Genomic DNA, 56,482 nt, shown 5'->3' with positions numbered 1-56,482 from the left:
TCACCGCCGAACAGGTTACGGACGCTATAGCACTGCCTACGTCGACGGCCGACACGTTGACCAACTACTACGAGATTCCGGTGACCACGCTGCCTCTGCTGGAGCCCTTGCAACTGATTCCCTTCATCGGCAACCCGCTGGCCGACCTGCTGAACCCGGACTTGTCGGTGTTGGTGAACCTGGGCTACGGCAACGTCGACGACAACTATCTGGGCGGCTGGAGTCCGGGCGATGCCGATGTGCCCACAACGTTGGGGTTCCTGCCGGATTCCAGTGTCCTGGAACAGGTCCCGCAAGCATTAGCCAATGGGCTGCAGCAGGGGATCACTGATGCCATCAAGGACTTGATCGATCCGAACAACTACGTGTACTCGTTGCCATCCTGGGCCGACGAACTCGTCACGGCCCTGGAAAATGTCGTCCCGGGCACCCAATTGTCAGTTCTCTCAATCGTTCCCACGACCTTCCAGGACCTATTCGACACCTTCCCGCCCCACACCGGCTTCCCGCCGCTAGACGTGGCCACCGCGTTGTTCGTCACCCTTCCTGAAATCGACTACAACGTCTTCACCACGGAGCTTGCGGCCGGAAACCTCGTTGACGCCATCGGGATCCCCATTGCCGCCGACATCGGAATCCTCCCGCTGGCGCTAGTGGGAGCGGCTCTTTGAGCACGGAGGTATCTGATGGCCCGCGAATCTCGAATCTCCGCCGCACGTTTCCGCCCGGCTTACAGTCGTATTTCCGATGCACTGACGAACCTCGCTTGGTTGCCCAACTTGGTGATTCGAGTCTCTGTCGGGTTCATGTTTTTCAGTGGCGCGGTGGGCAAGCTCGCTGATCTCGGCAAGTTCACGGCGATGTTTGTGAGCCTGGGCATTCCCGCTGCACGGGTGCTGGCCCCGGCTACGGCCGTGTTGGAACTCGTCGGTGGTGCGGCGTTGATGCTGGGCCTTGGTACCCGGCTGGTGTCGCTGGCACTGGCCGGGGACATGGTCGGCGCGTTGATCACGGATATCGGCCCGAATCTGGCGCAGAAATATCCGCGTCTATGGGATTTCCTCAGCAACGTGTTTTATGCCCCGGAGTGGCTGCTGGTAGGTCTGCTGCTGTGGCTGCTGTGTATTGGAGCGGGCAAGGCCAGCTTGGACGGGTTGATCAGTCGACGCTTGGCCGCGCCGACCTAGACAGATACCAGCCGAGCCCGGCCCAGGATGCTTCGAAATGGATCGGGGTGTGATCGCGTCGACGAACTGGTGAACGCTGGAGTTGTGACCGGGCGCGGACTGTCATGGCCAGCTTAGGATCTATCCGCTAAGCCGCTACCCCCTCCGCGGCTGCTGAACGAGGACCGCACCGTGCAGACAACGTCAGAACCCGTGTCAGCGCCTCCCGCGGCCGGCGGCGCTCAAGCCGTTCGGCTGGCCGTTGTGGTCGGCGCGCTCGGGGTCGTGTTCGGCGACATCGGAACCAGTCCGATCTACACGCTGGCGACCGTCTTCAACCCCAGCGACCCGCACCCGGTGCCGCTCAACATCGACAACGTCTACGGCGTCGTGTCACTGCTCTTCTGGTCGGTGATGACCATCGTCACGCTGACTTACGTCACGCTGGTGATGCACGCCGACAACGACGGCGAGGGCGGCATCATGGCGCTCATCACGCTGCTGCGGCGCTTTGGCGGGACAGGAGGACGCCGGACCGTCGCCGCGCTGGCCGCGCTGGGTATCTTCGGCGCGTCGTTGTTCTTCGGCGACAGCATGATCACCCCCGCGATGTCGATGATGTCGGCGGTCGAGGGTCTCAAGGTCGTCGAACCCTCGCTCGCGGAGTGGGTCGTTCCGATCACCGCGGTGATCAGCCTGGTGCTGTTCGCGGTTCAACGCTACGGAACGCACGCCGTCGGTCGGCTGTTCGGTCCGGTGATGATCGTCTGGTTCGTCTCGATCGGCGCCTGCGGCGTGAAGGGCATCCTCGGCCACCCGCAAATCCTCAAGGCGCTGTCGCCGACCTATGCGGCGACGTTCGTGGTCGGGCACGCCAGAATTGCGTTCTTCGCGCTCGCCGCAGTCGTGCTCGCGGTGACCGGCGCCGAGGCGTTGTATGCCGACATGGGCCATTTCGGTCGAAAGGCCATCACCCGGGGCTGGCTGTTCGTCGTGCTGCCGGCATGCATTCTCAGTTATCTCGGCCAAGGCGCGCTGGTGCTCGGCGACGAGTCTAAGGCGAGCGCCCCGTTCTTCTTGCTCACCCCACACTGGGCGCAGCTGCCCATGGTGCTATTGGCAACCGCCGCAACGGTTATCGCATCTCAGGCGGTGATCACCGGGGCCTATTCGGTGGCATCGGCAGCCGCTCACCTGAACTATCTGCCGAGACTGCGAATAACGCACACCTCGGAGTCGACGATGGGCCAGATCTATGTGCCGTGGATCAACGGTCTGCTCATGGTCGCGGTGCTCATTCTGGTGTTCGCCTTCCGCAGCTCGGCGGCGCTGGCCTACGCGTACGGCATGGCGGTCACCGGGACCATCACCATCACCACGCTGCTGTTCTTCTACACCGCACGGAAGAGGTGGCACACGCCCCTGTGGCTCATCGTGATCGGCGCCGGGTTGCTCTTGACGGTGGATCTGTTGTTCCTCGCGGCGAACCTGACGAAACTGGTCCATGGAGCGTGGCTGCCGTTGCTCATCGCCGTGGCTGCGTTCACCGTGCTGTCCACGTGGCAGCGCGGACAGGAGATCGTCACCCGAGCGCGGACCAAAGCCGAGGGACCGCTGCGTGAGTTCGTCGATCGGCTGGCCCATACCCGGCCCCCACTAGCGCGCACCAAGGGCACGGCTGTTTTCCTCAACCGCGGAAAAGAGACCACGCCCCTGGCGATGCGGGCCAACTGCGAGCACAATCACGTGCTCCATGAACACGTGATCATCATGGCGATCGACACCCTGCCGGTCCCGCGCGTAGCCGAATCCGAGCGAACCGAAGTCGACGACCTCGGCTATGGCGATGACGGGATCGTTCACCTCACCGCCTACTTCGGATACATGGAAGCGCCCGATGTCCTTGGCGTGCTTCGCCTTTTGGACCCTTCGCAGACTGAAGGCCAGATCGATGTCGACGGCGCTTCGTACTTCCTGTCCGACATCGAACTGACCATGGGTTCGGCGAAGAACATGGCGCCGTGGCGCAAGCACCTCTTCATCGCGACGTCCCATATGACCGCCGACGCCGCCTACTACTTCGGTCTGCCCCCCGACCGCACGGTGGTCATGGGTTCGCGGATCGAGATCTAGCCTGACGGCGATCGACTGATTGCGTCGATGCGGGCGGGCGCATAGCCTCGCGCTATGACCTCGATGCCCGCGGGCCGCGAGAAGACCGACCTGAAGCCGGATTTCGACAATGTCCAGGCTCACTACGACCTGTCCGATGAGTTCTTTCGGCTCTTCCTGGATCCGACCCAGACCTACAGCTGCGCCTACTTCGAGTCCGACGACATGACGCTGGAGCAAGCCCAGCTCGCGAAGATCGACCTGGCACTGGGCAAATTGGGGCTACAGCCGGGCATGACGCTGCTTGACATCGGGTGCGGCTGGGGCGCCACGATGCGGCGTGCTGTGGAGAAATACGACGTCAACGTCGTGGGCCTGACACTGAGTAAAAACCAGGCCATCGCCGTTGACAAGTTATTCCGCGCGATGAACAGCCCGCGCAGCCGACGGGTGTACTTGGCGGGCTGGGAGCAGTTTCACGAACCGGTCGACCGGATCGTGTCGATCGGCGCATTCGAGCACTTCGGCAAGAAGCGCTACGAAGATTTCTTCTCCATGGCCCACTCCGCGTTGCCCGCCGATGGCGTGATGCTGCTGCACACCATCGTGACAGCCAGCCCCGAGGAGAGCCGAAAACGCGGGCTACAGCTGCCGGCAAAACTGCTGCGCTTCATCTTGTTCATCATGGATGAGATCTTCCCCGGCGGGGACCTGCCCATGGTTGCCCAAGTCGAGCAGCACGCGGCTAGGGCCGGCTTCCGGGTGGACCGCATCCAGCCGCTGCGGCCCCATTACGCCCGAACGCTGGACATCTGGGCAGCGACGCTGCAGAGCAAGCGGGAGCAGGCCATTGCGATTCAATCCGAAGAGGTCTACGAGCGCTACATGAGGTATCTCACCGGCTGCGCCGACCTGTTCCGCGACGGCTACACCGACGTGTGCCAGTTCACCTTGGCAAAAAACGGCTGACCGGTTGTGGCCCTGGAGGACTTGGCCGGGGCCGTCTAGGGGTGCGCAGGTGTGTCGTCGACGAGGTCGGCCAGGGCGAGTGCGACCCGCAACTCGAGCGTGCGCTTGTCCACTGACCGCCCCAACTGTTCCTCGGCTTGCCGGAGCCGATAGGCGACGGTGTTTTCATGGATGCTGAGTCGTTTGGCGGTTCTGCCGCGGCTGCCGTTCTCGTCGAGATAGGTCCGAACTGTTGCCGCGAGCCGGCGTGTCGTGTCGTCCTTCGATGCCAGTGCGCCGAGCTCGCGTGCGACGAAGTCGCGGGCCTGGTCGATGTTCGCGGTGGCGAGTGCGCGCAGAGAGATGTCGCCGTAACGGGTGATGCTGCCTTCCGGGCTGCGTGCCAGCCGTGCGATGCGCTGCGCTTCGAGTGCCTCGACATGGCTGGTACGGAATCCCGCGATGTCGCGCGCCGGTTCGCCGATCGCGACGCGAACGCCCGGTGCCGTCGCCGTCTTGAACCGCAGCTCGTCTAGAACTCGGGAGGGCACCGAGTTGCTGGTGCTGATCCAGGCAGCTACCGAGAGTGTGCCGAGAGGCTGCATGAGAGGTCGCTGGGTGCCTATCGCCGCGGCGATGTCGCGGATTGCAGCTTCAAGAACGGCAAGGGTGTTGCGGCCCTCTTCGTGAGCGTCCAGCCAAGCGATCGCGCCGACGTGCACCCGGCGCATGTTGCTCGCTCCGCTGATCAAGCCGCTCCCGGCACATAATCCGTTCACTGCCTGACCACACCGTCTGGTTGATCCGGCGCGCGAAGGCCGGGGCTGACGTGCAACCCGGTCAGCCCCGGTCGATAGCGCTCGGGAACCCTGGAGCGACGGCCTTATGAGGATTTGAATGACTAAGGATCACCAAGGCGGCCACCCCGGGCCTCGACCCCTGACCCCCACACTGCCAGGACCGTCGCAATTGTCGTGTAGGCGATGTATTTAGGGCAGCCACTGCCCGCCGGCGGCATCCGGCCGACGATGACGCTGCATCCCTTGACATCTAATTGCCCACCGGGTCCACGCTAATCAACTGAGGGGTCTGCCGTCGGGCTGCATCGGTATCCGGTGACGTGCCTGATTGCCATGTCGAGGGCCAGTTCGAGAGGGCGGGCGCTGCGCGTGGTCTGTGCCATGAGGAGTCCGCCTTGCAGCGCGGTCATCATGGTCAACGCGAGTTCGTCCACGTCGGCTTCTGCAGCGAGTTCAGCATTGTCGCGCATGGCTGCCAAGCCTGTGGACAGGTAGGACTGCCATGTGGCGAAGGACCGCGCGAGCTCGAGCCGTGCCGAGTCGGATCGGTCGGCGAGTTCACTCACCAGCGAGCCCAGGGGGCAGCCGCCGATGCCTTGCGTCGCCCGCGTGGTGGCCACGAGATGATCGCACCAACGCTGCAGACCGTCCCACGACGAGACCTCGCGCAGGCGCGGCTCCTGCGCGGCGATGACGCGGCCGAGCTGACTCTTGATCACCTCGCCGATGAGGGCGTCTTTGTCGACGAAGTAGTGATAGAGCTGCGACCTGCTGGTCTGGCTGGCGGCCATGACAGCGTCGAGGCTTGTTCCCGCCACACCGCGCTCCCTGACCAGTGAGGCAGCTTCGGCCACGATGCGTGCTTTGGTTGCCGCTCCGCGAGGCGTGAGTCGGGCACGGGGACGATCCTCTTTTGGCGCCACGGCCGGACAGTATCCGAATTGGAATTGTCGGTCCACTTTTCGGCCAGCACAATGCCGATCAGTCAACGAATACCTTTGATAGGAGCTCGATATCGGTTCTTCACCGACGGTCACCCGTTCCGCGACGCCGACGCTCCACCATCGGTGGCGGCACGATCAGCCTGCCGAGCGACGTCCCCGACTCCTAGGGCGTGATCTGAATCCAGTTGGGGCGAGAGCTATTTCGTCGACCTCAAGCAACCCGCCATCTCTGATCCGCCGCTCAGGCCAGCCCATCGGCGGCAGATATCCCCTCGCCATCGCGCCGGGCGAAATCGCGCAGCGGGCAGACCTCCGGCCGGGCCTCCAGGGTTGTGGCCGTCGTGATGCTTTGCCCCGAACGTTCGTTAACCGACACGTCAGCCAAGCTGCACACCATGAGAGGAACTCGTGAAGCAACTACAAGATGACCGGGTCTTGGCCTACAACTCAATGTTCCTGGGCGTGTTCATGTTTTTGTTCGGATTCTTGAAGTTCTTCGAACCCTTTCGCACCATGTTCGATGTCCAGATCGCCAAGAGTGACCTGCCGCCACTCAGCATTCCGTTCGGCAAGGTCGCAGAAATGGCCATCGGCCTTGGGCTGCTCTTGCCTGCTTGCTTCAGGAAGAAGATCAATAATCTTTACGGCCCAGTGGTTTTCGTTGCTTCAGCCGGGCTTGTCGTCAACATGGGAGTCGCGACGTACGTCCATTTGCAGCCGGACGTCCCAGCGAGCGTGCTGCCCCTGGGGATAAAGACTCCGTTCATCCCCTTGTTCGTCATGGTCCTGGCGGTACTGAACCTCTACCGCCTGTACGGCGCGAGAACGGGCAAATCGTAGACGTCGGTCCGTGACTCGAAGTGGACGATCACTGCGACCGCATGTTTCATAGCTTGTGCGAGAAGGCGGACGTGCGGCAGCTGAGAGTCCTGCCGTCAAGGCTGACATCAGCAGCGGACACCTCTGGCTGCGCGTAACGGCGCTCCTGAACCACACTTGAGGTCCTGCTGAGCGCTAAAACAAGTGCTGTCGTGCGCCTGGTGGAGCTGAGGGGACTCGAACCCCTGCCCTGACTAGGCAAAATTCCGACTCACCTGCAGGTTCGCTCCGTCTTGTTCCAGTTCAATACCGTTCGTTACCTGCGGTTTCGTCTTCGGGTCTTGACGGCGTCAAGAGAGGTGGGTTCCACAGAACCAGCCGCCCTGGGTTCGGTGCGATCGTCACCGAAGTGGGAGACGCCGGTGGCCGAGGGACTTACGACTGCCATGGCGGTGCCCTAATGCCCTCGCCGATTGTGGTCTGCGGAGAGAACATCTTCGTTACGGTTCGGATTCTTGAGCGCCCGGCCCGGATGTCGGTCAACGTATGCCCGATGGGAGGTACGCCCATGAGCAAACCGATTCCGCCGCTGGACCTTTCATGGCTGTTGATCGAGTCACCGGCGGGCACGACGCACGTCGGTGCCATGCTCCTGTTCAAAAAGCCCGCCGGCCGCGCGCCAATCGTGCGCGAGATCGTTGAGGCGTATCGGGCGTGCAAGCCGGCGCCGCCGTTCAACTATGTCCCGGAGCTGCTTGGTCGGGGCGCGCCCCATTTCCGGGAGGTGACGAGCTGGGACCCCTACTACCACGTCGGGCACCTAGCTCTCCCCGCTCGAGCCTCCTACGACGACCTGTTGCGACTCGTCGCCGACCTGCACGAGCCACAACTCGACCGTGACCGGCCGCTGTTTCGCTGCTGGGTGATCGACGGGGTATCGGACGGAATGTTCGCGATCTACACGAAGACTCATCACTCCATCATCGACGGTGAATCAGGCCTAAAGCTGCTATACGCAGGTCTGAGCACATCCGATCGGCGCACCGTCCCCACGCCCGCGTTTGCGCTCGGCGCTCCGGCGCCCACACCACACCCGCCGATGCCGCTCGCAGGGAGAATCGTCGACTCAATTCGCGGGGCAATCACGCAGGTCGAGGCGGTCAACCAGGTTTCGTTCGGCGCGCTGCGCAAGGTGTTCGCCGGTCTGGTGGGATCGCATCTCGAGGGCAGCCTGCCGTTCGCGGCGCAGCACGCCCCGACCAACGAGCCGCTCAAAATCGGGCGGAGGTTCGCGACGCTGTCCCTGCCGCTCGAGGAGATGCGCGAGGTCGGACGGCATTTCGGGGCGACCCTCAACGACGTGGCGGCCACGGTTGTCGACGCGGGGCTGCATAACTACCTGCGCGAGGCCGACCGTGCCTTCGCGCACCCGTTCATCGCGATGTGTCCGGTCTCATTGCGTGCCGACGACGACACAGCAATCGGCACGCGAGTGTCAGCCATGTTCGCAAGACTCGGCGAGCCCGGCGCGAGTGTCTCGGAACGGATCCGCCAAGTGGTGGACTCCGTCGCCACCTGCAAGAAGGAGCTCGGCCGCCTGTCCAACGAGGCGGCGATGACCTACGCGGTCGGACTCGTCGCGCTCGCCGGCCTGGGGGCCTCCACGCACCTGGACCGCATCGCGCACCCGGCGTGCAACCTCGTCATCTCCAACGTTGCGGGTGGCAAGGAGACCCGATATCTCAACAGTGCACGCCTCCTTGGTATCTACCCGGTCTCCGCGCTCGCCGCCTCGATCGGGCTCAACGTCACGCTGGCGTCCTACCACGACAACATGGATTTCGGGTTCGTCGCAAACGCCGCGGCGATCGATGACCTGCCGCAACTCGCTCGCTGCGCGAGGGAGGCGTACGAGGAGCTGAAAGAGGCGGCGGGAACGCAGTCGGCCCGTTCGAAGCGCGCGTCTTCCTGACCATTCTCCTAGGCTCCTATCCGAGCGTCGTGATGACCTTCGATCGTGGTGACTCGTCTCGGCGCGGGCGGAGCAAACCGATCGCTGGGGTCAGCGGGATGTGCAGTGCATCAACGAGACCCGGAGCCGGGTGACAGACCCAGCCTTGGCGCGACTTGCGCGACCGATCTTTTTAAGGCCCTGACCTGCGGTTTTCCAGTGGAGCTAAGGGGACTCGAACCCCTGACCCCCACACTGCCAGTGTGGTGCGCTACCAGCTGCGCCATAGCCCCAGATGTCGTGCCCATCGAAGCTACACCACGGCCTGCCAGCCTTCAAAGTCGCTGGCCCGCGGCTCGCGAGCGCTAGCGCAATGGGTCGAAGTCCCGCAATCCTGGCGGTTGCTTGCCGGTCGTGATCTGCTCGGCCAACAGCCGGCCGGTCGCTGGGCCCTGCTTCATGCCCCACATGCCGTGCCCACCTGCGACGAAGACGCGGTTATCCAGCACCGAGCCCACCAGGGGACGCCCGTCAGGACTCAATGGACGCGGCCCTACCCATATCTCGTCCCGATCCGCCCAGCGAACCCCGTCGAAGAACCCACCCGCCGCATCGACAATGGCGTCGACGACGCCGGCGGACACGGGAGCATCGGGATGACGCAACTCCATCACGCTGGTGACCCGCAGCTTTCCGTTCAACGGTGTGCACGCCACCCGCACATCCGGCAGATAGATCGGCCCGAAAACCTGACGCTGCACCGGCACCGTGAAGGAGTAGCCGCGGCCGGCCTGCACCGGAACCCGAACCCAGCGCCGGACCAGTTTCGGCAACCATGCGCCGGTCGCGATCACCACGACGTCCGCCGCCAACGGAGGACCTGAAACAGGCTTTACCGCGACGCCGCGCCCCGAGGTCCGCACGTCGGCTACGTCGATGGTCTCCAGCGCCCCGCCCCGTTCGACGACCGAGCTCGCCAGCGCGTGCACGAAGCGGCCGGGATCGACGAACCGCTGACCGTTGATGCGGACGCCGACGGCCACGTCGCTCGACGCCAGCGGCACCCGCTCGCGCAACTCGGCGCCGGTCAGTTCGGTGACGGAACTCGGCTGTCCGGCGTCGTGTAAACGTCGCAGCTGCTCCAGCAGATGTTCGGCGTCTGCTGAACTGCGGAACAACGCGGTGATCGGCGCGTCGGTGACCGGCGCGTCCACCCCGTTGACGACCAGCTCGTCGTAGGCCGCCATGCACTCGTTGTTCAGCGTCTGGTTCGCCCGCACTGCGCTCGTCCATGACGACTCCCTGCAGTTAGCCGCGAACCGCAGCAAAAATCTCCACAGAGTCGGATCGGTGCTCAGCGGAATCCGCACCGGCGCAGCGCGATTCGGCAAGGTACGCAGCGCGTATCGCAACGTTCGCGGGTCGTTGAGCGGGATACTCAGCGCTGGCGCGATCCATCCGGCGTTGCCCCAGGAGGCGCCCGCCGCGACGCCGGTGCGATCGACCACGGTCACTGAGACCCCGTGCTTTTGCAGAAACCACGCCGTCGACAGGCCCACGATTCCGGCTCCCACCACGATCGCTGATCGCGGTCGGGTCCGGTGGGTGTCAGCCATCACAACCTCAGGCCAGTTCCGACGCGGTCCCGGTCTCCCATTCACTGGGTGGCGGCGTGTGACCCTCCACTCGCGTTTCCGGTGCGAACATCCACCCCACCCCGGCGGCCAATAGCACAACCCCGCTGACCGCGAATCCCCATGCGTAGCTGAGGTGTTCAGCGATTTGAGCCACCGACAACGAACCGACGATGGCGCCCAGATCAACCATCATCTGAAAGGTCGACACCGCGGTGCCTGTGCGCGCGGTGCTACCGAGGATGTCGGCGATCGCGGCCTGCTGCGGCGACGAGTACACACCCGACGTCGCACCGGCCACGCACGCCGCGACCAGGAAGACGGGCACCGACGACGCCGCGCCCAACCAGATGGTCGACACGCCGGAGGCGAGGAGCCCGCCGATCACCAGGCTGCGCCGGCCGATCCGGTCGGACAGATAGCCGCTGGGCGACACCACGAGCAGGTTGCCGAGTGCGAACATCCCCAGCACCAACCCCGTCATCCGTGGCCCGCGGGCCAACACGTCGGAGACGAAGAGCGGCACGATGGCCATTCGCAATCCGAACACCGCCCAGCCTGTCGCGAAGTTCGACACCAGCGACGCGCGGTACGCGCGCTGCCGAAGCGCGGCACGCACCGTCACCGCCGGCTCGGCGTGCTCGGCGGGCGCACCCAGTGTTGAGCGGCGCAAGCTGTAGGACACCACGATCGCGGTGATCAGCACCGAAACCCCGTAGATGAGAAACGGTGCTTTGAGCCCCAAACCTGCTGTAAGACTGCCCACCAGCGGGCCCGCGACTGAGCCGATCAGAAACGAGCTCACGAACAGCCCCGCGACCCGCCCGCGCGCGTCGGGCGGGCTGATCCGGATCATCAGACCCAACGCGGAGATGAAGAACAGCGTGGACCCGATGCCGCCGATCGCACGCAATACCAGTAGTTGCCAATAGGTTTGAGCGAACGCGCATGCGGCGGTCGACACCGACACAATCAGTAGCCCGGCGACGTAGACCAGCCGCTCCCCCAGCCGCTGCACCAGCAGTCCGGTGGGTGGGGCAGAGAAGAGCCGCATCACCGAAAAAATTGTGATCGAGAACGTCACCGCGCCGAGGCTCACCCCGAACGTTCGCGCGAAGGCTGGCAGCACCGGCGACACCACACCGTAGCCAAGCGCGGCCACCGCGTTCGCCGCGATCAGCACCCACGCTTCACGCGGCAGCCTCGTCGAATTGCGTCGCCACGCGGTCAAGCGGGCGCGTGGGGCGACGAGGATCACCCAATGACTTTATCCACAACCTGTTGCGCAGCTCTCTGGACGTCCGATAAGTGATCTGGACCACGAAATGACTCGGCGTAGATCTTGTAGACGTCCTCGGTTCCCGACGGCCGTGCCGCGAACCACGCATTGGCCGTCGTCACCTTCAGCCCGCCCAGCGCGGCGCCGTTGCCGGGCGCGGTGGTCAACTTCGCGGTGATCTGCTCTCCGGCCAGCTCGGTGGCGGTCACCTCGTCCGCGGACAGCTTGGCCAATCGGGCCTTCTGCTCGCGACCCGCCGGCGCGTCGATGCGGGCGTAGGTCGGGGCGCCGTATTTCGCGGTCAGCTCCTGGTAGCGCTGCGACGGGGTCTCACCCGTGACCGCCAGGATCTCGGCGGCCAGCAGCGCCAGGATGATGCCGTCCTTGTCGGTGGTCCACACCGAGCCGTCGCGCCGCAGGAACGACGCCCCGGCCGACTCCTCCCCGCCGAACCCGATGGTCCCGCCGATCAGGCCGTCAACGAACCACTTGAATCCGACGGGCACCTCGACGAGCTTGCGGTCGATGCCGGCGACCACCCGGTCGATGATCGACGAGCTGACCGCGGTCTTGCCGACGGCGATGCCGGCCGGCCAGGACGGCCGATGGGTATAGAGGTAGTCGATGGCCGCCGCCAGGTAGTGGTTCGGGTTCATCAGGCCCGCGTCGGGGGTGACGATGCCGTGCCGGTCGGAGTCGGCGTCGTTGCCGGTGGCGATCTGGTAGCGGTCGCGGTTGGCGATCAGTGAGGCCATCGCGTCCGGTGAGCTGCAGTCCATCCGGATCTTGCCGTCGTGGTCGAGTGTCATGAACCGCCATGTCGGGTCGACAAGCGGGTTGACCACGCTCAAGTGGAGCCGGTGACGCTCGCCGATCGCGGCCCAGTAGTCGACGCTGGCGCCGCCGAGCGGGTCGGCGCCGATCCGGATTCCGGCTTTGCGGATCGCGTCGATGTCGACCACGTTCGGCAGGTCGTCGACGTAGCTGTCCATGTAGTCGTGACGTTGGGCACGCTGCATCGCGCGGGCGAGCGGGACGCGTTTGACCGTCTCGCCGTTGCGCAGAATCTCGTTGGCGCGCTTGGCGATTGCGTTGGTCGCATCGGTGTCGGCCGGGCCGCCGTTGGGCGGGTTGTACTTGAAGCCGCCGTCATACGGCGGGTTGTGTGACGGCGTGACGACGATCCCGTCGGCCAGGGCGTCGCTCCGTCCGCGGTTGTAGGTCAGGATGGCGTGGCTGACGGCCGGCGTCGGGGTGTAGCGATCAGCGGAGTCGACCATCGCGACGACGTCGTTGGCGGCGAGCACCTCGAGCGCAGATACCCACGCCGGCTCCGAAAGCCCATGGGTGTCACGGCCGATGAACAGCGGACCGGTGGTGCCGTCGGCCGCGCGGTACTCGACGATGGCCTGGGTGATCGCCACAATGTGGGGCTCGTTGAAAGCGCCGTTGAGCGCGGAGCCGCGATGGCCGGACGTGCCGAATACCACCTGCTGCGCGACGTCGTCGGGATCGGGCTCGACGGTGTAGTACGCGGTGATCAGATGCGGCACGTCGACGAGGTCTTCGGGTTGGGCCGGCTGACCGGCACGCGGGTTGGCCACCATGGCATCATTCTGCCGATCTTCAGTTTCCGGCGCTCGACGGTGCCGCATAAGCTGCGGTGAACAGGCTCTGAAACGGAAGGGAATTCGGCGGGTGGCAGCGCGCGATTACCGGGAGTTGGCCGCGGTCTTCGCCGGAGGCGCATTGGGCACCCTGGCCCGCACCGGACTGAGCAGCCTGGTGGTCGCCGATCCGACGCGCTGGCCGTGGCCGACCTTCACGGTGAACATCGTCGGGGCTTTCCTACTCGGCTATTTCACCACCCGGCTGCTGGAGCGGCTGCCGCTGTCGAGTTACCGGCGGCCACTGCTCGGCACGGGGTTGTGCGGCGGGCTGACCACTTTCTCGACGATGCAGGTCGAGACGGTGAAGATGATCGAGCACCACAGCTATGCCCTGGCCGCCGAATACACCTGCGCCAGCATCGTTCTCGGCCTGCTGGCGGTCTATCTGGCCACCGCGGTCGTCCGTCGGGTGGCGCTGCGTTGATCGCCGCCGGCGACGATGCAGAGCGCAGCGATCCGGAGGAGCGGCGATGATCGTCTGGGCAGGCGTGCTGGTCGCCGGCGGTCTTGGTGCAGTGCTGCGTTTTCTGGTTGACGGCGCGATCGCCCGCCGCGCAGCGAAGTCGTTTCCCTACGGCACGTTCGCAGTCAACATCAGCGGCGCCGCGCTGCTCGGACTGCTGGGCAGCCTGGCGTTGAGTCGGCACACCGCACTGGTCGCCGACACCGCGTTCGTCGGCTCGTACACCACGTTCTCCACCTGGATGCTGGAGACCCAGCGGCTCAGCGAGGAGCGGCAGACCCGCCGGGCCGCCGCCAACATCGTTGCCAGCGTCGTGTTGGGCATCGCGGCGGCGCTGTTCGGGCAGTGGATCGCGGGCCGACTATGAATCAGCCCTGCCTGAAGCTGACCACCTACTTCGGCGAACGCCAGCGCGCTGTCGCCGACGCCCGGCGGCCCGGCTTCCTGGCCGACGCGATGCTCAATCTGTTCGACACCCGCGATATCGCGACCAGTGTGATGATGCGCGGCGTCGCGAGTTTCGGGCCACGACACGTGCTGCGCACCGATGAGTCGCTGAGCCTGTCCGAGGATCCGCCGGTGGCGATCGCCGCGGTCGACGTCGAGTCGAAGATCAGCGCCCTGGTCGATGACGTCGTGGCGATGACCGGCAGCGGTCTGGTGACGTTGGAGCGCGCACGCCTGGTCGGCGGCGGCGACGTCATCGACAACGGCAACAGCGACGGGGTCAAGCTGACGGTCTACGTGGGACGCCAGGAGCGGATCGGCGGGCTGCCCGCGTACCGCGCGGTGTGCGATCTGCTGCACCGGCTCGGATTCTCCGGTGGCGCAGCGTTTTTGGGTGTCGACGGGACAGCACACGGTGTGCGGTACCGGGCGCAGTTCTTCAGCCGGAACGTGAATGTCCCGATGATGATCGTCGCCATCGGGACGGCCGCACAGGTTTCGGCGGCTGTTGCAGAACTCAGCGGCGCCACGGCGAACCCGCTGCTCACGGTGGAACGGGTTCGGGTGTGCAAGCGGGGCGGCGAGTTGCTCGCCCGCCCGCATCGGTTGCCGGATGTCGACGAGCAGCGACGGCCGCTGTGGCAGAAGCTGATGGTGCACACCAGCGAGGCGACCGGTTACCACGGCGTCCCGATTCACCGCGCGCTGGTGAGCCGCTTACTCGATTCCGGGATGGCCCGCGGCGCGACGGCGCTGCGCGGCGTCTGGGGATTCCACGGTGACCATGAACCCCACGGCGACAAGCTTTTTCAGCTCGCCCGCCGCATGCCGGTGGTGACGATCATCGTCGACACACCGGAGTGGATCGCCCGCAGCTTCGACATCGTCGACGAACTGACCGGCGAGCATGGTCTGGTCACCAGCGAGATGGTGCCCGCGGTGGTGACGATCTCCGATCAAGACCGCGACGGCGACGGCTCACTGGCGCACCACGACTACTGAGGCTTAGCCTCCGCCTCCGGCACCTCCGCCAGCGCCACCAGGCGCTCCGCCGCCACTCCCCTGTCCGCTCCAGTAGTCCTGGTTCGGGTCGTATGTCATCGCCGGGGTTGGCGGCGGTGGCGGCGGTGGCGGCGCCGGACTGGAGTGGACCGGCCCCGCCGGTGCCGCTTCGACGCTGGCCGTGGAGTTGCCTGGATGCACGCTGAGACTGACCGCGGCGATCAGCGCACCGGCGCTCATCGACAGTCCACGCACTGCGTTTGATGCAAACTTCATCTTGAGTCCTCGTGCTTGCTCGACGCTGAATATCCGTACTCCGATCCGGATACCCGCGCGACGTCCATCGAACACCTGCGATCAGCCGAGCGCGGGAATGACCCTGTCGACGAACAACTCGACCGACCTCCACGCCTCGTCGACGGGCATGCCGCCGACCAGCGGGTGCAGCACGATCGGCCCGTAATCGGGGGCGCCGCGAACCTCGGCGATCAACTGGTCGGGCGTCACAAACCGGTACCGCCCGGATGCCCGGACTTCGTCGAGGGTCTGAACCCCGGGCAAGTGCATCAGTGAGCGTTGATCGGTCGACCACCCACCATAGGTGACTGCCTCCCAGAGAATGTGCTCACCAAGCTCGGCCCACGCCCGGTCGGGATCGTCATGTAAATAGATCATCCCGCGATTGACCGGGCCGGGCATGATGACCAGCGGCGTGATGTCGGCCTCGGCGCACAACTCGCGGTAGCGCGCGGCGACGTCGGGCAGGTGATCGGCCAGGCTCAGCGGAAGCCGGAAGCGCGCCGCCCGCCGCGCCGTCGCCAGCGACCCTCCCCCGACGTACAACGGCGGGTGCGGCCGCGTCCAGGTTCCGGTGCAGACGCCGTGCTCGGCCTCGGCACCGGACCACACCGACAGCATGCGTTCGATCAGGCCGTCCATCAGTGCGCCGCGCTCAGTGAACTCGGCGCCCAGCGAGTCGTATTCGACAGTGCGATAACCCAATCCGACTGTGGTGTGCAGCCGTCCCCGGCTCATGTTGTCGACGAGCGCGATGTCTTCGGCCAGCCGGACCGGATTCCACAGCGGCCCCAGCGCGCAATCGACGCTGGCGATCAGCGTCGAGGTGCGTGCCAAGAACATCGCCGCCGCCAGAATCGGATTGGAACTCCAACCCTGCCCGGTCGCGTGGTGTTCGTCGACGCTGACCGTGGTGATGCCCCGCGACTCTCCCCACTGCGCCAATTCGAATGCTGCGCGGATCAATTCGCTCTGCTTGCGCGGCTCGCCATGCGGCGAGGCGAAGTTGAACCGCAGTACCGGCAGCAGCATGTTCGGACTCCGCTCAGGCGTCCGCCGTCGCGGACTTCAGGAACGCCGGAAAATCCGGGAACAGTGCGCGGTCGACGATTTCGATACGAGTGCCGAATGCGTCGATGTAGTAGGCGAACAACGACAGGTTCGGCGGCGACACATCGGCGGTCGCTTCGAAGGCGAACCCGTTGGCCTCCAGCAGTCGCGCACTCTCGGCGAGGTCGTCGGTGAAATAGCCGAGGTGATGCACGGAGTTCCCCGCTGCCGCGGTCCACGGACTTTCCGGAACTTGCTGAATGAGTTCCACATACGGGCTCTGCAGTGAGTAGACGAATGTCGAGGTGAGTTCGCGAGTTCCGTTCATGGTGCGGAACGGCAAGGTGTAGGTCAGCGGCGTGATCCACTGATAGCCGGCCATCGCGGTGAGACGCTCCATAGCCGCGTCGAGGTCTGGTACGACGATGCCGGTGTGGTAGTAGTCCTCCGGCCGCAGCGCGAATGTCATTGTCTTCCTTCCAATATCAGACGCAATCCGAGGCGCCGTCGACGACGACGACCGCGCCGCTGATGTAGCTGGACTGCTCGGTGCACAGGAACGCCACGGTCGGCGCGATCTCGGCGACGGTTCCGAACCTCCCCAGCGGGATGTGGGCCAATTCGGCGTCGACGATGTCTGGCACGCCTTGCATCGGCGCGGTCATCGGGGTGTCGATCGCGCCGGGCGCCACGGCGTTCACCCGGATCCCCTTGCCGGCCCATTTGACGGCGAGGTTGCGGGTGATGTTTATGATCCCGGCCTTCGCGGCGCCGTAACCAGGCACCATCGCGACGGATCGCAGCGCCGACATCGACGCCAAGTTGACCACGCTGGCCCCGCCGGCCGCGGTCGACGCCCGCAGCGCGCGGTACAGCCCGACGGTCAGCCGGTAGGGGCCGGTCAGGTTGAGCGCCACCGACGCCTCGAATCCGTCCGGCTTCGACTCGTCCAGTCCGCCAGGGAAATTCGCGCCCGCGTTGTTGACCAGGACGTCAAGCTGGGTGATGCTGTGCGCCAGCGCCTCCACCGAGTCATGTTCGGTGATCCGCAGCTGGCGATAGTCCATGCCGGACAGGTCGGTGTCGTAGTCGCCGACGGCCGGCTTCGTGCCGGTGATGGTGACCCGGGCCCCGGCGTCGCGAAACAGCGTCGCGGTCGCATGCCCGATGCCGCTGGTGCCGCCGGTGATCAGCACCGTGGTGTCGGTGAAGTCGAAGCTGACGCGCGCCGTCATGAATACCTCGATATCTGTTCGGTCAGCCAGGCACGTTCCCAGAAGTTCGTGGTGTCGCCCAACAGTTTTTCGTGGGCACGCCTCAGCAGGTCACGCGCTGCGGGATCATCGACGAGCTCCGCCAGATGGATAGCGTGCAGCGGCCGTCCGGCATCGAGGTGTTCGCCCGCCCGCCGCACGATCGCATCGGCGCCCGCGAGTGCAACCACATCGGCACTGACGGCGTCGAAACCGACCGGGTACAGCTCGGTAGTGGATCGGTGATGAAACCAGCCCGAGTAGTTCTCCCAGACGGCCCGCACATCCCACGCCACTTTCCCGTAGCCTTGGCCCACTTCGTATTCCGGCGGCAAGGTGATCTCGCCCATCAGCGTCCGGACGTCTTTGCCGGCGTTCATGCCCGCGACGGTCTGGTCGTGGATGTACTGGATGGCGTCGCGCAGGCGGGTCAGTTCGGCATCGATGCGCTGCCGGCCGGAGATCGGCGCGAAGTGACCGGTCACCAGAAGTTCGGGTTGCAGCTCACGAACACGTTCGACCGAGGCGATCGCGGTCAGCGCGTCCCGGTAGCGGTCGCCGCGCATTGTGACCAGGTTGGGAATGTGCCCGAAGATCGGCCCGAAGGTGTTCCCGCACAGGCAGATCCGCTCGTCGGACAGCCAGATCACCAGCGAGTCGTTGGTTTCCCCGCCCGGCACCGCGATCAGCTCCAGCCGGCGACCGCCGATCTCGAGCGTCAAGGTGTCGTCGAAGTCGAGGTCGACCGACGGGACGCTCTGACCGGGCAGCCGCTTGGTGCCCAGCCGACGCTGGATGGCCTGGATGCCGGTCGCCAAGGTGTCTTTGAACGCGAATGCGCTGCGCTGGGCGCGGTATGGGATGAGCCGCTCGTTGTCGTCTCGCCACAACGTCCAGTTGGCTTGGGCGACAACCGTTGTGTCCGGGTCGCGCACGCTGTCCAGACCGCCGACATGATCGACGTGGCCCTGGGTGAAGATGATGTAGCGCACCGGCGAGGAGTCCACCGCATCGAAGTTGGCGCGGTGCACCGGGCCCTCGAAACCCATGCCGGTGTTGACGATCACCCGGCCCTCGTCTGTGGTCAGCAGGTAAGAGTTCGACAGGCCCGGCGAGCACCACAGGCCCGGGGCGATCTGCTCGGCCCTCTCGGCGGACGCCGGGCGCAGCGCATCGGCGCCCGGCCTGCTGCGGTAGACGGGTTCGGACGTCACGGTGTCTCCTTCATTCGGCGCGGACGTCGAACCGGTCGAAGTAAAAGCCGAAGCGCGTGCGCAATTCGTCGGCCGAGATGCCGAAGTGGCGTTGCAGGTCGTAGCGGATCGCACCGTGCTTGCCGCGCGGATTGCGGTCCAGGTACTCCTGAAAGCGGCGGCGCACCTTCGCCGTCAACTCGACGCCGCCGCGTTGATAGAGCTGTTCCAGCAACGGCATCTCGTTGCCGTTGAGATGGTGAAAGCTGATGTCGATGCTGCGTTCGCCCGATACCAGGTCGCGGTCGCGCACGCAGGCGCTGAGCAGTCGATGTACCCGGTCGCTCCAGTAGTCCAGCAGCCAGCCCGGGTCGATGCTGTTGCGACGCAGTCGATCTGAGTAGGCCATCATCGTGATCGCCGACTGGATCACCGCGACGGGATCGCGATGCGTGAACGCCACTGTCGCGTCGGGGAATGTCTCGATCAGCGGACCGAGTTGCTCGCAGTGCTGCGGGCTTTTCAGGATCCAGGTTCGCGGACCACGCAGAAATGTCAACGCCTGCAAAACCTTCTTCAGGTACGCGTAGTGCCGGCGCTGGTCGAGGCTCAAGTAGTAGTCGCGCCAATCCGGCACGCGCGCATGCCATTCCAGAACGTATCCGGCGAGATCGAGGTCGAGCAGTTCGACCTCCTCTTCGATCGCCTCGGGGAACCGATCGTGCATGGCGGCAACCACGGGGGCGCTGGCCATCAATGCGTCGTGCTCGGCTTTCGCTCGCGCATAGCGGGGATCAACCCCGAAGATCTCGGGTCCCTCACCCGGCGCCGGGATGGGCTCCTGGCTCTCCCAGTACGGCAGCGCCCGCCGTCGCGGGTCGGCGGCGATCAGGTTCACCAGGTGCGTGGTCCCCGACCGCGGCATCCCGACCACGATGAACGGCGTCGCGATCTCGATCGACGCGATTTCGGGATAGCGCTTGAGGAGTTCGGTCAGCGACAGCCGGTTGCGCAGCAGTCGAACGACGCGTTGCCGCAACGACGAGCGGGTGAGCTGGGTCAGGCCGTGGTCGCCGTCGATCGCCGCGACGTGGGCGGCCAACCGATCGCGGAAGCCGTCGGTGTCGTCGAGGTCGTCGACACCGGCCTGCTCAATCGCCTCGGCCAGCATCCCGTCGACGCCGAAATCGACGTGCCTGGCCTCGGTGTACTCCAGGATCTGCCGCTGGATGTCGGTGAGCCGGGGCGACGTCAGATCATCAAAGTTGATGTCAACTGTGTTGATCGCGCCGCCGTGGCCCACAGCGGCACTCTAGGCGGTCAGAGTGGTGATCCGCCGGATTACTTCGTCGCGACCGAGGGTGCGGGCGATCTCGAACATGTCGGGGCTCTTGGTCGAACCGGTCAGCGCCACTCGGATCAGCTGCGATGCTTCGCGGATCGAACCGGGATACGCGTCGGGATTCTGCTTGTATTCCTTGGCGTTGCGGGCGAAACCGAATTTGTCGGCCAGATCGCGCACCTGCTGGAACCACTGCTGCGGGTCGTCGAGATCCTGGTAGGCCGTGACGAAGTCGCCGGCGAACGAGCGGACCAGGTCGATCGGCAGCCCCAGTTGCGCGTCGTCGGCGCCGACGAGCGTGAACAGGTCGGCGAAGAAAAAGCCATACGCAGAGCGGAAATCCGACCATTTGCGCAGATCCTTGCGCGGGTTGCTGACGCCCTCGCGTTCGACGGCCAACGCGGCCAGCGTCAGCTCCGGGTACGCCTCGATCACCCGATGCAGTTCAGGATCGAACTCCGCGGACCACACCGTCAGGGCCGCATAGATCTCCGGCCCGCTGAGCGTCGCGATGTAGTCGGCGCTGATGTCTTCCAGTTTCACCAGATCGACCAGCGGGCCGGCGCCGCCGCACTCGGCCAGTGAGATCGGCGCGGCGAGTGCTTCCGACAGCGGGATCTCGGCCAGCCGCCCGTTGGCCAGGCCGCGCAGGTAGTACAGCACCGCGTCGGCCGGATAACCCGACTTGATGTAGAAGTCGACGTCGGCTTCGGGGTCTTTGCGTTTGGACAGTTTGCGCTTGCCACCCGGGATCTGCTTCATCAGCAGCGCGATGTGGGCGTAGGTCGGCGGCTCGAAACCCAGTGCCTCGAACAGCTGCAGGTGCAGCGATGTCGACGACAGCCACTCCTCACCGCGGATCACCAGATTGGGGCGCATCAGGTGATCGTCGACGGCGTGGGCGAAGTGGTAGGTCGGCAGCTGAACGGCCGCCGACGATTTGAGGATGACCACGTCGTTGTAGTTGGCCTCCATGGAGATCTCACCGCGGATCGCGTCGGTGAACGTCGTCCGGCCTTCGACGCGGCCGGGTGAGCGGAAGCGCACCACGTACGGCGTCCCGTTGGCCAGCTGTTCGCGCACCGACGCGACCTCGGCGTCGCGCCAGAGGGCCCATTCGCCGTAGTAGCCGGTGGGCTTCTTGAGCTGCTGCTGACGGGTGCGAATCTGGGCCAGCTCATCGGAGGTGGCGAAGCACAGGTACGCCTTGCCGGAGCGCAGCAGCTCGCGGGCATAGGTCAGGTAAATCGTGGCCCGCTGCGACTGGCGGTAGGGCCCGTAGTCGCCGGCGCCCTCCCCCTCGTCGGGAATGACCCGGAAGTACTCGAAAGCGCGACCGAACTGTTCGTAGGCGCCCGCCACCTCCCGCGATTGGTCGGTGTCCTCGACGCGCACAAAGTAGCGGCCGTCGCTTTGGTGCGCGACGGCGAGGTCAATCATCGCGGTGTAGATGCCGCCGAGGTGGATGAAGCCGGTCGGCGATGGGGCCAGCCGCGTCACCTGGGCGCTGGGCGGCAGGTCGCGGGGCGGATAACGCTGCTCCCACTCACCCGGTTCGGGCAGATCGGCGGGAAAGAGGTGGTCTACCTCGTGGCGCTCCAGCATTCCGGTGATGTTAGTCATCGCCCGTAGGCTGACTGACGTGAGCGTTGCACCCGATGTCACCGTCGCTTTGCAGGGCCGCTTCTTCGGTGACCTGCCGGAGCTGGGTGTCCGCTGGCAAGCCGAGACGTTTCCCGATCTGCGGTTGTTGGCCTTCGACGAGGCGCTGGCCGACGAGTTGGGCCTGGACGCCGCTTGGCTGCGCGGACCCGACGGGTTGCGCTTCCTGGTCGGCGCGCTGGTTCCCGACGGTGCCACGCCGGTCGCTCAGGCCTACGCGGGACACCAGTTCGGGGGGTACGTTCCGCGGCTGGGTGACGGGCGCGCGCTGTTGCTCGGTGAGCTCGCCGACGCCGACGGGCGTCTTCGCGACATCCACCTCAAGGGCTCGGGCCCGACGCCGTTCGCCCGCGGTGGTGACGGCCTGGCCGCGGTGGGTCCGATGCTGCGCGAATACGTGATCAGCGCGGCGATGCACGCGCTGGGTGTTCCGACGACGCGATCGCTGGCCGTGGTGTCCACCGGACGTCCGGTGCAGCGCGAGACGCTGCTGCCCGGGGCGGTGCTCACCCGCGTCGCCGCCAGCCACCTGCGGGTGGGCAGCTTCCAATATGCCTCGGCCACAGGCGATCTGGATCTGCTGCGCCGGCTGGCCGACCACGCGATCGACCGCCACTACCCCGGCGCCGCCATGACCGATCACCCGTACCTGGCACTGTTCGAGTCGGTCGCCGCCGTGCAGGCGTCCCTGGTAGCCCGGTGGATGCTGATCGGCTTCGTCCACGGCGTGATGAATACCGACAACATGACGGTCTCCGGGGAGACCATCGACTACGGGCCGTGTGCGTTCATGGAGGCCTACCACCCCGACACGGTGTTCAGCTCGATCGACGAGTGGGGCCGCTACGCCTACGACAACCAGCCCGTCATGGCGGCGTGGAACCTCGCCCGGTTCGCCGAAGCCCTGCTTCCGCTGCTGGCTGACAACGTCGACGAGGGCGTGGCGCTCGCCGAGAATGCCTTCGCCGTTTTCCGCGCCCAGTACGACCACACGTGGGCCTCCGGGATGCGGGCCAAGCTCGGTCTGTCTGGGGACCTCGACGCCGCAACTGTGACCTCGCTGGCCGACGACGTGCTGGCACTGCTCAAAGCGAGCCGCGTCGACTACACCTCGTTCTTCCGCGGCCTGAGCCACGCCGCGCGCGGCGATGCGGAAGGGACTCGCGGGCTGTTCGCCGACCTCGCCGGCATCGACGAATGGATCGCTCGATGGCGGGCACTCGGTCCGGATGCCGCGCTGATGGACCGCAGCAACCCGATCTACATCCCGCGAAACCACCTCGTCGAAGAAGCGCTCAGCGCGGCGACGGACGGCGAGCAGAGGCCGCTCGAGCGGCTGCTCGCCGCGATAACCGATCCCTACGCCGAGCGACCGGGTTTCGAGCGCTACGCAGCGCCGGCGCCGGACGACTTCGGCGACTACCGGACGTTCTGCGGGACCTGAGCCTCGAGATTGGCGGCGCGCTGCCTGCTGGCGGCCTGCAGGATCGTGCCGGCCATCACAAACGCTGGCTTGTCGCGGTCGGCGGGCGCGATCGGCATGCTGGCAGCGCGGCGCAGCACCATCAACGCGAGGCCGCTGTAGGTCGTGTACGGGATGATCAACAGGTTGACCTGTGCGTCCCCGCCATTGACGGTCATCACGTGCTGGGGCTTGTGTTCCCAGCCCGGCCAGTTGAAGTCGGGCGGTCGCTGCAGTGGCGGCCAATTGACGTTGATGGAAGTGATCTCGCCCACTAACGGCGTCAAAGCCGCGACGAGATTGGGTAATTCGACGGTCATGCGATCGACCCGCGGCCACCATGCCCCGTCGATGTCCCCGCCCAGCTCGTGTGCCACCGAGAGCCGAACAGGATTCGCCGAGCGCCGATCGCTCATCCGATGGCGAATCGGTCTACGTTAAAGGCGACATCTTTCAAGGGAATTCCTTCACGGCTGGCGTCGCTAGCCTGCCGGCGCAGGGAAGCGGAGGAATCCCATTGCCCGTGAGTGCCATCCGCACGGGGCGCGGTGCACTACCGCTGACAACGAAACGGCTCACTGTCGACGGTACGCCACCGACGGTTGGTTGGTAACCCAGGGCGTCGCTGCGTGGCGCGAAGCAATGGCCGGTGGGCCAATCACGGGTACAGTGGTACGCGAACCGTAAAGGAAACAGTGGCCATTCATAACTGGTGCGACGCACCTGAAATTCACCCGTCGCAGATCCGCGTCGGCGACACCATCGGGACGCTGCGCGAAAGCGGCCTGCACTACAAGGTCAAGCTGATCAGCACCCCCCAGACGAGTCCCCGGCGGTGGACGTTCTTCGGGCGCGACGACAGAGGCTCCGAACACGCGAACGTCTTCGGGGAAAACGATTTAGTGCGCAGGTACAGCAAGGCGCCCTGACACCGTCGCGAATCCCGGAGACCTCAAACGAGATTCGCCTCCGGATCGCCAATGCGCGTCGGCTTGGGACTCGACGTCAATTTGTTCGCTTTGCGAATTCCCTTGTCCAGCAATCCTGCCGGTGCGAATTTCTTCAGCAGCGACAAGCGCCGCGCCAGCGGCCCGGCCGGGTAACGAAGCTTCGGCGCGCGGCTGGTTGCCGCCTTCAGCACCACCTGCGCCACCACCGCGGGGTCATCGCCGGCCCGAACGGACTGCGCGAGAACGTCTTTGACATGGTCACGAATCGGCGCATAGCTGCCGATCGGCGAATCGGCATCGGTGGCGTTCGACTCGAACGAGGTGCTGGTGTAACCGGGCTCGACGACCACAACCCGAACACCGAACTCGCGCGTTTCGTGGTCCAGCGATTCCGAATAGCCCTCGACCGCATGCTTCGAGGCGGCATAGAACGCGCCGTAGGGCGCCGGCAGGAACCCCAGAACCGAGCCGATGTTGACGATGCGGCCACTTCGCTGCGCCCGCAGATACGGCAGCACCTCCCGGGTGATTCGCGCCAGACCGAAGAAGTTCGTGTCGAACAGCTGCTGGGCTTGGTCGATCGAGCTCTCCTCGGCGGCGCCCAGGACCCCAAATCCGGCGTTGTTGACCAGGATGTCGATGCGACCGGCCCGCTGAACGACAGTCGACACGGCGGCCGTAACCGAGGCGGGGTCGGTCACGTCGAGCGGGATCAGTTCCACACCGGGAATCGGCTCGGTGCGTTGGGTATTGCGGCTGGTGCCGAAGACCTCGAAGCCCTCCGCTGCGAATGCGTTTGCGATGGCCCGACCGATGCCGGACGAGACCCCAGTTATCAACACCACGGGCGAGCGTTGCGCCATTGTCACTCCTAGTAAACCGATAGGTGTACTTCTACTGCCGCGACACTACAACAATTGCCCGGATATGTAAACCGTTCGGTATACTCCCTGCATGAGCAAGCAGCCTGCGACGATCAGGGGTGGCCGCGGCGCGCGCCAGCGCATCCTGGACGCCGCCGCCGAGTTGTTCTACCGCGAAGGAATCAACGCGACCGGCGTCGAACGACTGGCAGCCGAGTCATCGGTGTCCAAGCGAACGCTCTACCAGCACTTTCCCAGCAAGACGGCGGTGGTGGAGGAATACCTGCGCGGCATGGAGCAGCGCGTGACCGACGCTGCGGCGCAGCTCGAGGAGCTGACACCACGCCAGCGTCTGTTGGCCTTTTTCGACGGCCATATCGCGCCTGGCGACACGTTTCGGGGCTGCCCGTTCCACAATGCGGCCGTCGAGGCGGCCGGAACCATGCCGGGCGTGCAGGACATCGTCCGGACTACCAAGCTCGGCTTCGCCGACTTGCTCACCGACCTGGCCGGGCAGGCCGGGGCCGCCGATCCGCGACAACTCGGCAACCAGCTCGCCGTGCTATACGAAGGCGCCGGTGCGCTGGCGACCTCGCTGGATGATCCAGCCCCGTGGGCTCGTGCCAAGAAGGCAGCCGAGGTGCTGATCGACCACGCCCTCGGCTAGCGCGCCCCGCGGACCAGTCGACCGGGTCGCGCGCCGGTGTCGACGCCGTCGCGGCGGGTGACGACGCCGTTGACGATCGTCGCGGTGTAGCCCGAGGCGCCCTGGATGAGCCGCTTCCCACCGGCCGGCAGGTCGTAGGCCATCTGTGGCCGGTGCAGCGTGATCGCCTCCATGTCGATCACGTTGACGTCGGCCCGTTTCCCGATCTCGACGACCCCGCGATCGGACAGCCCGAACAGTTGCGCGGTGTCGTAGGACTGCTTGCGGACGACGTACTCCAGCGGCAGCTTCTCGCCACGGCGACGGTCGCGCGCCCAGTGGGTCAGCAGGAAGGTCGGGAACGATGCGTCGCAGATCATGCCGCAGTGCGCGCCACCGTCGGAGAGTCCGACGACGCCGGCGGGATGCGTGAGCATCTCGCGGATCGCGTCGTGGTTGCCGTAGGCGTAGTTGTAGAACGGCAGCATCAGCATCGACGTCGCGTCGTGCTCGAGCATCAGGTCGTAGAGGGTCGACAGCGGGTCTTCGCCGCGTTCGGCGGCGATCTTCTCCACGGTGCGCTCGTCGGTCGGCTCGTAGTCCGGCGGATCGCCCATCGCATAGGTGCGTCCGAGCGCGTACTGTGCAAGCGCAAACATGTTGTCGAACAACAGGTTCGGGTCGGGCGGCAGATCGTCTTCGGCGAGGATCGCAGCCTTCACGGCCGGGTCGGCCAGCCGCTGTGCGAGCTCCTCGCGACTGCACTCGGCCTTGAGCCGGCGGAACGTCGGCCGGTGCGTGAAGGCGTGATGCCCGTCGAAGCCGAACAGCATGCCGAACGGCCGCGCGGCGATCTGCGGATACAGCCGGCTGCCCGCCGCGTGCGCGGCCGCCGAGATGTCCAGCTGTTCGCGCCAGAGGTCCGGGGCGGCGTCGACCTGGATCATGCCGAACGAGATCGGCCGGTCGATCTCAGCGCCCAAGCGCTGCATCCATTCGAGTTCTTTCTTGGGCGCGATGATGTCCTCGCCGGCCACGCCCTGCGGCGCCAGCTCGAAGACCGCCTGGCCGCCGGCCGCCATGGCCCGGCCGAGGCCGAACAGTTCGTCCTCGGCGGCGTACGTCCCTGGAACGGGTTCCCCGTCGATGGCGCGGTGCCCGAGGGTGCGCGAGGTCGAGAAGCCCAGCGCGCCGGCCTCGACGGCCTCTTGCACCAGGCGTGCCATCGCCGCGATGTCGTCCGGGGAGGCGGGCTCGTTGCGGGCGCCGCGCTCACCCATCGCGTAGGCGCGGACCGCGCCGTGGGCCACCTGGCTGCCCACGTCGACGGCGAATCGCTGCTTGCCGATGACGTCGAGGTATTCCGGATAGCTCTCCCAGCCCCACGAGATGCCCTCGGTGAGCGCGGTGCCGGGGATGTCCTCGACGCCTTCCATCAAACCGATCAGCCAGTCCTCGCGGCCGGGCCGCACCGGCGCGAACCCGACGCCGCAATTACCGGTGACGACGGTGGTCACGCCGTGACCGCTGGACGGCTCCAGCAGCGCGTCCCAGCTCACCTGGCCGTCGTAGTGGGTGTGGATGTCGACGAAGCCGGGCGCGACGATCTTTCCGGTGGCGTCGATGGTCTCGGCCGCATCGCCCTCCAGCGGCGGTGCACCCGGGCTGCGACGCCGGATCTCGACGATCTTGCCGTCCTTGACGGCGACGTCGGCGTCGAATCGATCTGAGCCGGTTCCGTCCACAACGGTGCCGCCGGTGATTTTGAGGTCGAACACGATTACTCCCTTGTCTACGCAACCGGTTGGCTACAGTGACGTCGATAAGGGAATGTAACACCGTTACAGAGGTCACGGGAGTGCTTCGATGACGACCCACCACGCGCCCGATACCCGTCGCGACGACGCGATCGGCACACCGCCGCAACGGCCGACGCGGGTGCCGGCGGACCGGTACTACTCCGCTGCGTTCGCACGGCTCGAGGTCGAGCGGATGTGGCCCCGGGTGTGGCAGGTCGCCTGCACCGTCGACCACGTCGCCGAACCCGGTGACTACTTCGAATATCGTTGCGGGCCTTACTCGGTACTCATCGTCCGCGACGACGACGGGATATTGCGCGCCTTTCAGAACGTCTGCCGTCACCGTGGCAATTCGCTGTGCGCCGGGTCGGGATCGGACTTAAGCGAACTGCGGTGCGGCTACCACGGCTGGACGTGGGATCTCACCGGTGCGCTCAAACGAGTCCCGAACCGCAAGGGATTCGGCGCGCTGCCTCTCGGCGAGCTTCCGCTGTTGGGTGTCCGCGTCGACACCTGGGAGCGACTCGTCTTCGTCAACCTCGATCTCGGGGCGCCGTCACTGGCCGACTATCTGGAGGCGGTGCCGGACGACATCGCCTGGCTCGGGCTCGGCGACTTCCGCTGCTACGCGACCATGACCGTGGACGTCGACGCGAATTGGAAGACCATCGCCGACGGGTTCAGCGAGACCTATCACATTCAGACGCTGCATCCCGAGCTGCACAGGTGCATGGACGATGTCTATGCGCCACAGGTGATTTGGGGGCACACCGGAAAGTCCGAGCAGCTCTACGGAGTGCCGAGTCCGCACCTCAAAGAGATGCCGTCCGACGCCGAGGTGTGGGACGACTACGTCCGCACCCAAGGGGCGCTGATGGGTGTCGCCGAGGGCACGCCGTTCCCGGGCGGGCGGCCGGTCATCGAGGTGATCGCCGAGCACATCAGAACTTTCGCCGCCGGACGCGGAGTCGACCTGAGCTGGGCCGGCACCGACCGGCTGATGCGGCTGCACCAGTACAACGTCTTTCCCAATATGACGTTGCTGGCCAACGCCGATCATCTGACCGTGTTGGTGTCACGGCCGGGCCCCGATCCCGATCACGGCGAGCTGGTGATGATGCTGTGGATGCGGATGGCGCCTGGCGCGCCGCGATCCACCCCCGCCGACGTTCGGCTGACGGCAGACGAGGCCCAGCCGGGTCTGGTTCTGACGCAGGATATTTCGGTGCTGGCCGGGCTGCAGCGTGGTATGCACCAGCCTGGGCTGACGCACATCACGCTGTCGAACGAGGAACGGCGCGTGATCAACATGCACCGGAACCTGGAGCGCTATCTGGACCTGCCCGCTGACGAACTCATGACCGGGGGTGAGCCCGGTGGCCGACGCCGTTAGCGCGGAAACAATCCTCGACACGGCGGCCGGCATGATCGAACGCGACGGCGTGGCGACATTCACCATGCGCGGCCTCGCCGAACAGCTCGGCGTCGCGGTCACCTCGATCTACTGGCACGTGGGCGGGCGGGACAAACTCTTCGACAAGCTGGTCGATCGGTTGCTCAGCGAGATGGCCAACCTTCCCGTCGACGGGACGACTCCGGTGGAACGCATTGCCTCCCTGGCCCGTTCGCAGCGAAAGGCGTTGATCGAACGGCAGCACTTGCTGGCCATCGCGCATGAGCGTGACCGGACGCCGACGCTGTTCCTGCCGATTCAACAGCGCCTCGCACGCATGCTGTCCGAGTTGGGCGTGAGCGGAACCGATGCGGCGCTGGTGCTGCGGGCTGTGCAGGTTCAGGTGATTTCGTCTGCGGTGATGCAATTCTCAGCGGTTCGCGGGGCCAAGCACGACGAGGAAGATCCCTCGCTGTGGGATGACGACTGGCCCGATCAGGCACTGGTGCAGGCGCTGCAGTCCCCCACCGACTACGACGCCGTCTTCGAATACGGGCTCCGCGCGCTGCTGGCAACTCTGCCGCGCTAGACGTCGAGCACGAAGTCCGTCACGATCCCCGCCATGTCGTCGATGGCGGCACGCGGGATCACTTCGAAACCGTGCGTGCTCAGCGTAGGCAGACAGAGCAGGCCTGCTCGCGGAGTCAGGCCGCTGGCCTTGGAGTGCGAGGCGTCGGACATGAAGGCGCCCAGCGTCGCCGGTTGGGGCGTGAGCCCCCGCTCGGTCGCGATCCACCCCGCCGATCTCCTCGTTGGTGGTGAAGACGAGGTACACGTCCTGCACGGGCCGTCGCCCGCTGTCGCGCAACAGGTGCGCGGCGCGCAGCAGCGCGGTCACCGCTGGCGCCGATGTAGCCGATCAGGTTGCCGGCGTCGTCGGTCCACATGTCGTCGACCAGCGTCTCGAGCTCGCGGGCGCACACCGTGCGCACCGCATCCTCCTGGCCGCACGGCCCGTATGTCCACAGCAGCTCTTGCAAGAGGCGCTCATTCGGATCACTATCGCGTTGCCCCATCTGGTCCCCTCCCGTCAGTGGCAACGGTAGCGATCGCCTAGCCCACCACGAGCCGGGGTGGTTTGCCGGTGTATCAGAAGTGGTAGCCGCAAAGGTTGACAGAAACCGGGCGGCCCGACGGAACGGCGGAAGGACTGCAGTGAACGACCAGCAACTCCATGACATGGCATCCCGCAGCGGCTTCATCGCCGCACTCGACCAAAGCGGCGGCAGCACACCGAAAGCATTGAAGCTCTATGGCATTCCCGAGGATGGGTACGGCAACGACAAGCAGATGTTCGATCTCATCCACCAGATGCGCACCCGGCTGATCTTGAGCCCCAGCTTCACCAGCGACAAAATCCTGGCCACCATCCTGTTCGAGCAGACGATGGACCGCACCGTCAGCGGCGAGGACACCGCGGCGTTCCTGTGGAAGCAGAAACAGATCGTCCCGTTCGTGAAGGTCGACCAGGGGCTTGCCGACGTCCAATACGGTGTGCAGCTGATGAAGCCGATGACGAAGATCGACCCGTTACTGGCGCGCGCCGTCGAGAAGGGAATCTTCGGCACCAAGATGCGCTCGTTCATCCAGGAGCCGAACAAAGGCGGCATCGACGCGATCGTCAGTCAGCAATTCGACTGCGCCGCGAAAATCGCCGGATACGGACTGATGCCGATCATCGAGCCCGAAGTCAGCATCAAGAGCCCCGACAAGCCCACCGCCGACAATCTGCTGGTCGAGGCGATACACGAAAAGCTCGACGAGTTGCCGGAGGATCGGCAGGTCATGCTCAAGCTGACGTTGCCCGACGAGGACAACTTGTACGCCTCACTCATCGACCACCCCCGGGTGCTGCGGGTGGTCGCGTTGTCCGGCGGCTACACCCTGGAGCAGAGTGCGCAGATCCTGGCCCGTAACCATCGCCTGATCGCGAGCTTCTCCCGCGCGTTGACCGAGGGATTGACCGCCGAACAGACCGACGACGAGTTCAACGAGAAGCTCAAGGCGAACATCGACGAGGTCTACCAGGCCTCGCTGACCTGAGCACCCGAACCGATGGCCGACTCTGAATACACTGTCGGTCAATGCCGGAAATCCGCCACCAGCCCGTCGCCCCCACCCGCACCCTGCGACTCGCGTCGGGTGACCGGATCGATGCCCACCGGCACGACGATCATCAGATCGTCTACGCGGGCCGCGGAGTGCTGGCAGTCGCGACCGATCAAGGATCCTGGGTCGCCCCGGCGACTCGCGCCATCTGGATTCCCGCCGGCACCTTTCACGCGCATCGGGCGTACGGAGAGCTCAGCCTGCACACCGTGGGCCTGCCCGCCGCCGACAATCCACTTCGGCTCGATGCGCCGACGGTTCTGGCCGTCGGACCGCTGCTGCGTGAGCTGATCGTCGCCTACACGGCGGGCGAGACGAACACCCCGGAACGAAGGCGACTCCGCGCGGTAATGCTCGACCAGCTTCGGATCTCGCCGCAGCAGCCACTGCATGTGCCCACTCCGACCGCTCCCCTGCTTCGCGCGGTATGCGACATCATGCACGCCGATCCCGGCGACACCCGCACGCTCGCCGAACTCGGCCGGGAGGTCGGAGCCAGCGAACGCAGCTTGTCCCGGCTGTTCCGTCAGGATCTCGGCATGACATTCCCGCAGTGGCGCACGCAATTACGTCTGCACCAGGCACTCGTTCTGTTGGCGGAGCGAACGCCGGTGACGACGGTGGCACACCAGTGCGGTTGGTCATCCGCGAGCGCTTTCATCGAGGTGTTCCGTCGCAGCTTCGGCCACACCCCCGGCACGTCAGCCCGAGCCAGCAGAGCCGAGTTTAACTGCGCGCCAACGTAACCGGACCCCATCCACGTCGATCCGGATGTCACTGAAGCCCGTTTGACCGAGCCGTGAGCGCAGATCGTCCGGCCGGACCGGGTTGTAGGTGTCGCCGATATGGATGATCCGGAACGGCAGCGACGGCAGGCGATCGCTGCCGGCGAATACCCCGCCGGGCTTGAGAACGCGGAACGCCTCAGCGAACAACTGATCCTGCAGTCCGACTGTCGGCACGTGATGCAGCATCGTGAAGCAGACCACCGAGCTGAAGTGGTTGTCGGGCAATCCGGTGCTGGCACCGTCACCATGAATGACACGCGCCCGCTCGCCATAGCGCTCCTGCAGCCGTTCGGCCATCTGTTTGTCGACTTCGACGGCGGTGACCGTGCCGGCCCGGTCGACCAGCGCCCGCAGCGTCGCCCCGTAACCGGGTCCGATTTCCAGTGTGCTGTCGCCCAATTCGACGTCGGCGAGCGCCCACGGCAGCAGATCATCGCGGACCATGTCGGCCCATCCCGCCGAGCTACAGCGTCGCCGGTGCAAGAGGTTCATCGCCATGACGTGGCGCCTTTCGGATCGGTCCGTACGTCCAGTCGAAACGGTATGGGATCCACGCTGCTGCTGGCTTTCGAAAATGAGCCGCCCATTGCCGGAAAACCGCCACGCTCAGCGGGCCCACCGCTTATTCGATACCCGCTGGTATCCATTCGATACCGAGGAGTATGCTGTTGCCCATGTCGCCCGTCAAGCCGCCACGAACGCGTCCCACCCGCGTGGAAGTCCGCGACCGAATTCTCGATGCGGCCTCGAAAGTCTTCGCTGCCGAAGGGTTCGCCGGCGCCACCATCGACGCGATCGGTCAGGCCGCCGGATTCACCAAAGGTGCGGTCTACTCGAACTTCGATTCCAAGGACGACCTGTTCTTGGCGCTGCTCGACCGCGAATTCGAGCTTCGTGGTTCGCAGATCGCGACAGCGCTGGAAAGCGGCGGCGACACCGCGGTCGCCGCACGCGACTTGAGCAGGTCCGTGCTCGAATCAGTGCACAGTCAGGCCGACTTCTACGTCCTGTTCGTCGAGTATTGGCTGCGCGCTGTGCGCGACCCCGCGCTTCGCGAGCGCCTGATCGCACGCCGTCACGCGGCGGCCACCGACCAGGCGTCCCAGATTTTCGGATCGGGCGCCACCGTCGCATCCGGCCGGCAGTTGGCCGACCTCGCCCAACTCGTCGTCACGGTGAATCTGGGGATCGCCATGGAAGAAGTCTTGCGACCGGGAATCATCGACCCTGGCCTGCTCGCCCAGCTGATCACCGCGCTGCTGGGATCGGTTGCGGCTGAGGCCGATCGGGGCGCATCGAAATGAGCGACGACGCGCAGGCGCCGGTTATCACCGCCACCGGGCTCGGGGTGGACGGCGAGCACGGACCGATCTTCTCGGGGATCGATCTCACCCTCGGCCCGGGCTTCCACGCCATCCAGATGCCCGGCGGGCCCGGACAGACCACGCTCCTCCTGACGGTGGCGGGCCGGTTCAAACCGACTCACGGCACCCTGACCGTGCTCGGCGACACCACGCCGCGGGCCATTCGGCGGCACTGCGCGATTGCGGCCTTCGCCGACATCGACGACCTGGAGGACGCGGTGACGGTCGAGACCGTGCTCGCCGAGCAACGTCGATGGCTGGCGCCGTGGTATTCGCCGATACCGCGGCAGGGCGGGCGGGCCGAAATGGAAGAGGTGTTCGGCGACACTCCCGCGCCGTCGCCGGACACCTACATCGTCGAATTGTCGGACCTGGAACTGTTTCTGCTGCGCATCACCCTGGCGACGCTGTCGAAGCGGCCGATCCTGGTGGTCGGCGACCTCGAGCAGGTACGCGACAACGCCCGCCGCCAGATCGCGGTGGACCGACTCGGCGCGATCGCCGCGCAGCGCACCGTCGTCGTCGGGGTGACCAACCCACTCGGCACCGACGCACCCGACCACGAACTACACGATCACCGGACCGAAGGAGACTGACGATGCTCGCTGGACTCGCATTCGGTTCAGAAATCAAGCGTTTCGGCCGCAGCCGCATGACCCGCACCGCGATTGTCGTGTTGATGCTGCTGCCACTGGTTTACGGCGCGCTGTACCTGTGGGCGTACTGGGATCCCTTCGGTCACACCAACAAAATGCCCGTGGCGCTGGTCAACTCCGATCGCGGCGCCGTGGTGTCCGGGCAGCAGTTCAACGCCGGTGCCGAGATCGTCAAGAGCCTGACCGCCGACGGCAGCCTGGACTGGCACGTCGTCAGCCTTCAGGATGCCCGTAGCGGGGTCGACCACGGCAAGTACTACTTCATGGTCGAACTGCCACCGGATTTCAGCGCGGCGATCGCGTCGCCGGTGACGGGGCAACCGAAGAAGGCCAACCTGATCGCCGTGTACAACGACGCCAACAACTACATCTCGACAAGCATCGGCCGCACCGCGATCAGTCAGGTGCTCAATGCCGTATCGTCCCGGATATCCGGCCAGGCCGTCAATCAGATGCTCTCCGTGGTGGTTTCGTCGGGCTCCGGCGTCAAACAGGCCGCCGATGGGGCCGCCCGGCTCGACGACGGCGTCGGGCAACTGCTGACCGGCCTGGACACCGCACGGGCGGGGTCGGAGACGCTGGCCACCGGCGCCAAACAGCTTTCCGACGGAATCAATCAGGCCACTGACCCGCTGGTCGCCGTCAGCAAGGCCGTGTCGCAGATCGCCGGTAACACCGAACAACTCCAGCAAGGCGCAACCGCACTGCAGCAGGCCAATGATCAGATCGGCGCCATCGGCACAGCGCAAGACGCCGCGGCGAATGCACTGACGTCGGTGATCGACCAGCTGTCCGCTCGACAAGATCCGTTGGCCAACAACCTACGCGGCATTCAGGACCAGCTCCGGGGACACCAGCTCACACCCCAGATCCGCCAGCAGCTCACCGACGCGCAGAACGCGGCGATCGCCATGACATCGGGATTGCGCAACCCCGGCTCCCCGCTGGGGTCGGCGCTCGACCAGGTCGGCAGCAAGGGCCGCGATCTGTCCAACAAGCTCACCCAGCTTCGCGACGGGGCTCAGCAGGTGGCTACCGGAAACGCCCAGTTGGCAAGCGGCATAGCCAAACTCGACGACGGCGCCAAGCAGCTCAAGGCGGGATCGGCCGAACTCGCGACCAAGCTGGCCGACGGAGCCAAGCAGGTTCCCGATTGGAGCGACCAGCAGAAGGATGCCGTCGCCGACACCATCGGCGGCCCCGTCCAACTCGAAGCCTCGCACGAAAACGCCGCACCCAACTTCGGCACCGGCATGGCGCCATTCTTCCTCACGCTGGCGTTGTTCTTCGGCGCGCTCGTGCTGTGGATGGTGTTGCGACCCTTGCAGACCCGACCGATCGCCGCGGAGGTGCTGGCGATCCGCGTGGTGCTGGCCAGCTACCTGCCCGCGGCGGCGATCGCGGTATTGCAAGCCACCATCCTGTACTGCGTGGTGCGATTCGCTCTGGGCATGCATGCGGTGCACCCCGTCTCGATGCTGGCGTTCATGGTTCTCATCTCGTGTTCGTTCGTGGCCGCGACGCAAGCGATCAACGCCCTGGTCGGCCCGGCGGTCGGCCGCGTGCTGCTGATGGCGCTGCTGATGCTGCAGCTTGTCAGCGCCGGCGGGATGTATCCCGTGGAGACCACGTCCAAGCCGTTCCAGGTCTTGCACGTTTTCGATCCGATGACCTACGGCGTCAACGGGCTTCGGCAGCTCATCCTCGGCGGCATCGATCATCGACTGTGGCAGGCGATCATCGTGCTGCTCGGTATATGGGCTGTGGCGCTGGCGATCTCATGCCTGTCGGCGCGACGTCATCAGCTGTGGAACCTCGAACGGCTGATACCGGCGATCAAGATGTAGGCCCTTGGGGTGTCTGCGGAATCGGAAGCCGCGCGGACTCGTCCAGGTCGACGTCGAGCGCGTTGAGCATCAGCGCCAGACCGGCGTAGCGGCCGATCACCATCAGCACCTCGACGGTGACCTCCGAACCGAGCACCTCGTGCACGTCGCCGAATACCACCGCCGACACGGTGCGGGTGGTCAGCAGCTCGGTCGTCAACCTCAGCACGGCGAGTTCAGCACCCTCGAAACGTCCGTTCTGCCAACCGGAGTCGGTCAGGATGGCGTCGATCTCGTCAGCGCCGACCCCGGCGGTGCGCGCCACATCCCGGTGCTGGCCGAGTTCGTAGGGACTGTCCATCAGATACGCGGTGCGCAGGACGGCGAGTTCGCGCAACCGCAGCGGCAACGTCGTACTCGTCAGCGCCGCGTCGCCGGCCAGCATCCAGCCGGTGAAGACGTTCTCGGCGTTGGCAAGTGCGCGGTAGACATTGAGATTGCCGCGCGCGTTGGTCAATTCGCGGGCCCTACCCGTCATCTGCTCCGGTTCGCGATAGGCGATGCGAGTCATGACACGTCGGTATCGGGATCGACGTCGACGGCATTGAGCACTAACGCCAGCCCGTAGTAACAGCTGACGATCATCAGCAACTCGGTGAGGGCCTCGTCACCCAACGCCGCGCGGCAGGCAGCGAACGAGTCGTCGGTCAGCCGACGGGCGGTGCACAGTTCGGTGACGAGGTCGAGCACGAGCCGTTCGGTGTCGGTGAAGTCGTCGGCGTCGAGATCACCCAGGATCGCGTTGATCTGCTGTTCGGTCAGCCCGGCACTGCGGGCGATCCCGGTGTGCTGGCTCAGCTCGTAGCGCGAGCGCTGTAGATGGGCGACCCGCAGGATGACCGCCTCCCGCGTCCGCGGGCTGAAGGTGGGGCTGTCGAACAGTTCGTCGACCAGCTGTGTCCAGCCGGCGAACACGCGTGGCGCGTTGGCCAGTATTCGAAACGCGTTGAGCTTCCCGCGCCGCGTGGTGAAGTCGCGGATCGATGCCGGCTGCGCCTCGAGGTCGGCCGGCGGTATGCGTGACATGGGTGTGCTCCCTGGGCTATTCAGCGCTGTCGGACAGGACGAAGGTCCAGTCCAGGGTCACGAACGGCACGTTGACGGTTGTCCCGTCCGGGGCAACGCCGGGCTCGTGACGCACGAAATCCGCCTGCAGCGACTCGACATCGGCGAACACCGCGTCGCGGTTGATATACGGGTCGTCGCGATAGAACAGTTGAGTGATCAGCGACTGATACCCGTCAGCGTGCAACCAGAAATGCACGTGCTGGGGACGCATGACGGACCGGTTGGCGCCGCGCATGATTTCCCCGCAGGGGCCGTCGGTGGGCACCGGGTAGTAGCGGGGCGTGATGGACCGGTACCAGAATCGACCGTCGTCGTCGGTGGTCAACAGCGCCCGCATGGCGAACTCGTCGTGCAGCTTCTCGGTCTGCTGGACGTCGTAGAACCCCTCGCCGTCGCTGTGCCAGGTGTCGACGTGCGCGCCGGCAACCGGTTCGCCGCGCTCGTCGACGACGCGGCCGGTGACGAACATCGGCGTGCCGGACACACCATCGGAGATGTCATCGCCGTTGTCGGCAGTGGGCCGGCCCGCCACGTAGAACGGACCGAGCAGCGCCGACGACGTGACCGACGACCCGGCGTGCTGGTTGATCCTGTCCAGCAGCATGCTGAATCCCAGTATGTCGGACAGCAACATGACCTCCTGACGGGTGGAACTGGAGACCTTACCCACCCGCTCGAGGAAATCCATTGCGGCGAACCATTCCTCGCCGGTCAGGCGCACGTCGCGGGCGAAGTCGTGTAGGTGCTGCACCAGACTCACGAACACTTGCCGGAACCGGTCATCGGTCGCGGTGTCGAAGCTCCGTTGGACGGCTTCGGTGATGGTGTGTTCGGTCAGGTCGGGTGACATGGCATGGCCTCTCTGCGTAATTGCTACGTTAGGGCCGGATCACGACGCGGCCGGCGGTGTGGTCGGCGACGGCCTGGTATGCCGCCGCCGCGTCGTCGAGCGAGTACGTGGCGGCGATGGGGAGCGGCCGAAACTTCCCGGACTCGAAATACGGTGCCATCGCCTCGAGGCGTCGCGCGGAGTCGACCGCGGTCAGCTTGCCGCTGTCGGTGCCGAGGATGCGGGTTTCGTTGTGGTACAGGTCGAGTAGGTTGATTTCCACGCTGGGTGAGCCGACGGCGCTGATCACCACAAGCCTGCCGCGCAGTGCCAGTGCGGCCAGCGCCGCCGGCGTGGTCACGCCTCCCACGGCGTCATACACCACGTCGGCTCCCCGCCCGCCGGTCCGTCGCTTGATCGCTTCGACCACATCAGCGGCCGGGTCGAAGACAACGAAGTCGTCGATGACAGCCGCGGCGGGTGTATCGACTGCGGGCGGGCGACGATCCACTCCGATCACTGTGGCGCCGAGCGCATGAGCGACTTGCGCCACGGCTCCCCCGACCCCGCCGGAAACCCCGAACACGGCGATGGTTTCGTCCCCCGACAGAGCCGCGGTTTCCACCGCCCCGTACCAGGCGACGACGAAGTTGACCCCGACGGCCGAGGCTTCGTCGAAGCTGAGTCGCTCAGGCTTGCGCACCAGGGCCTCCACCGGCATCGCGATCAGCTCCGCGTGTGACCCGTCGCGGGTGAACCCGATGTCCCCGCCGGTGCCCCACACCGGGATCCCGGTCCATTCCGGCGGCCCGCTGACCACCACTCCGGCGAAGTCACGTCCGGGTGTTCGCGGGAGCACCGTCCAATCCATCGCGCCGGCAACGTTTTTGACGTCCGACGGGTTCACCGAAGCGGCGTCCACCCGGATCACAGCTTCGTGCGCTGTCCCCGCCGGGTCCGGCAGATCCGCGATGTGCAGAACTCCCGGATCGCCGAATTCGGTGAAACGCAGAGCCCGCATGACTGATCTTGTCGGCGCTAGGTGAGCCGCGCGAACTCTTTCTGCAGTCCGTCCAGGTATTTCAGCGTCTGATCGCGCGGCTCGGTCGGCAACTCCACAACCACATGATCGACGCCGATGTCGCGGTATCGTTCGATTTCCGACGCCGTGGATTCGCCTATATGCATGGCGATCACCGGCACGTCGGCACCGGCGACGGCGCGCAGTTGCTCGAGCTGCCCGGACAGTGCGTCGGCCGACGGCCCCAACGACAACCACCCCGCACCGAGTTTGGCAATGCGCTCGAAATTGGCGGGTCCTCCACCGATATACAGCGGCGCGTAGGGCTGGGTCTGCGGCTTGGGCCAACTGTAGATGGGGTCGAAGTCGACGAATTTCCCGTGGAATTCCGCCTTTTCGTTGATCCAGATCTCGACCATCGCCTGGAGCCGTTCGTCCACCAGGCGCCCCCGCACGCGGGGGTCGGCGCCGTGGTTGGCGATCTCTTCGCGGAGCCAGCCGACGCCCACGCCGAACCGAAATCGTCCGTTGGAGATCAGGTCCAGCGAGGTGACTTCCTTGGCGGTCTGGATCGGGTCGCGCTGCGCGACGAGTGCGATGCCGGTACCCACGATGAGTGTCTCGGTCGCGACGGCGGCCGCCGTCAGTGCCACGAATGGATCCAGGGTGCGGTAGTACTTTCGCGGTATCGGGCCGCCCATCGGGTAGGGCGTCTTGGCGTCCACCGGGATATGCGAATGCTCGGCCACAAACAATGAAGCAAAGCCGCGTTCTTCCAACCCGGGACCCAACTCTGTCGGCCCGATTCCCTCGTCGGTCAAAAATGTCAGCACACCGATCTGCATGCTCGCTCCCATCGGCCTAATCCGTCGGCGCGGACGCCTCGCCCGCCCTGGTGTTGCGGCGCACCGCGCCCCACAGTCCGGTACCAACGCCCACGGCGGCGCCCCCTATTCCGATGAGCCGCTGCGAGCGTGCCATCTCGTGGTGGACGCTGATCCCTCCGAGCAGGTCAGCCGCGTCCGCGCCCGCCGATGCCAGTAGCCACCCGCGGGTGTTCCTGCCGCGCAATGCCGACACCGCAAGGAGGCCGCCGATCAGCGCGTCCCGGTATCCCATCGACCGCAGCAGTAGCTGGGTGGTCGGCGTGGGTTTGTCCGGATCTCCCCACCACCGGTTGGCGCGCAGCGGGTCGACGAGGAACGAGATCCCGGAAGCAAGTCGGATACTGCCGACAGCGAGGCCGAAACGATCGATAGTCATGATCGGCAGCTTAGGAGTCGCTACTGTCGACCGCGGCGCCATTCAGGCGAAAGCGCAGCGGTAGGAGGGTTGGCCGGAGATGCCGGATTCAGCAGCCGAGGCGTCCGCGGCCGCCTCAGCGCCGAGGTTTGAACCTGACGAACGATGGGTGCCCGCCGACGAGCGACGGTTCGGCCTGGACCGGCGCACCCTTGTGCCGACGCTGGTGGTGTTCGCCATCGTCATCACGATGGCGGTGGTGTTGCCCGTCATCAACGCGTCGGTGCCTTACCACGACATCGTTAGGGCCGGTGATGTTCTGGAACTCGAGGGCGGCGTGACGTTTGTGCCGGAGGCCGGTTGGGGCATCACGTCCGGTTTGCGCGCAGGCCATGCCCCGCTGTCCGGCCAGTACCCCGCTACCGCCGTGGTCGAGGACGGGGCGCTGAAATTCACCGTCCGCACCGGGCCGTTCCACGGCGACACCGGACAGTTGATCGACCAGATCGAGACGACCTCTGAGGCGCTGAATCGCGGTCGCGGCGTGCGCATTACCGGGGCACCCAGCACGCTGATGACCACGCAGGGCAAAGAGGGCGCGTCGGTGCACGTCACCGGACCGCATACGTCCGGTGTGATCGCCGCCTTCGTGTTCGGCAGCCGTGGAGTCGAAGCAGTAGCGACGGGCCCGTCCGACGCCAACTCGGAACCCAGTGTTGCGGTGCTCCGGATGATCGGCAGCATCAGCCAGATCGACAACGGCAAGCAATGACCGCGCCGTCGCTCGCCGAACTCGACCGCGCCCGCGATGAGGCGCTCGACCTCTCCGGCTGGGGACGGCGGTTCGTCTTCTATCAGCCACGTAACTTGGCCTTCTGGGCATATCTGGGTCTGGTCGGCATCGGAATCCTCAATTTCATCTCAACGCTCGCCCGCGAATACAACGCCTACGGCGAAGCGATCGGGCTGGCGGTGACGTCATTCGCCATCTACGCCGGATTGTTCTGGTGGTTCACCGATCGCGTCGACCACTACGCCAAACTGCCGCACAAGCTGATGGTCATCGCCTTCTTGTGGGGTGGCTTCGCAGCCACCGGAACGATGGCCGCGAACGCCAACGACGCGATTCTCGCCCTGTACAGCAAGACGTTCGGCCAAGTGTGGGCGCTGAATTGGGGCCCGGGGCTCGCCGCCCCGTTCACCGAAGAGCTGGCGAAAGGTTCCGGCCTGCTGCTGCTGATCGCGTTGGCGCAGCGGCAAATCCGAACGGCCTTCGACGGGTTCATCCTGGGCGCGTTCATCGGGTTGGGCTTCCAGATCGTCGAGGACATCAGCTATGCGATGACGTCCGCGGGTACTCAGTTCGGCGCCAACCAGATTGGCGCCTCCGCGGGGACCATCATCCTGCGCATGGTCAGCGGGGTGGCCGCGCACATCCTTTACAGCGCCATCTTCTGCGCCGGAATCGTCTATCTCCTCGGCCGGCCCGCCGAACCACGCAGGATCGGGCGCGGTCTGCTGCTGATCGCGATTCCGATGCTGCTGCACGGAACATGGGACTCGATCGCGGCGCTGGCCGGTACCAACGCGCTCACGATGATCGGACTGCTCCTCGGCACCATCGCCATCGCACTGATAATCGTCGCGCGGGTGTACAAACTGACCGTCACCCGAGAACGGGAGTTCGTCCGCGCGGTGATGGCCCCCGAGCAGGCTCGCAACGTCATCACACCGGTCGAACTCGATGCGATGGCCGGTAAACGCAAGGCGCGCAAGGCATATCGCAAAGCCGGCCGCACTCGGGGCGAACGCAGACGCGCCCGCTACATCCTTAACGCCGCCTATGCGTTGGCCGACGAACTGGCCGCGTCGCGCGGCGCCGACACCGACCGGGTGCGCTTCGCACGTTCGGAGGTCGGCAGAATTCGGGCGGGTCTGCCGTCGCCGTGGTGAGTCAGCACTTACGACGAGCCTTCACCGTTCGGCTCCCGCGCGAGCAGCCAGCCGGCGCAGCAGCGCCGACCGACCGCCGTTGGGAACGGTGTGCACCGCATGTCCCGCCAGGCCGAAGCCGCCGAGCAGCTGGTTGGCGGCCACCCACCCGGTTGTCGCGGCACGCTCCATCAATGCCACCGGCAGGTCGATGCGAATCCCGTCGCCCGCCAGCACCACTCGCGAATCCGGTGTCTGCACAGTGGGCCGATCGGTGAAGTCGCCCGGGGCGAAACGGGGACAGTCGTCCCGTCGCAACAGGCGCTCGTCGAGGATCGCCGCGCCGAAGGTCTCCGGGTACAGTTCGTGCATGCGAGCCACCAGAGCGTCACGCACCTCGTCGCCGGAGCCCGTCACCGAATAGGCGTGTAGCTCCACCACCGAACCGCCTGTGCGAGCGGCCCATTGCGCGGCTTCGCGTTCGTAACGCTCCAGGACACTGACATTGTCCAAAGGTGGACGGCCGCCCGTCCCGACAAATGCCGCTCGATCAGCGCGCAGTGGGCGGTCCAGCCACAACCGCAGTACGACGAACGGCGGCGCGGTGTGAAGATCGGCGACCCGGCGCCGCCATCCGGCATCGCCCAGGCCGGGTGATCCCGCGACAATGTGACGCAAGCCGGCCACATCGGTGGCCAGAACAACCGCATCCGCGGCGAATTCTCTATCCGTGCCGCAGTGCACCCGCACGTCGGAGGCCAGCGAGAGGCCGTCGACAGTGAGTCCAGTGTGAAACCGGACACCGTTGTCCTCCAGGTACTTCCGCAGCGGGTCCCACAGTGCGACTTCGAAATTCGCATTGGCCACGTCGAACGTCAGCCCCTCACTGGAACCGAGGAAGTAAATGTGGAACATCGTCACAAGCTCGGCAGCCGACAGAAACTCCGGCCTGGCGAAGAAGCTGCGGGCGAACACCTCGAATGCCAGATGCCGGGCAGCGTCGGGAAAGTTTATGTCGCTCAGGAATGTTCCGGCGTCTCTGTCGTCAAGTTGGTAGTAGGTCCGGGGCACCGACACCGTCGCCAGCGGTGCGGCGGCCTTGGCGTCCAGCCGAATCAGGTCGCGCAGCCGGAATGTCGGGCTGCGCATCGCGAACGCCAGCGCATTCAGTGGTGGCGTGCGGGGCAGGCCGCGGAACGTGTCGCGGCGTCCGAGCGCGTCGACCAACGGATAGTCATCGACCGCCCTGAGCGCCGACAGGTGCGGATCCGCCCGCCGTAGCAAGCTCCGCAAGTTGTAGTACTGGCGGAAAAACGCGTGAAAACCCCGGTTCATGGCCGCTACGGAACCGTCGGCCAGGGTGTCGGGCCATCCGCCGACCCGGCCGCCGAGGTAGTCGCAGGCTTCCACGACGTCGACCCTGACTCCGCGCTCGCACAGGCCGGCCGCGGCAGCAAGGCCGGCGATTCCGGCGCCCACGACGACCACATGCGGCACCCGCGCCAAGGCACTGGCGTCGGTCAGGCCCGGCGATGCCGGCAGCGTCTGACGTTGCCGATCCGTCACGTTCATCGCTGCTCACCTACTCCCGTGCCGGAGCCGCGCGCCCCAGGCCCGGGTGATGCCCGCGGTGGCGACGGCGAGTCGCCGCGGCTTGCCGACGGTGGCGCGCTGACTGAAGATCTCGAAATCGAGCTCCTCGATCCGTTCCAGGATCTCCGAGTACAGGGTCAGTGCCGCTGCCACACACGGACGCGACACCGGGGCCAGCATCTCAATTCCGGTTCGGGCCTGCTCGTAGACGCCGCGGACAATCGCATGCTGCTCGACCATTGCCCGACGTACGCGAGGATCGGTGCGCCGATTGGTGTGGCACCAGGCCAGCACGTCGCGGTCAACGCCGTGGGCGGCGAGCTCGTCGGCCGGCAGATAGACGCGGCCACGCCGCAGATCTTCGTCGACATCCCTGATGAAGTTGGTGAGCTGAAACGCTTTTCCGAGCGCGGCGGCGCGCGGCGCGGCGTCCTCCCTCGGGCCGACGGTTCCCAGAATCGGCAGCACCTGCAGCCCGATCACTTCCGCCGAGCCGTACATGTAGCGCTCCAGCGCGGCACGGTCCGGGTAGTCGGTGACGGTCAGGTCCATCCGCATCGAAGCCAGGAAATCGTCGAAGAGGTCCCATCCAATGTCGTACTTGCGCGAGACGTGGACCACCGCCGTCAACGTCGGGTCGTCGCCGCACGGCTGGTTCTTCACCAGGCTGTTGAACAAAAGCATGGACAGCTCCTGAAGCTGCTGTGCCCGCAGGTCCACGTCGCGAGCAGCATCGAAGTCGTCGAGAATGTCGTCGGCGCGCCGGGCGAACCCGTACAGCGCGTGCACGGCGGGCCGCTGCCTGGGCGCCAACAACCGGGTAGCCAGAAAAAAGGTTTTGCCGTGACGGGCGTTGATCGCGCGACACCGCCGGTAGGCCTCCCGCAGCGACGGGTCACCCACGCCGGCAGCGTCGAGTTCCGAGCCGATCACCGCTGGTAAACCTTGCGATTCAGGTGTCGTGCCGACACTCCGGTGATCCGATCCGCAGCCAGCCGCCCAGACAGGATCGCGGTGGGCACGCCCACACCGGGCACCGTCGACGAGCCGGCCAGCACTACGTTATCGACCCCGCGCACAGTGTTGGCGGGCCGAAACGGACCGGTCTGGCTGAAGGTGTGCGCCAACGCAAACGGTGTGCCCGCCGCCATTCCCTGACGGGCCCAATCGGCGGGAGTCACCACGTGCAGCAGCTCGGCGTCGTCGCCGAGCGCAGGGAGCCGCTTCCTGACCGCACCCAGCATCTGCTCGACGTACGTCGACGAGATGTCGTCCCAATTCACCTTGCCCACTTGGGTATTCGGCGCGGGAGCCAGAATGTAGAGAAGATCGCGACCGGGCGGCGCCAAAGTCGGGTCACTGGCAGTCGGTCGGGTCACCAGCAGCGACGGATCGCCCATCACGCGTCCGTCGTCGATGATGTCGCGGAAGGTCTGCTGCCAGGCGTCGCCGAACAAGATTGTGTGGTGCCCGATTTCGTTGTCGAGCGCGCTGCACCCGACGTGCGCGACGACGGCCGACGGCGCCGGACGCAACCGCAGCAGCCGCCGCGGCGTACGGCCCAGCAGCCGATACGTGTCGGGGAGCTCGGTGGTGAGCACCACCGCGTCGGCAAGAACCCGCTGTCCGCCCGACGTATGCACCGCGGTAACCCTGGAGCCGCTCCACTCCAGCCCGGAAACCGATGAGCCATAGACGAATTTGACTCCTGCGTCCGCCGCGGCGGCGGCCATCGCGTCGGGCAGCGCCCGCATCCCGCCGCGCGGAAAATAAACTCCGGCGATGGTGTCCATGTATGCGATCACCGCGTAAACCGCCAACGCGCTCTGCGGAGGAACCCCCGCATAAAGCGCTTGGAAGGTGAACACCCGCAGCAGCCGCTCGTCGTTGACGAACCGGCGCACCATCGTCTCCCAGCGCCGAAAGCCGCCCAGCGCGATGAGGCGGACCAGCTGCGGTGTCATCAGCGAGAGCGGTGAGTCGAAGTTGGCACCGATGAACCCGTCGAATTCGTTGCGGTACAGCTTGGTCAGCCATTCGCGTAGCTGCAGATAGGCATCGGCGTCCCGACGTCCGGCGAACCGTTCGACTGCGTTGAACATCGCCGTCGTGTCGGTGTGGACCTGCAACGTGCTGCCGTCAGCGAACATCGCCCGATAGGCCGGGTGCACCGGCTGTAGTTCGATGCGGTCAGTGAGCGTTTCGCCGACCGCCGCGAAAGCCTCGTCGATGATGTCGGGCATGGTCAGCACCGTCGGTCCGGTGTCGAGGCGATAGCCGGAAATGTCGGCACGACCGACTCGGCCGCCGGGATGCTCACCGCGTTCGACCACGGTGACGGTGCGACCGCGGCCGGCCAAATGCAGCGCCGTGGACAATCCGGAAAGGCCGGCGCCGACGACGACGACTTGGTCGGTTCTTCCATCAACGGTGCGCATCAGGCGGTCCTTTCAGCGCAGACGACGGCCATGTCTTTCAGTGCGGCGCGGGTTATTTCGGGAATGCGGGCAGTGTCGAGGCAGTCCAGCGCCCGGGTCAGACGCTCGTCGATGAGTTGTTCGATCCATTGCACGGCACCGCTGACGGTGATCAGGGCTCGCCAGCGTTCGGCGTCAGCAGGGCCCAGCGCCGGACTGCTCATCAGTTCGGCCAGCTGCCGCCGCAGTCCGGCGTCGGCCAGTTGATGAGCGGCGACGACCACGCTGGTGGCCTTCTGCGCTGTGAGATCGGTGTCGACCGATTTGCCGGTCACTGTCTGTGACCCGAACACTCCGAGGAGGTCGTCCCGCAGTTGAAAAGCCTCGCCGATGGCGGAGCCGTAGCCGGCGAGGGCGGCGAGAACCTCCGGTGCGCAGCCGGCCATCGCCCCTCCGATCTCCAAGGGCCGCCGAACCGTGTAGTTGCCCGATTTTCGCCTCAGCACGTCGAGAACTTCGTCGAGCGTCGGGAAGGAATGAGAATCGTTGACCAGATCGGCGAATTGACCGATCGCCAACTCGATGCGCATATCGTCGTAGCGGCGCCAGGCCCGGGCGAGCGCTCCAGCGTCGATTCCACTCTCGCGCATCATTTTCTCTCCCCACACCAGGCACAGGTCGCCAAGCAGTACCGCTGCCGACTCCCCGAACCGGTCCGACGAACCCGTCAGCCCGCGCTCGCGGTGCCAACGACCGAACGACACGTGTGCGGACGGCCGCCCCCGGCGTAACGCCGATTCGTCCATGACATCGTCTTGCATGAGCGCGAACGCGTGAAAAAGCTCGAGGCTGGCCGACGCGCGCAGCGCCGACTCGTCGTCCTGCGCACCGCACAACCAGCCCAGGTACATGAACGTCGAGCGCACGTACTTGCCGCCGTCGACGAAGCCCGCGAGTACCTCGAACGCGACGTCGACGTTGGTGCCACCGAGGTCGGTACGGCACTGATTCGCCACGAATTCGATGAGGTGTGTGCGCACGGCGGCGCGCACGTCCGCACGCCAGTGGGACCGACCGCCGGTACCTGAATAGCTTCGGTACTCACGCTTGCGGCGATGCGGCGGAGCCAGCGCCCGCGGCACGCCGTTACGAGTGCTCAACTGCGCGCCTTCGCGCAGTGGCCGCGGTACGAATCCGCAGACATTCGAGCTCGCATGTCCTGCAACTCAGTGCTAGCCACCTATCTACACCCCGTTCGGTCCGGCTGACAGTCACGCTGGCGGTCCGCTCGCGTCGCGGCTCCACGCGTGCCGACATTGAACGCGTGCCTAATTAGTTCGGAGCCTGGGGGGGCTTGGATGGGTGACGGTGAAAAAAACTTGTCGCGCCTCTGAACACGGCTTTTCATGCCCGCGAGACGGATTCGCTGATGCCGATGCGCCGGTGCAGGCGCGCCAAGGGTGCGGGTGCCCACCAGTTCCATCGGCCGAGGATGTGCATGCAAGCCGGTACCAGAATCATCCGGACCAAGGTCGCGTCGACGAAGACAGCCAGGGTCAGGCCCACCCCGAACATGCGCATGAAGGAGACCTGCGCGGCGATCAGCGCGGTGAACGAGATCAACATGACCAGGGCCGCGGTTGTGACGACACGCCCGGTGTAGGCCACACCGAGTGCCACGCTCTCGTCGTTGTCGGCGCGGGTGCGTTCGCTCGCCAGCCAGAATTCGCGGATCCGTGAGATCAGGAACACCTCGTAGTCCATGGACAGTCCGAACGCGATGCAAAACAGCAGCACTGGCATGTTGGCGACCAGCGTGCCTGTGGGTGTGGTTCCCAACGCGCCCAGATGGCCGTCCTGAAAGATCCACACCAGCGCGCCGAATGCAGCCGTCAGCGAAAGCACATTGAGGATCACGGCTTTGACGGGTAGGACCACACTGCCCGTCAGCAGAAACAGCAACACCAATGTCACGGCAGCGATGACGATCAGCACCAGCGGCAGGCGCGAAGTGACGGCGTCGACGCTGTCGCGGTTGATCTGAGCCAGGCCGGTGAGTTCGACGGCACGACCGTCCGGCGCACCAACCTCACGCAGATGATCCAGCTGAGTCTCCGACAACGTCGAGAACAACGGCACGTTGCTGCCGACCGTGAGAAACGCGCTGCCGTCGCTGGCTCCGGCGGGTGCCGTCGGTGGGCCGATCTTGTTCCCGGCGGCAAAGGTGCCCGTCGGCGCGCTGACCGACGAGACGTCGGCGACTCCCGACAGTCTGGCCGCGTAGCGCTCCACATCGGCCGGAGTCAGACCCCTAGCGTCGGGTAGCACAATCGTCACTGCTGTTGCGGAGTTGTCGGTGAAGCCCTCGCGCACCCGATCGCCAACCTGACGCGCAGAAGAAGAGCCCGGTAGGACACGATCGTCGGGGAATCCCCACTTGATTCCCAGGAAGGGCAGACCGAGCACGAGCAGAACCGCCGAGCCGGCCAGGCCGATCACCATCGAGCGCCGCATCACCGACTTCGCCCATCGGTACCAGAAGAATTGCGTCACCGGTCTTCCCGGTGGTTCGTCGCGGTGCTGCAGCCGACGTATCCCACGGCGGACGTCGAGGGCGTCCAGCCGGGGGCCAAGCAACACGATGGCTGCCGGCGTGACGATAAGCGCGGCCAACGCGCATAACGCCACGGTCGCGACGCCGGCGTAGGCGAACGATTTGAGGAAGTACATCGGGAACAACACCATGGCTGCGATCGACAGCGCCACTGTCGTGGCCGAAAACATCACGGTGCGCCCCGCGGTCTGCATCGTCTGGATCAGCGCCTGATCTAGCTCGGCGCCCTCCGCGATTTCATCGCGGTAGCGGCTGACGATCAGCAGTGTGTAGTCAATGGCCAACGCCAGACCCAAAGCGCTGGACAAGCTCAGGGCGAAAATCGACACATCGGTGGTCGTCGCGATCAGACGTAGAACCGATAACGAGCTGACAATCGCCAACCCACCCACCATCACCGGCAGCGCCGCCGCCAGCAGACCCCCGAAGACCCACACCAGCACCACGAAACTGACCGGAAGCGCAATCGACTCCATGACCAGCAGATCCCGCTCGGTCTGTGAGTTGATCTGCGAGTACACCATCCCCGGCCCGCCCGCTAACACCGTCACATCGCGATGTCTGGGCAGCACAGACTGCGCCACCCCATCAGCGAGAGCTTGCGCGCGCGCAGGGCCCTCTTTCTCACCACCGACTATGCCCGCGACGACCAGCCCTGATCGGCCGTCCTTGCTGACCAGATCGGCGACAGCCTGCGGTGGCGCTGTCCATGGCGACACCACATCGACCGCGTACCGCCCGCCCTTGATCCGGTTCACGATGTCCATCCCCGCAGCCCGGGCAGCCGCCCCATGAACGCCGCCGGGCGCAGTGACCATGAACAGCAATTGCACTTCGCCCCGACCGAACTTATCGGCGAGCAGCCCCGTGGCACGCGACGACTCGGCGGACGGATCCTGAAACCCGCCCGCCGACAAGCTCTTCGCGACCGGCGCACCAAAGACTGCGGCGGCGACCATCACCAACGCGGCGACGACAAGAACGCGGCGCGGCGCGGCGATGGCTAGCGTTGCGACCCGATGCAGCACGATCGGCCTCCCTAGCGGGGCTCAAGTGGATCCGTTGCCGCGGAACCGGCGCAGTAAGGGTTCCTCGTCGGCGCTGCGGTGCCCTAAGCCGGTACCTGAATAGCTTGGGTACTCACGCTTGCGGCGATGTGGCGGAGTCAGCGCCCGCGGCACGCCGTTACGAGTGCTCAACTGCGCGCCTTCGCGCAGTGGCCGCGGTACGAATCCGCAGACATTCGAGCTCGCATGTCCTGCAACTCAGTGCTAGCCACCTATCTACACCCCGTTCGGTCCGGCTGACAGTCACGCTGGCGGTCCGCTCGCGTCGCGGCTCCACGCGTGCCGACATTGAACGCGTGCCTAATTAGTTCGGAGCCTGGGCGGGCTTGGATGGGTGACGGTGAAAAAAACTTGTCGCGCCTCTGAACACGGCTTTTCATGCCCGCGAGACGGATTCTCTGACGCCGATGCGCCGGTGCCCACCAGTTCCATCGGCCGAGGATGTGCATGCAAGCCGGTACCAGAATCATCCGGAGCAAGGTCAGCGTTCGGCGACGAGCATTGACAATCCGGTGCGGCGGCTGTGATAGTGATCCCACGTTAAGTGAAAACGCTGTTCTCATTTAACGCCCTGCGACGGCGGAGGAAATGTGAGCGCTGGACAGGGTCCGCTAGCGTGGTTGCCGCACTCGATCGCCGAGGCGTCGCTGACCGGCGAGGACGTCGACCCAGCTCAGGCGTGGTCGCATCTGATGAGCCGGCTCGAGAGTGCAGCCGAGATCGTCCACAACGATCAGGTGACTCGGAATCGGATTGACCTCGCGGCCGGGATGCGGCACCTCCTGGTGCTGCTCGCGGCCGGTATCGACGAGGCGTTGCGGTTCGACGCCGATCCCATCCTGTCCGTTCAGCGCACCAGCACGGACGACATCGTCAGTTGGGGAATGGAATGCCCGGACTGTCTGTACACCCGCGCCGCGTTGCGGGGCGGTGAGAGCTACCGGTTATTCGGCAACCGGGGCACCGCCCGATACGTCGGATTGCAGACGATGAACGGTATCGCCTCCACCGCAAACGAATTGGTCGACGAGCTGGACATCGACAAGGACGGCAACTTTGAAGTCATCTTGTCCGCCGCGCAACACGACGGAAACTGGATGCGGATCGACGGCGATCACCCGACGCTGACGGTGCGACATTTCTTCTACGACTGGGACACCGAGCAACCGTCATCGCTGCAGATCGAACGAGTCGGCCCGCCGGTCGCCGCTGAAAAGCCAACCGTCGCATTGGATGCCTCGGTGCCGCGGCAACTGGTCGCACTGGGTGATTTCGTCCACGACAACCTGCAGTTCTTTCTGCAGTTCGGCGGCGCACCGCCGGCCAACGGATTCCTGCCCCCGATCGACCGCACCGCGATGGGCGCCGCCGCCGAGAACAAGCCGGTGATCGGCCGGTGGGAGCTCGCTCCTGACGAGGCGCTGATCCTCGAAGTCGAACCACCGCAAGGGGTTTACTGGAGCTATTCGCTCGGCAACCCGTGGTGGGAGACGATCCACTACGGTCGTCATCAATCCAGCCTCAATGCGCATCAAGCCGCTGTCGACTCCGACGGGCGGGTGCGGGTGGTGCTCAGCGAGCGCGACCCCGGAATCGCGAACTGGCTCGACACCGCGGGCTACAGCAACGGCGCGATGATCTTGCGCTGCGTGCGCACCGAGACCGCGCCGACCCCGCAAGTCCGGCTGGTCTCGTTCGACGACCTGGGGTCGGAGCTGCCCGCTGACACCACGCGGATCACCCCCGACGAGCGGTCCGCCGTGCTCGAACGACGTCGGCGTGCCGTACACGAAAGGTTCAGAGTGTGACGTTCTCAGCAGACGAACTCGAAGACGGGGCCCGCGCCGCAACCGGTCTGGACGATTTCGGGTCACCCTACTACCGGGAAGGACTCGAGCGCACCGTCGAGTCGCTGAACACCGAAGCCGAACTGTCCGAGATGGGCGGGGTCATTCAGCACGCGACCATCAGCAACGCACTGATTCAGCGACTCAAGGTCGAAGCGACCTACGCCGAGCACCCCGAAATCGACGAAGAAGTGGTCGGTGGCCCGGTCTTCGTCATCGGACTCCCCCGCACCGGAACCACCGCGCTGAGCCAGCTGGTGGCCGCCGATCCGCAGTTCAGGTCGTTGCGAATGTGGGAATCGCAAGCGCCGACACCGCCCCCGGAGGCCGCGACTCAGCACGACGATCCCCGGATCGCGCAGGCCGAAGCAGGCCTGCAGATGCTGAACGATATGTTCCCGCTGATGAAGACGCTGTACAACTCCGAGCCGACGGCTCCGACCGAATGCCAGGATCTGATGGGCATGAGTTTTCGGACTTTCCATTTCGACGGCGTCGTGCGAGTCCCGGGTTACCTTGCCTGGCTGATGGATTGCGATATGGTTGAGACCTACACCTTTCATCGTCGCGTCCTGAAACTTCTGCAGTGGCACTGCCCGCCCGTGCTGTGGCACCTGAAGACCCCGGTGCACATGTTCGCGCTCGACGCGCTTGTGGAGGCCTACCCGAACGCGAAATTCATGTGGAGTCACCGTGATCCGGCCAAAGTGATGGGTTCGGTGTGCAGCCTGATCCGATACGTCCGCAGCTGGAGCAGCGACCGCGACGACCCCGAGGAGCTCGGCGCCGAGCAACTGGACAGCTGGGCCGAAGCCACCCGGCGTGCGATGAACTTCCGGAAACGCTTCGGCGACCAGCGATTCGCCGATGTCTCGTTCGCCGACTTGCAGACCGATCCGATCAAGGCCTTGGCGACCGCATATGACCGGCTGGGCCTGACGTTCAGCGATGACACCGAACGGTCGGTCGAGCAGTGGGCCCGCGGCCACGAACCGGGCTCTCGGGGCGCACACGATTACGACCTGGCCGAGTACGGTCTGACCCCCGACGGTGTTCGCGAACGATTCGCGGAATACCTGCGAACCTACGACGCGACCGCATGACCCAGCCCGCGACGCGGCGACGGGACAAACTTGCCCCCGATCCTGACGTGCGGCGCGCGATTCTGGCCGCCGCATCGAAATCTGTTCGTGAGCAAGGTGTTCGAGGACTCAGTATCGCCGCGGTTCTTGATCGCGCACAATTGAGCACCCGAGCGTTCTACCGGCACTTCGACTCCAAAGACGAGTTGGTTGCCGCGGTCTTCCTGGATATGGCGCGCGTGGAAATGCGACGGCTCAGAAGAAAGATTGCGAAGGCCGCCACGCCGGTCGAAGCGGTCGCGGCGTGGATCGACGGCCGACTGGACTTGGCCTTCGACGACAACATCAAATCCGATCTGCGTCAGCTGTCGATGGAAGCCCAGTCGCAGATGTTCGCCTCCCCCGAGCTGATCCAGCCGGCCTACGCCCAAATGCTCGAGCCGCTTATCGAACAGCTGCAACGCGGCCTCGACGATGGCTCCTTCCACGGCATCGATCCGGCGACCGACGCTCAGTCGATCCAGGGTGTGGTGTGGGCGTGCACCGAACGACACTGGGCGACAAGCGATTGCCAACGCAACGAGATTCGCCGTACCGCGTTCCAATTCTGCCTGCGCGGTCTCGGCGTGGCGCCCGAAACCGTCACACAACTCACTCGACTCACCTGAAAAGAGGAAGACCGTGGACCTGGGTTTCACCGGATCGAATGCCGTCGTCACTGGCGGCAGCAAGGGTATGGGGCTGGCCATCGCAGAATGCCTTGCCGCCGAAGGAGCCAACGTTGCCGTGATGGCCCGCGGCAGAAGCGCGCTCGATGCCGCGGTGGATGCGCTTCGGGCCGCCGGAGCCCCGGACGCGATGGGGATCAGCGTCGACATGACTGATGCGGCGTCCATCGCCGACGGCTTCGCCGCCGTGTCCGAACGCTGGGGATCGCTGAACAGCCTGGTGCACACCATCGGTCCCGGCGACGGCTATTTCGAGCAGATGGAGGATGCCGACTGGGACGCCGCGTTCGCGCTGGGCACCATGTCCGGCGTGCGCTCGATTCGCGCCGCGCTGCCCATGCTGCGCGCCGCGGAATGGGCCCGAATCGTCACCCTGTCCGCGCATTCCATCCAGCGACAGAACCCTCGCATCGTCGCCTACACCGCTGCCAAAGCAGCGCTATCCAGCATCACCAAGAACCTGTCGAAAAGCCTTGCCAAAGATGGCATCCTGGTGAACTGCGTCTGCCCCGGCACCATCGTCACGGCCAGTTTCACCGAAAACCTCAAAGACATTCTCGCTGCCGACGGCCTGGACGCCACCGACCCGCGTGACGTGATGACCTGGATCGACAACAACTTTCATCAGCCGTGCGACCTCGGCCGCGCCGGCCTGCCCGAGGAGGTCGCCTCGCTCACCGCGTACCTGGCGTCGAAACGAAACGGCTACGTGACCGGCGCGACGGTGAACGTCGACGGCGGTTCGGACTTCATCTGATCACCGAGTCGTCGGGGTTGCGCGGCGATTCCTCGGGCGTCCAGGCGAACGGCTGTCCTGGCTGGCCGGGAAACAGGTAATCGACGAAAGCCGCGGCGGTGGGCTGAGGTTCGTGATTGGCCAGCCCCGGCCGCTCGTTGGCTTCGATGAACGCGTATTCCTCGCCGGTGACATCGGGAACGAGAAGGTCGATCCCGGTGACCGGGATGCCGATCGCCTCGGCCGCGGTCACCGCGACGCGGCACAGCTCCGGGTTCACGTCGGTTGTGACGTCGTGGATGGTGCCGCCCTGATGCAGGTTGGCGGTGTGGCGGACGCGCAGCCGCTGTCCCTGCGGCAGAACATCATCGAGTCGCCAACCCTGTTCTGCGCACGTTGCCTCGGTGACCTCGTCGAGCGGGATGCGCGATTCACCGCCGGTGGCCGCCGAGCGCCGTCGGCTCTCGGCGACGATCAGGTCCCGCACGGTGTGCTCGCCGGTACCGATGATCTCCGGCGGCAGCCGCAGCGCGGCGGCGACGACGCGGCCGTCGATCACCACGAGTCGAAGGTCATCGCCCTTGATTCGTTGCTCGATCAAAACCTCCGGGTACTGCTCCCTCGCTCGCGCCACGGCGGCGGCCAGTTCACCGGGCCCGTGGTCGACGGTGACGCCGACGGTGATGCCTTTGCCCTGCTCGCCTCGCGTGGGTTTGACGACGACTTCACCGACGTCCTTCAAGAATTCGAAATCGTCGTCGTCGAACGTCGCCAACCGCGCACGCGGAACGGTGATTCCGGCATCCGAAACCAGCCGGCGGGTCAATCTCTTGTCGTCGCAACGGCACATGGCGATCGCCGAGGTGAACTCCGACAGCGATTCTCGGGTGATGACGCTACGGCCACCGTGGTTGAGGCGCATCTCGCCGGTTTCGGCGTCGAGAACCTCCACCCAGATGCCGCGGCGCACGGCTTCGTCGGCAATGATCCGCGCGTAGGGGTTGAGGTCGTCGATCGTTTCCGGCGGCGGGCTGAACAACTGGGTGTTGATGGCGTTTTTCCGCTTGATCGCCAGTACCGGGACGCGCCGGAATCCCAGCTTCTCATACAGCTTGATCGCGGCGGCGTTGTCGTGGGTGACGGACAGGTCCATGTAGGCGCGGCCGGCACGACGGAAGTGCGCGGCCAACTTTCGGGTCAAAGCGATGCCGATTCCGGGAACGCCGGCAACGGGATCGACCGCCAGCGTCCACAAACTCGAGCCGCGTTCGGGATCGGAGAACAGCAGCTCGTGGTCGACGCCGGTGACCGTCCCCACCACCGCACCGTCGTCGTCGCGTACCGCAAGCAAGTAGGTGACGGCGGGCTGATTGAGGTGGTTGTCCCAGATCACGTCGACGGGCGCGGGAACCATTCCGCAACGGACGAATACGCGATTCATCGAGTCCGCGTCGGACGGGTCTTTCAGTGTGCGCACCGTGATGCCGACCGGCGACGGCGCCGTCTCGTCGTCTTCCGACGAGTCGACGAATCGCAGCCGGTAAGTGTGGCTGGGGTCGATGAAAAGCTCGGCGGGCGCTCCGGCCACCACGACGTGCGATTCGCGCGCATAAATGCAGATGTCGCGGCGTCCGGGTGCTTCCCGTCGCAGCGCCTCGGCCAGCGTCGCCGGGTCGGCGAATGTCTGGCCGAAGATCAGTCGGCCCCAACCCAATTCGAGCTCGACATCTTTCGCCATCGCGTCGATAAGATGCGGCGGCGACGCGTCGTGCAGGCCGAGCGTGATTGCCTCGGGGTGGTCCTCGGAAGGACCGCTGGAGGTCATGCCGCCGGCCCAGTCACACCATGGCGTTGCAACCAGAGCTCGAGCAGCGCGATCTGCCAGAGCTCATTTCCGCGTAGCGGCGTCAGCCGGCCGTTCGGGTCGGCCAGCAACGCGTCGACCGCGCCGGTGTCGAACAGCCCACGCTCCTTGGCGACCGGCGCGTACAGCGCGTCACGCACCATGTCCAGGTACGGCCCTTCGAGATGGGTCAACGCCGGAACCGGGAAATAGCCTTTCGGGCGATCGATGACGTCGGCCGGAATGACCTGTCGCGCGGCTTCTTTCAGTACGCCCTTGCCGCCGTGGGCGACCTTCAGTTCCGGCGGACAGGTGGCTGCCAGCTCGACGAGGTCGTGGTCGAGGAAGGGAACCCGGCCCTCCAGGCCCCACGCCATGGTCATGTTGTCCACTCGTTTGACCGGGTCGTCGACCAGCATCACCATCGTGTCGAGTCGTAGCGCGCGGTCGATGCC

General features: G+C 65.6%; 55 protein-coding genes, 1 tRNA gene and 1 pseudogene (2 of these 57 running past the window's edge). 25 read left to right on the top strand and 32 right to left on the bottom strand.

From position 1 onward, the window contains the following. The 4 genes from G6N27_RS24205 to G6N27_RS24190 form a co-directional block, all read left to right on the top strand. On the top strand, nt 1-671 hold the end of the coding sequence (locus tag G6N27_RS24205) for a PE-PPE domain-containing protein (RefSeq protein ID WP_163780856.1). 754 nt of this gene lie to the left of the window's left edge; 671 of the gene's 1,425 nt are visible here — the last part of the coding sequence; the start codon falls outside the window, past its left edge; the stop codon is at nt 669-671. A gap of 15 nt (nt 672-686) precedes the next feature. Beyond that, a complete protein-coding gene (locus tag G6N27_RS24200) occupies nt 687-1,187 on the top strand; it encodes a DoxX family protein (protein ID WP_163780853.1) in 501 nt (166 codons plus the stop codon). A gap of 192 nt (nt 1,188-1,379) precedes the next feature. After that, on the top strand, nt 1,380-3,299 hold the full coding sequence (locus G6N27_RS24195) for a potassium transporter Kup (RefSeq protein WP_232064787.1): 1,920 nt from the start codon (nt 1,380-1,382) through the stop codon (nt 3,297-3,299). A gap of 63 nt (nt 3,300-3,362) precedes the next feature. Further along, on the top strand, nt 3,363-4,247 hold the full coding sequence (locus tag G6N27_RS24190; RefSeq protein ID WP_163782284.1) for a cyclopropane mycolic acid synthase family methyltransferase: 885 nt from the start codon (nt 3,363-3,365) through the stop codon (nt 4,245-4,247). Nucleotides 4,248-4,282: 35 nt separating this feature from the next. On the opposite strand, the gene G6N27_RS24185 is transcribed toward G6N27_RS24190, so the two are convergent. From G6N27_RS24185 to G6N27_RS24175, 3 genes are all read right to left on the bottom strand, one after another. Continuing rightward, nucleotides 4,283-4,957, bottom strand: coding sequence for a PucR family transcriptional regulator (locus G6N27_RS24185; protein ID WP_163780851.1), 675 nt, complete (start codon nt 4,955-4,957; stop codon nt 4,283-4,285). A gap of 341 nt (nt 4,958-5,298) precedes the next feature. Further along, nucleotides 5,299-5,844 carry a TetR/AcrR family transcriptional regulator gene (locus tag G6N27_RS24180; RefSeq protein ID WP_408632619.1) on the bottom strand — a complete coding sequence of 182 codons (546 nt, stop codon included), beginning with the start codon at nt 5,842-5,844 and terminating at the stop codon, nt 5,299-5,301. A 367-nt stretch (nt 5,845-6,211) separates the two neighbouring features. Continuing rightward, nucleotides 6,212-6,355 (bottom strand): hypothetical protein, encoded by a 144-nt coding sequence (locus G6N27_RS24175; RefSeq protein WP_163780848.1) that lies wholly within the window; start codon nt 6,353-6,355, stop codon nt 6,212-6,214. Nucleotides 6,356-6,378: 23 nt separating this feature from the next. On the opposite strand from G6N27_RS24175, the gene G6N27_RS24170 reads away from it, so the two are divergent. Both G6N27_RS24170 and G6N27_RS24165 read left to right on the top strand, forming a co-directional pair. Beyond that, nucleotides 6,379-6,810: a hypothetical protein gene (locus tag G6N27_RS24170; protein WP_197746517.1), complete on the top strand. Its 432-nt coding sequence runs from the start codon at nt 6,379-6,381 to the stop codon at nt 6,808-6,810. Nucleotides 6,811-7,357: 547 nt separating this feature from the next. Further along, on the top strand, nt 7,358-8,761 hold the full coding sequence (locus tag G6N27_RS24165) for a wax ester/triacylglycerol synthase family O-acyltransferase (protein WP_163780845.1): 1,404 nt from the start codon (nt 7,358-7,360) through the stop codon (nt 8,759-8,761). A gap of 199 nt (nt 8,762-8,960) precedes the next feature. On the opposite strand, the gene G6N27_RS24160 is transcribed toward G6N27_RS24165, so the two are convergent. From G6N27_RS24160 to pgm, 4 genes are all read right to left on the bottom strand, one after another. Next, nucleotides 8,961-9,033 (bottom strand) — tRNA-Ala (locus G6N27_RS24160). 72 nt (nt 9,034-9,105) lie between these two features. Beyond that, on the bottom strand, nt 9,106-10,356 hold the full coding sequence (locus tag G6N27_RS24155; RefSeq protein ID WP_163780843.1) for an NAD(P)/FAD-dependent oxidoreductase: 1,251 nt from the start codon (nt 10,354-10,356) through the stop codon (nt 9,106-9,108). A 7-nt stretch (nt 10,357-10,363) separates the two neighbouring features. Then, the gene (locus G6N27_RS24150; protein WP_232064786.1) at nt 10,364-11,632 is read right to left on the bottom strand and encodes an MFS transporter; all 1,269 of its coding nucleotides are present in this window, start codon (nt 11,630-11,632) and stop codon (nt 10,364-10,366) included. Beyond that, nucleotides 11,629-13,260 (bottom strand): phosphoglucomutase (alpha-D-glucose-1,6-bisphosphate-dependent), encoded by a 1,632-nt coding sequence (gene pgm / locus G6N27_RS24145; RefSeq protein ID WP_163780841.1) that lies wholly within the window; start codon nt 13,258-13,260, stop codon nt 11,629-11,631. The genes G6N27_RS24150 and pgm overlap by 4 nt, the downstream gene beginning before the upstream one ends. A 91-nt stretch (nt 13,261-13,351) precedes the next feature. Here pgm and crcB (G6N27_RS24140) point away from each other — a divergent pair, with 91 nt between their 5' ends. The 3 genes from crcB (G6N27_RS24140) to G6N27_RS24130 are packed head-to-tail and all read left to right on the top strand — an operon-like array spanning nt 13,352 to nt 15,235. Next, nucleotides 13,352-13,747 (top strand): fluoride efflux transporter CrcB, encoded by a 396-nt coding sequence (crcB, locus tag G6N27_RS24140; RefSeq protein WP_163780839.1) that lies wholly within the window; start codon nt 13,352-13,354, stop codon nt 13,745-13,747. A 46-nt stretch (nt 13,748-13,793) separates the two neighbouring features. After that, on the top strand, nt 13,794-14,153 hold the full coding sequence (gene crcB / locus G6N27_RS24135) for a fluoride efflux transporter CrcB (RefSeq protein ID WP_163780837.1): 360 nt from the start codon (nt 13,794-13,796) through the stop codon (nt 14,151-14,153). Continuing rightward, complete coding sequence (locus G6N27_RS24130; RefSeq protein ID WP_163780835.1) at nt 14,150-15,235, top strand: DUF190 domain-containing protein; 1,086 nt, start codon at nt 14,150-14,152, stop codon at nt 15,233-15,235. Before crcB (G6N27_RS24135) ends, G6N27_RS24130 begins: the two co-directional genes overlap by 4 nt. A gap of 3 nt (nt 15,236-15,238) precedes the next feature. Here G6N27_RS24130 and G6N27_RS24125 read toward each other — a convergent pair whose 3' ends face one another. From G6N27_RS24125 to G6N27_RS24095, 7 genes are all read right to left on the bottom strand, one after another. After that, complete coding sequence (locus G6N27_RS24125; protein ID WP_163780833.1) at nt 15,239-15,511, bottom strand: hypothetical protein; 273 nt, start codon at nt 15,509-15,511, stop codon at nt 15,239-15,241. Between the two features lie 81 nt (nt 15,512-15,592). Beyond that, nucleotides 15,593-16,564, bottom strand: coding sequence for an LLM class flavin-dependent oxidoreductase (locus G6N27_RS24120; RefSeq protein WP_163780831.1), 972 nt, complete (start codon nt 16,562-16,564; stop codon nt 15,593-15,595). A 13-nt stretch (nt 16,565-16,577) separates the two neighbouring features. Then, nucleotides 16,578-17,051, bottom strand: a complete 474-nt coding sequence (locus G6N27_RS24115; protein ID WP_163780829.1) for a VOC family protein — start codon at nt 17,049-17,051, stop codon at nt 16,578-16,580. 16 nt (nt 17,052-17,067) lie between these two features. After that, on the bottom strand, nt 17,068-17,817 hold the full coding sequence (locus G6N27_RS24110) for an SDR family NAD(P)-dependent oxidoreductase (protein WP_163780827.1): 750 nt from the start codon (nt 17,815-17,817) through the stop codon (nt 17,068-17,070). Next, entirely contained in the window at nt 17,814-19,049 is a 1,236-nt protein-coding gene (locus tag G6N27_RS24105; protein ID WP_232064785.1) for an MBL fold metallo-hydrolase, read from the bottom strand. Before G6N27_RS24105 ends, G6N27_RS24110 begins: the two co-directional genes overlap by 4 nt. Before the next feature lie 10 nt (nt 19,050-19,059). Beyond that, nucleotides 19,060-20,331 carry a sulfotransferase family protein gene (locus tag G6N27_RS24100; RefSeq protein ID WP_163780825.1) on the bottom strand — a complete coding sequence of 424 codons (1,272 nt, stop codon included), beginning with the start codon at nt 20,329-20,331 and terminating at the stop codon, nt 19,060-19,062. 9 nt (nt 20,332-20,340) lie between these two features. After that, nucleotides 20,341-21,993: a glutamate--tRNA ligase gene (locus tag G6N27_RS24095; protein WP_232064784.1), complete on the bottom strand. Its 1,653-nt coding sequence runs from the start codon at nt 21,991-21,993 to the stop codon at nt 20,341-20,343. Between G6N27_RS24095 and G6N27_RS24090 the strand changes: the two genes are divergently transcribed. Beyond that, nucleotides 21,983-23,476 carry a protein adenylyltransferase SelO gene (locus G6N27_RS24090; protein WP_276044444.1) on the top strand — a complete coding sequence of 498 codons (1,494 nt, stop codon included), beginning with the start codon at nt 21,983-21,985 and terminating at the stop codon, nt 23,474-23,476. The two genes, G6N27_RS24095 and G6N27_RS24090, sit on opposite strands and share 11 nt — an antisense overlap. Here the strand turns inward: G6N27_RS24090 and G6N27_RS24085 are convergent. Continuing rightward, complete coding sequence (locus G6N27_RS24085; RefSeq protein ID WP_163780822.1) at nt 23,452-23,910, bottom strand: DUF5994 family protein; 459 nt, start codon at nt 23,908-23,910, stop codon at nt 23,452-23,454. The two genes, G6N27_RS24090 and G6N27_RS24085, sit on opposite strands and share 25 nt — an antisense overlap. Nucleotides 23,911-24,189: 279 nt before the next feature. Here G6N27_RS24085 and G6N27_RS24080 point away from each other — a divergent pair, with 279 nt between their 5' ends. Continuing rightward, nucleotides 24,190-24,423 carry a hypothetical protein gene (locus G6N27_RS24080; protein ID WP_163780820.1) on the top strand — a complete coding sequence of 78 codons (234 nt, stop codon included), beginning with the start codon at nt 24,190-24,192 and terminating at the stop codon, nt 24,421-24,423. A gap of 23 nt (nt 24,424-24,446) precedes the next feature. Here G6N27_RS24080 and G6N27_RS24075 read toward each other — a convergent pair whose 3' ends face one another. Further along, nucleotides 24,447-25,307, bottom strand: a complete 861-nt coding sequence (locus G6N27_RS24075; protein ID WP_163780818.1) for an oxidoreductase — start codon at nt 25,305-25,307, stop codon at nt 24,447-24,449. Nucleotides 25,308-25,398: 91 nt separating this feature from the next. Here G6N27_RS24075 and G6N27_RS24070 point away from each other — a divergent pair, with 91 nt between their 5' ends. Continuing rightward, entirely contained in the window at nt 25,399-25,974 is a 576-nt protein-coding gene (locus G6N27_RS24070) for a TetR/AcrR family transcriptional regulator (RefSeq protein ID WP_163780816.1), read from the top strand. Here the strand turns inward: G6N27_RS24070 and G6N27_RS24065 are convergent. Further along, nucleotides 25,971-27,731, bottom strand: a complete 1,761-nt coding sequence (locus G6N27_RS24065) for an N-acyl-D-amino-acid deacylase family protein (protein WP_163780814.1) — start codon at nt 27,729-27,731, stop codon at nt 25,971-25,973. The genes G6N27_RS24070 and G6N27_RS24065 overlap by 4 nt on opposite strands. A gap of 88 nt (nt 27,732-27,819) precedes the next feature. Between G6N27_RS24065 and G6N27_RS24060 the strand changes: the two genes are divergently transcribed. Together G6N27_RS24060 and G6N27_RS24055 are read left to right on the top strand one after the other, a co-directional pair. Then, on the top strand, nt 27,820-29,145 hold the full coding sequence (locus tag G6N27_RS24060; protein WP_163780812.1) for an aromatic ring-hydroxylating oxygenase subunit alpha: 1,326 nt from the start codon (nt 27,820-27,822) through the stop codon (nt 29,143-29,145). Then, a complete protein-coding gene (locus G6N27_RS24055) occupies nt 29,129-29,734 on the top strand; it encodes a TetR/AcrR family transcriptional regulator (RefSeq protein ID WP_232064783.1) in 606 nt (201 codons plus the stop codon). The genes G6N27_RS24060 and G6N27_RS24055 overlap by 17 nt, the downstream gene beginning before the upstream one ends. Here G6N27_RS24055 and G6N27_RS24050 read toward each other — a convergent pair. Then, a pseudogene (locus G6N27_RS24050) lies at nt 29,731-30,221 on the bottom strand (hypothetical protein). The gene G6N27_RS24055 and the pseudogene G6N27_RS24050 overlap by 4 nt on opposite strands. Nucleotides 30,222-30,384: 163 nt before the next feature. Between G6N27_RS24050 and G6N27_RS24045 the strand changes: the two are divergent. Together G6N27_RS24045 and G6N27_RS24040 are read left to right on the top strand one after the other, a co-directional pair. Continuing rightward, complete coding sequence (locus G6N27_RS24045) at nt 30,385-31,248, top strand: fructose bisphosphate aldolase (RefSeq protein ID WP_232065172.1); 864 nt, start codon at nt 30,385-30,387, stop codon at nt 31,246-31,248. Between the two features lie 41 nt (nt 31,249-31,289). Next, nucleotides 31,290-32,060, top strand: a complete 771-nt coding sequence (locus tag G6N27_RS24040) for an AraC family transcriptional regulator (RefSeq protein WP_163780805.1) — start codon at nt 31,290-31,292, stop codon at nt 32,058-32,060. On the opposite strand, the gene G6N27_RS24035 is transcribed toward G6N27_RS24040, so the two are convergent. Continuing rightward, nucleotides 32,016-32,600, bottom strand: coding sequence for a class I SAM-dependent methyltransferase (locus G6N27_RS24035; RefSeq protein ID WP_163780803.1), 585 nt, complete (start codon nt 32,598-32,600; stop codon nt 32,016-32,018). The genes G6N27_RS24040 and G6N27_RS24035 overlap by 45 nt on opposite strands. A gap of 164 nt (nt 32,601-32,764) precedes the next feature. Here G6N27_RS24035 and G6N27_RS24030 point away from each other — a divergent pair, with 164 nt between their 5' ends. From G6N27_RS24030 to G6N27_RS24020, 3 genes are read left to right on the top strand one after another with little or no spacing between them, the layout of a single operon-like run. Continuing rightward, entirely contained in the window at nt 32,765-33,406 is a 642-nt protein-coding gene (locus G6N27_RS24030) for a TetR/AcrR family transcriptional regulator (RefSeq protein ID WP_163780801.1), read from the top strand. Then, the gene (locus tag G6N27_RS24025) at nt 33,403-34,062 is read left to right on the top strand and encodes a P-loop NTPase family protein (protein WP_232064781.1); all 660 of its coding nucleotides are present in this window, start codon (nt 33,403-33,405) and stop codon (nt 34,060-34,062) included. Before G6N27_RS24030 ends, G6N27_RS24025 begins: the two co-directional genes overlap by 4 nt. 2 nt (nt 34,063-34,064) lie before the next feature. Beyond that, the gene (locus G6N27_RS24020; RefSeq protein ID WP_163780799.1) at nt 34,065-35,969 is read left to right on the top strand and encodes a YhgE/Pip domain-containing protein; all 1,905 of its coding nucleotides are present in this window, start codon (nt 34,065-34,067) and stop codon (nt 35,967-35,969) included. Here the strand turns inward: G6N27_RS24020 and G6N27_RS24015 are convergent. The 6 genes from G6N27_RS24015 to G6N27_RS23990 are packed head-to-tail and all read right to left on the bottom strand — an operon-like array spanning nt 35,959 to nt 40,189. After that, nucleotides 35,959-36,519 carry a carboxymuconolactone decarboxylase family protein gene (locus tag G6N27_RS24015; protein ID WP_163780797.1) on the bottom strand — a complete coding sequence of 187 codons (561 nt, stop codon included), beginning with the start codon at nt 36,517-36,519 and terminating at the stop codon, nt 35,959-35,961. The two genes, G6N27_RS24020 and G6N27_RS24015, sit on opposite strands and share 11 nt — an antisense overlap. Next, complete coding sequence (locus G6N27_RS24010; RefSeq protein WP_163780794.1) at nt 36,516-37,034, bottom strand: carboxymuconolactone decarboxylase family protein; 519 nt, start codon at nt 37,032-37,034, stop codon at nt 36,516-36,518. The genes G6N27_RS24015 and G6N27_RS24010 overlap by 4 nt, the downstream gene beginning before the upstream one ends. A 16-nt stretch (nt 37,035-37,050) precedes the next feature. After that, nucleotides 37,051-37,926, bottom strand: coding sequence for a dioxygenase family protein (locus G6N27_RS24005; RefSeq protein WP_163780792.1), 876 nt, complete (start codon nt 37,924-37,926; stop codon nt 37,051-37,053). Nucleotides 37,927-37,954: 28 nt separating this feature from the next. Continuing rightward, on the bottom strand, nt 37,955-38,926 hold the full coding sequence (locus G6N27_RS24000; RefSeq protein ID WP_163780790.1) for a quinone oxidoreductase family protein: 972 nt from the start codon (nt 38,924-38,926) through the stop codon (nt 37,955-37,957). A 17-nt stretch (nt 38,927-38,943) separates the two neighbouring features. Then, nucleotides 38,944-39,771 (bottom strand): LLM class F420-dependent oxidoreductase, encoded by an 828-nt coding sequence (locus tag G6N27_RS23995; RefSeq protein ID WP_163782271.1) that lies wholly within the window; start codon nt 39,769-39,771, stop codon nt 38,944-38,946. 16 nt (nt 39,772-39,787) lie between these two features. Further along, a complete protein-coding gene (locus G6N27_RS23990; RefSeq protein WP_163780788.1) occupies nt 39,788-40,189 on the bottom strand; it encodes a DUF4267 domain-containing protein in 402 nt (133 codons plus the stop codon). Between the two features lie 79 nt (nt 40,190-40,268). Here G6N27_RS23990 and G6N27_RS23985 point away from each other — a divergent pair, with 79 nt between their 5' ends. Then, the gene (locus G6N27_RS23985) at nt 40,269-40,940 is read left to right on the top strand and encodes a hypothetical protein (protein ID WP_163780785.1); all 672 of its coding nucleotides are present in this window, start codon (nt 40,269-40,271) and stop codon (nt 40,938-40,940) included. Further along, a complete protein-coding gene (locus G6N27_RS23980) occupies nt 40,937-42,121 on the top strand; it encodes a PrsW family intramembrane metalloprotease (RefSeq protein WP_163780783.1) in 1,185 nt (394 codons plus the stop codon). The genes G6N27_RS23985 and G6N27_RS23980 overlap by 4 nt, the downstream gene beginning before the upstream one ends. Before the next feature lie 21 nt (nt 42,122-42,142). Here G6N27_RS23980 and G6N27_RS23975 read toward each other — a convergent pair whose 3' ends face one another. The 5 genes from G6N27_RS23975 to G6N27_RS23955 all read right to left on the bottom strand — a co-directional run bounded on the left by G6N27_RS23975 (nt 42,143) and on the right by G6N27_RS23955 (nt 49,752). Next, a complete protein-coding gene (locus tag G6N27_RS23975) occupies nt 42,143-43,666 on the bottom strand; it encodes an FAD-dependent oxidoreductase (RefSeq protein WP_163782269.1) in 1,524 nt (507 codons plus the stop codon). 12 nt (nt 43,667-43,678) lie between these two features. Next, nucleotides 43,679-44,626 carry a phytoene/squalene synthase family protein gene (locus G6N27_RS23970; RefSeq protein WP_163780781.1) on the bottom strand — a complete coding sequence of 316 codons (948 nt, stop codon included), beginning with the start codon at nt 44,624-44,626 and terminating at the stop codon, nt 43,679-43,681. Then, nucleotides 44,623-46,131, bottom strand: a complete 1,509-nt coding sequence (gene crtI, locus G6N27_RS23965; RefSeq protein ID WP_163780779.1) for a phytoene desaturase family protein — start codon at nt 46,129-46,131, stop codon at nt 44,623-44,625. Before crtI ends, G6N27_RS23970 begins: the two co-directional genes overlap by 4 nt. Then, on the bottom strand, nt 46,131-47,162 hold the full coding sequence (locus G6N27_RS23960; protein ID WP_232065171.1) for a polyprenyl synthetase family protein: 1,032 nt from the start codon (nt 47,160-47,162) through the stop codon (nt 46,131-46,133). The genes crtI and G6N27_RS23960 overlap by 1 nt, the downstream gene beginning before the upstream one ends. 352 nt (nt 47,163-47,514) lie before the next feature. After that, nucleotides 47,515-49,752 (bottom strand): MMPL family transporter, encoded by a 2,238-nt coding sequence (locus G6N27_RS23955; protein WP_163780777.1) that lies wholly within the window; start codon nt 49,750-49,752, stop codon nt 47,515-47,517. 629 nt (nt 49,753-50,381) lie between these two features. Here G6N27_RS23955 and G6N27_RS23950 point away from each other — a divergent pair. The 4 genes from G6N27_RS23950 to G6N27_RS23935 are packed head-to-tail and all read left to right on the top strand — an operon-like array spanning nt 50,382 to nt 54,205. Continuing rightward, nucleotides 50,382-51,599, top strand: a complete 1,218-nt coding sequence (locus G6N27_RS23950) for a DUF1214 domain-containing protein (protein ID WP_232064780.1) — start codon at nt 50,382-50,384, stop codon at nt 51,597-51,599. Beyond that, on the top strand, nt 51,596-52,741 hold the full coding sequence (locus G6N27_RS23945) for a sulfotransferase family protein (protein WP_163780775.1): 1,146 nt from the start codon (nt 51,596-51,598) through the stop codon (nt 52,739-52,741). Before G6N27_RS23950 ends, G6N27_RS23945 begins: the two co-directional genes overlap by 4 nt. Continuing rightward, complete coding sequence (locus tag G6N27_RS23940) at nt 52,738-53,388, top strand: TetR/AcrR family transcriptional regulator (protein ID WP_163780773.1); 651 nt, start codon at nt 52,738-52,740, stop codon at nt 53,386-53,388. Before G6N27_RS23945 ends, G6N27_RS23940 begins: the two co-directional genes overlap by 4 nt. Nucleotides 53,389-53,401: 13 nt before the next feature. Continuing rightward, nucleotides 53,402-54,205, top strand: a complete 804-nt coding sequence (locus tag G6N27_RS23935) for an SDR family NAD(P)-dependent oxidoreductase (RefSeq protein WP_163780771.1) — start codon at nt 53,402-53,404, stop codon at nt 54,203-54,205. Here G6N27_RS23935 and ngg read toward each other — a convergent pair. Further along, nucleotides 54,198-56,009 (bottom strand): N-acetylglutaminylglutamine synthetase, encoded by a 1,812-nt coding sequence (gene ngg, locus G6N27_RS23930; RefSeq protein WP_163780769.1) that lies wholly within the window; start codon nt 56,007-56,009, stop codon nt 54,198-54,200. The genes G6N27_RS23935 and ngg overlap by 8 nt on opposite strands. Further along, on the bottom strand, nt 56,006-56,482 hold the end of the coding sequence (locus G6N27_RS23925; protein ID WP_163780766.1) for an N-acetylglutaminylglutamine amidotransferase. The gene runs 1,329 nt beyond the window's last position; 477 of the gene's 1,806 nt are visible here — the last part of the coding sequence; the start codon falls outside the window, past its right edge; it ends in the stop codon at nt 56,006-56,008. The genes ngg and G6N27_RS23925 overlap by 4 nt, the downstream gene beginning before the upstream one ends.

Source organism: Mycobacterium cookii (assembly GCF_010727945.1).
Taxonomy (GTDB): domain Bacteria; phylum Actinomycetota; class Actinomycetes; order Mycobacteriales; family Mycobacteriaceae; genus Mycobacterium; species Mycobacterium cookii.
This window is presented reverse-complemented; position numbering and strand designations above follow the sequence as displayed.

Excerpts from the sequence above, each read along its gene's own strand:
- G6N27_RS24005 (WP_163780792.1), bottom strand. The coding sequence starts at position 37,926 with ATGTCACCCGACCTGACCGAACACACCATCACCGAAGCCGTCCAACGG.
- G6N27_RS24110 (WP_163780827.1), bottom strand. The coding sequence starts at position 17,817 with ATGACGGCGCGCGTCAGCTTCGACTTCACCGACACCACGGTGCTGATC.
- G6N27_RS24035 (WP_163780803.1), bottom strand. The coding sequence starts at position 32,600 with ATGGCGATGAACCTCTTGCACCGGCGACGCTGTAGCTCGGCGGGATGG.
- crtI (WP_163780779.1), bottom strand. The coding sequence starts at position 46,131 with ATGCGCACCGTTGATGGAAGAACCGACCAAGTCGTCGTCGTCGGCGCC.
- G6N27_RS24185 (WP_163780851.1), bottom strand. The coding sequence starts at position 4,957 with ATGCGCCGGGTGCACGTCGGCGCGATCGCTTGGCTGGACGCTCACGAA.
- G6N27_RS24155 (WP_163780843.1), bottom strand. The coding sequence starts at position 10,356 with ATGGCTGACACCCACCGGACCCGACCGCGATCAGCGATCGTGGTGGGA.
- G6N27_RS24125 (WP_163780833.1), bottom strand. The coding sequence starts at position 15,511 with ATGAAGTTTGCATCAAACGCAGTGCGTGGACTGTCGATGAGCGCCGGT.
- G6N27_RS24010 (WP_163780794.1), bottom strand. The coding sequence starts at position 37,034 with ATGTCACGCATACCGCCGGCCGACCTCGAGGCGCAGCCGGCATCGATC.
- G6N27_RS24030 (WP_163780801.1), top strand. The coding sequence starts at position 32,765 with ATGCTGTTGCCCATGTCGCCCGTCAAGCCGCCACGAACGCGTCCCACC.
- G6N27_RS24090 (WP_276044444.1), top strand. The coding sequence starts at position 21,983 with ATGTTAGTCATCGCCCGTAGGCTGACTGACGTGAGCGTTGCACCCGAT.
- G6N27_RS24095 (WP_232064784.1), bottom strand. The coding sequence starts at position 21,993 with ATGACTAACATCACCGGAATGCTGGAGCGCCACGAGGTAGACCACCTC.
- ngg (WP_163780769.1), bottom strand. The coding sequence starts at position 56,009 with ATGACCTCCAGCGGTCCTTCCGAGGACCACCCCGAGGCAATCACGCTC.
- G6N27_RS24025 (WP_232064781.1), top strand. The coding sequence starts at position 33,403 with ATGAGCGACGACGCGCAGGCGCCGGTTATCACCGCCACCGGGCTCGGG.
- G6N27_RS24015 (WP_163780797.1), bottom strand. The coding sequence starts at position 36,519 with ATGACTCGCATCGCCTATCGCGAACCGGAGCAGATGACGGGTAGGGCC.
- G6N27_RS24045 (WP_232065172.1), top strand. The coding sequence starts at position 30,385 with ATGGCATCCCGCAGCGGCTTCATCGCCGCACTCGACCAAAGCGGCGGC.
- G6N27_RS23985 (WP_163780785.1), top strand. The coding sequence starts at position 40,269 with ATGCCGGATTCAGCAGCCGAGGCGTCCGCGGCCGCCTCAGCGCCGAGG.
- G6N27_RS24120 (WP_163780831.1), bottom strand. The coding sequence starts at position 16,564 with ATGCTGCTGCCGGTACTGCGGTTCAACTTCGCCTCGCCGCATGGCGAG.
- G6N27_RS23995 (WP_163782271.1), bottom strand. The coding sequence starts at position 39,771 with ATGCAGATCGGTGTGCTGACATTTTTGACCGACGAGGGAATCGGGCCG.
- G6N27_RS24070 (WP_163780816.1), top strand. The coding sequence starts at position 25,399 with ATGAGCAAGCAGCCTGCGACGATCAGGGGTGGCCGCGGCGCGCGCCAG.
- G6N27_RS24200 (WP_163780853.1), top strand. The coding sequence starts at position 687 with ATGGCCCGCGAATCTCGAATCTCCGCCGCACGTTTCCGCCCGGCTTAC.
- G6N27_RS24130 (WP_163780835.1), top strand. The coding sequence starts at position 14,150 with ATGAATCAGCCCTGCCTGAAGCTGACCACCTACTTCGGCGAACGCCAG.
- pgm (WP_163780841.1), bottom strand. The coding sequence starts at position 13,260 with ATGGTGGCCAACCCGCGTGCCGGTCAGCCGGCCCAACCCGAAGACCTC.
- G6N27_RS23940 (WP_163780773.1), top strand. The coding sequence starts at position 52,738 with ATGACCCAGCCCGCGACGCGGCGACGGGACAAACTTGCCCCCGATCCT.
- crcB (WP_163780837.1), top strand. The coding sequence starts at position 13,794 with ATGATCGTCTGGGCAGGCGTGCTGGTCGCCGGCGGTCTTGGTGCAGTG.
- G6N27_RS24060 (WP_163780812.1), top strand. The coding sequence starts at position 27,820 with ATGACGACCCACCACGCGCCCGATACCCGTCGCGACGACGCGATCGGC.
- G6N27_RS24085 (WP_163780822.1), bottom strand. The coding sequence starts at position 23,910 with ATGAGCGATCGGCGCTCGGCGAATCCTGTTCGGCTCTCGGTGGCACAC.
- G6N27_RS24040 (WP_163780805.1), top strand. The coding sequence starts at position 31,290 with ATGCCGGAAATCCGCCACCAGCCCGTCGCCCCCACCCGCACCCTGCGA.
- G6N27_RS23990 (WP_163780788.1), bottom strand. The coding sequence starts at position 40,189 with ATGACTATCGATCGTTTCGGCCTCGCTGTCGGCAGTATCCGACTTGCT.
- G6N27_RS24020 (WP_163780799.1), top strand. The coding sequence starts at position 34,065 with ATGCTCGCTGGACTCGCATTCGGTTCAGAAATCAAGCGTTTCGGCCGC.
- G6N27_RS24115 (WP_163780829.1), bottom strand. The coding sequence starts at position 17,051 with ATGACATTCGCGCTGCGGCCGGAGGACTACTACCACACCGGCATCGTC.
- G6N27_RS24165 (WP_163780845.1), top strand. The coding sequence starts at position 7,358 with ATGAGCAAACCGATTCCGCCGCTGGACCTTTCATGGCTGTTGATCGAG.
- G6N27_RS23980 (WP_163780783.1), top strand. The coding sequence starts at position 40,937 with ATGACCGCGCCGTCGCTCGCCGAACTCGACCGCGCCCGCGATGAGGCG.
- G6N27_RS24075 (WP_163780818.1), bottom strand. The coding sequence starts at position 25,307 with ATGGCGCAACGCTCGCCCGTGGTGTTGATAACTGGGGTCTCGTCCGGC.
- G6N27_RS24190 (WP_163782284.1), top strand. The coding sequence starts at position 3,363 with ATGCCCGCGGGCCGCGAGAAGACCGACCTGAAGCCGGATTTCGACAAT.
- G6N27_RS24000 (WP_163780790.1), bottom strand. The coding sequence starts at position 38,926 with ATGCGGGCTCTGCGTTTCACCGAATTCGGCGATCCGGGAGTTCTGCAC.